Source organism: Alteromonas sp. ABV2_168 (assembly GCF_056161165.1).
This window is the reverse complement of the sequence record NZ_JBSWYQ010000012.1, coordinates 115,343-173,013: the sequence shown is the minus strand read 5'-3', so window position 1 is coordinate 173,013 and position 57,671 is coordinate 115,343. Positions and strand designations below refer to the sequence as shown.

54 protein-coding genes and 1 tRNA gene (2 of these 55 running past the window's edge) are annotated in these 57,671 nt (G+C 49.7%); 31 read left to right on the top strand and 24 right to left on the bottom strand.

Features of this window, described 5'->3' with window-relative positions; genetic code table 11:
* The 3 genes from ACXAH4_RS17435 to ACXAH4_RS17425 all read right to left on the bottom strand — a co-directional run.
* Positions 1-738 carry the 5' portion of an exo-beta-N-acetylmuramidase NamZ family protein gene (locus tag ACXAH4_RS17435; RefSeq protein ID WP_474852841.1) on the bottom strand. It extends 408 nt beyond the left edge of the window, so only the first 738 of its 1,146 coding nucleotides appear in the window; its start codon is at positions 736-738; the stop codon falls past the left edge of the window.
* Positions 735-1,670 (bottom strand): N-acetylmuramic acid 6-phosphate etherase, encoded by a 936-nt coding sequence (gene murQ / locus ACXAH4_RS17430; RefSeq protein WP_474846283.1) that lies wholly within the window; start codon positions 1,668-1,670, stop codon positions 735-737. The genes ACXAH4_RS17435 and murQ overlap by 4 nt, the downstream gene beginning before the upstream one ends.
* A 74-nt stretch (positions 1,671-1,744) precedes the next feature.
* Positions 1,745-3,337 carry a sodium:solute symporter gene (locus ACXAH4_RS17425; RefSeq protein WP_474882792.1) on the bottom strand — a complete coding sequence of 531 codons (1,593 nt, stop codon included), beginning with the start codon at positions 3,335-3,337 and terminating at the stop codon, positions 1,745-1,747.
* 131 nt (positions 3,338-3,468) lie between these two features.
* On the opposite strand from ACXAH4_RS17425, the gene alr reads away from it, so the two are divergent.
* Positions 3,469-4,542 (top strand): alanine racemase, encoded by a 1,074-nt coding sequence (alr, locus tag ACXAH4_RS17420; protein ID WP_474882791.1) that lies wholly within the window; start codon positions 3,469-3,471, stop codon positions 4,540-4,542.
* Between the two features lie 20 nt (positions 4,543-4,562).
* On the opposite strand, the gene ACXAH4_RS17415 is transcribed toward alr, so the two are convergent.
* Together ACXAH4_RS17415 and ACXAH4_RS17410 are read right to left on the bottom strand one after the other, a co-directional pair.
* Positions 4,563-5,846, bottom strand: a complete 1,284-nt coding sequence (locus tag ACXAH4_RS17415; RefSeq protein WP_474846277.1) for a DUF819 family protein — start codon at positions 5,844-5,846, stop codon at positions 4,563-4,565.
* A gap of 355 nt (positions 5,847-6,201) precedes the next feature.
* The gene (locus tag ACXAH4_RS17410; protein WP_474882789.1) at positions 6,202-7,245 is read right to left on the bottom strand and encodes a LacI family DNA-binding transcriptional regulator; all 1,044 of its coding nucleotides are present in this window, start codon (positions 7,243-7,245) and stop codon (positions 6,202-6,204) included.
* Between the two features lie 188 nt (positions 7,246-7,433).
* Between ACXAH4_RS17410 and ACXAH4_RS17405 the strand changes: the two genes are divergently transcribed.
* A complete protein-coding gene (locus ACXAH4_RS17405; protein WP_474882787.1) occupies positions 7,434-8,333 on the top strand; it encodes a glucosamine kinase nucleotide-binding domain-containing protein in 900 nt (299 codons plus the stop codon).
* Here the strand turns inward: ACXAH4_RS17405 and ACXAH4_RS17400 are convergent.
* The 3 genes from ACXAH4_RS17400 to ACXAH4_RS17390 form a co-directional block, all read right to left on the bottom strand.
* Positions 8,330-8,977, bottom strand: a complete 648-nt coding sequence (locus tag ACXAH4_RS17400) for a YitT family protein (RefSeq protein ID WP_474882784.1) — start codon at positions 8,975-8,977, stop codon at positions 8,330-8,332. The genes ACXAH4_RS17405 and ACXAH4_RS17400 overlap by 4 nt on opposite strands.
* Positions 8,978-9,157: 180 nt before the next feature.
* On the bottom strand, positions 9,158-9,661 hold the full coding sequence (locus ACXAH4_RS17395) for an O-acetyl-ADP-ribose deacetylase (protein WP_474852853.1): 504 nt from the start codon (positions 9,659-9,661) through the stop codon (positions 9,158-9,160).
* A 354-nt stretch (positions 9,662-10,015) separates the two neighbouring features.
* Complete coding sequence (locus ACXAH4_RS17390; RefSeq protein ID WP_119503495.1) at positions 10,016-10,189, bottom strand: DUF3012 domain-containing protein; 174 nt, start codon at positions 10,187-10,189, stop codon at positions 10,016-10,018.
* Between the two features lie 222 nt (positions 10,190-10,411).
* Here ACXAH4_RS17390 and ACXAH4_RS17385 point away from each other — a divergent pair, with 222 nt between their 5' ends.
* Positions 10,412-11,197 carry an RMD1 family protein gene (locus ACXAH4_RS17385; RefSeq protein WP_474846267.1) on the top strand — a complete coding sequence of 262 codons (786 nt, stop codon included), beginning with the start codon at positions 10,412-10,414 and terminating at the stop codon, positions 11,195-11,197.
* Positions 11,198-11,199: 2 nt separating this feature from the next.
* Here the strand turns inward: ACXAH4_RS17385 and ACXAH4_RS17380 are convergent, their stop codons facing one another.
* The 3 genes from ACXAH4_RS17380 to ACXAH4_RS17370 form a co-directional block, all read right to left on the bottom strand.
* The gene (locus ACXAH4_RS17380; protein ID WP_474852855.1) at positions 11,200-11,325 is read right to left on the bottom strand and encodes a hypothetical protein; all 126 of its coding nucleotides are present in this window, start codon (positions 11,323-11,325) and stop codon (positions 11,200-11,202) included.
* Between the two features lie 37 nt (positions 11,326-11,362).
* Complete coding sequence (locus tag ACXAH4_RS17375; RefSeq protein WP_474882782.1) at positions 11,363-11,521, bottom strand: hypothetical protein; 159 nt, start codon at positions 11,519-11,521, stop codon at positions 11,363-11,365.
* Between the two features lie 101 nt (positions 11,522-11,622).
* A complete protein-coding gene (locus ACXAH4_RS17370) occupies positions 11,623-12,993 on the bottom strand; it encodes an aminotransferase-like domain-containing protein (RefSeq protein ID WP_474882780.1) in 1,371 nt (456 codons plus the stop codon).
* 113 nt (positions 12,994-13,106) lie between these two features.
* Here ACXAH4_RS17370 and ACXAH4_RS17365 point away from each other — a divergent pair, with 113 nt between their 5' ends.
* The 3 genes from ACXAH4_RS17365 to ACXAH4_RS17355 all read left to right on the top strand — a co-directional run bounded on the left by ACXAH4_RS17365 (position 13,107) and on the right by ACXAH4_RS17355 (position 15,532).
* Positions 13,107-13,703 (top strand): LysE family translocator, encoded by a 597-nt coding sequence (locus ACXAH4_RS17365; protein WP_474846261.1) that lies wholly within the window; start codon positions 13,107-13,109, stop codon positions 13,701-13,703.
* Positions 13,704-13,735: 32 nt separating this feature from the next.
* Entirely contained in the window at positions 13,736-14,209 is a 474-nt protein-coding gene (locus ACXAH4_RS17360; RefSeq protein WP_181013636.1) for an Lrp/AsnC family transcriptional regulator, read from the top strand.
* A gap of 210 nt (positions 14,210-14,419) precedes the next feature.
* Positions 14,420-15,532 (top strand): acyl-CoA dehydrogenase, encoded by a 1,113-nt coding sequence (locus ACXAH4_RS17355; protein WP_474882800.1) that lies wholly within the window; start codon positions 14,420-14,422, stop codon positions 15,530-15,532.
* Positions 15,533-15,927: 395 nt separating this feature from the next.
* On the opposite strand, the gene ACXAH4_RS17350 is transcribed toward ACXAH4_RS17355, so the two are convergent.
* Positions 15,928-16,917: a substrate-binding periplasmic protein gene (locus ACXAH4_RS17350; RefSeq protein ID WP_474846259.1), complete on the bottom strand. Its 990-nt coding sequence runs from the start codon at positions 16,915-16,917 to the stop codon at positions 15,928-15,930.
* Positions 16,918-17,109: 192 nt separating this feature from the next.
* Positions 17,110-18,444 carry a M28 family metallopeptidase gene (locus ACXAH4_RS17345; protein WP_474882798.1) on the bottom strand — a complete coding sequence of 445 codons (1,335 nt, stop codon included), beginning with the start codon at positions 18,442-18,444 and terminating at the stop codon, positions 17,110-17,112.
* 446 nt (positions 18,445-18,890) lie between these two features.
* On the opposite strand from ACXAH4_RS17345, the gene ACXAH4_RS17340 reads away from it, so the two are divergent.
* A complete protein-coding gene (locus tag ACXAH4_RS17340) occupies positions 18,891-20,738 on the top strand; it encodes a hypothetical protein (protein WP_474882778.1) in 1,848 nt (615 codons plus the stop codon).
* A 223-nt stretch (positions 20,739-20,961) separates the two neighbouring features.
* Positions 20,962-21,732 carry a hypothetical protein gene (locus tag ACXAH4_RS17335; RefSeq protein ID WP_474882776.1) on the top strand — a complete coding sequence of 257 codons (771 nt, stop codon included), beginning with the start codon at positions 20,962-20,964 and terminating at the stop codon, positions 21,730-21,732.
* A gap of 17 nt (positions 21,733-21,749) precedes the next feature.
* Here the strand turns inward: ACXAH4_RS17335 and fre are convergent, their stop codons facing one another.
* Positions 21,750-22,445, bottom strand: a complete 696-nt coding sequence (fre, locus tag ACXAH4_RS17330) for an NAD(P)H-flavin reductase (protein WP_474846253.1) — start codon at positions 22,443-22,445, stop codon at positions 21,750-21,752.
* 261 nt (positions 22,446-22,706) lie between these two features.
* Positions 22,707-24,176 (bottom strand): 4-hydroxy-3-polyprenylbenzoate decarboxylase, encoded by a 1,470-nt coding sequence (gene ubiD / locus ACXAH4_RS17325; RefSeq protein ID WP_474882774.1) that lies wholly within the window; start codon positions 24,174-24,176, stop codon positions 22,707-22,709.
* Between the two features lie 238 nt (positions 24,177-24,414).
* Here ubiD and ACXAH4_RS17320 point away from each other — a divergent pair, with 238 nt between their 5' ends.
* Together ACXAH4_RS17320 and ACXAH4_RS17315 are read left to right on the top strand one after the other, a co-directional pair.
* The gene (locus ACXAH4_RS17320) at positions 24,415-24,660 is read left to right on the top strand and encodes a TIGR02647 family protein (protein WP_119502642.1); all 246 of its coding nucleotides are present in this window, start codon (positions 24,415-24,417) and stop codon (positions 24,658-24,660) included.
* Between the two features lie 115 nt (positions 24,661-24,775).
* Positions 24,776-25,405, top strand: coding sequence for a tetratricopeptide repeat protein (locus ACXAH4_RS17315; protein WP_474846249.1), 630 nt, complete (start codon positions 24,776-24,778; stop codon positions 25,403-25,405).
* 6 nt (positions 25,406-25,411) lie between these two features.
* Here ACXAH4_RS17315 and ACXAH4_RS17310 read toward each other — a convergent pair whose 3' ends face one another.
* Together ACXAH4_RS17310 and ACXAH4_RS17305 are read right to left on the bottom strand one after the other, a co-directional pair.
* Positions 25,412-27,010 (bottom strand): cisplatin damage response ATP-dependent DNA ligase, encoded by a 1,599-nt coding sequence (locus ACXAH4_RS17310; RefSeq protein WP_474852873.1) that lies wholly within the window; start codon positions 27,008-27,010, stop codon positions 25,412-25,414.
* The gene (locus ACXAH4_RS17305) at positions 27,010-28,035 is read right to left on the bottom strand and encodes a ligase-associated DNA damage response exonuclease (protein WP_474882773.1); all 1,026 of its coding nucleotides are present in this window, start codon (positions 28,033-28,035) and stop codon (positions 27,010-27,012) included. Before ACXAH4_RS17305 ends, ACXAH4_RS17310 begins: the two co-directional genes overlap by 1 nt.
* Before the next feature lie 142 nt (positions 28,036-28,177).
* On the opposite strand from ACXAH4_RS17305, the gene ACXAH4_RS17300 reads away from it, so the two are divergent.
* The 3 genes from ACXAH4_RS17300 to ACXAH4_RS17290 all read left to right on the top strand — a co-directional run bounded on the left by ACXAH4_RS17300 (position 28,178) and on the right by ACXAH4_RS17290 (position 31,815).
* Complete coding sequence (locus ACXAH4_RS17300) at positions 28,178-30,655, top strand: ligase-associated DNA damage response DEXH box helicase (RefSeq protein WP_474882771.1); 2,478 nt, start codon at positions 28,178-28,180, stop codon at positions 30,653-30,655.
* A 17-nt stretch (positions 30,656-30,672) separates the two neighbouring features.
* Complete coding sequence (gene pdeM, locus ACXAH4_RS17295; RefSeq protein ID WP_474852877.1) at positions 30,673-31,410, top strand: ligase-associated DNA damage response endonuclease PdeM; 738 nt, start codon at positions 30,673-30,675, stop codon at positions 31,408-31,410.
* Between the two features lie 147 nt (positions 31,411-31,557).
* Positions 31,558-31,815 carry a hypothetical protein gene (locus ACXAH4_RS17290; protein WP_474882769.1) on the top strand — a complete coding sequence of 86 codons (258 nt, stop codon included), beginning with the start codon at positions 31,558-31,560 and terminating at the stop codon, positions 31,813-31,815.
* 33 nt (positions 31,816-31,848) lie between these two features.
* Here ACXAH4_RS17290 and ACXAH4_RS17285 read toward each other — a convergent pair whose 3' ends face one another.
* The 3 genes from ACXAH4_RS17285 to folM form a co-directional block, all read right to left on the bottom strand.
* Entirely contained in the window at positions 31,849-32,742 is an 894-nt protein-coding gene (locus ACXAH4_RS17285) for a carbon-nitrogen hydrolase (protein ID WP_119502635.1), read from the bottom strand.
* Positions 32,735-33,805, bottom strand: coding sequence for an agmatine deiminase family protein (locus ACXAH4_RS17280; RefSeq protein ID WP_474882768.1), 1,071 nt, complete (start codon positions 33,803-33,805; stop codon positions 32,735-32,737). Before ACXAH4_RS17280 ends, ACXAH4_RS17285 begins: the two co-directional genes overlap by 8 nt.
* 78 nt (positions 33,806-33,883) lie before the next feature.
* Complete coding sequence (gene folM / locus ACXAH4_RS17275; RefSeq protein ID WP_474882766.1) at positions 33,884-34,597, bottom strand: dihydromonapterin reductase; 714 nt, start codon at positions 34,595-34,597, stop codon at positions 33,884-33,886.
* 131 nt (positions 34,598-34,728) lie between these two features.
* On the opposite strand from folM, the gene folE reads away from it, so the two are divergent.
* Positions 34,729-35,415: a GTP cyclohydrolase I FolE gene (gene folE / locus ACXAH4_RS17270; protein ID WP_474852884.1), complete on the top strand. Its 687-nt coding sequence runs from the start codon at positions 34,729-34,731 to the stop codon at positions 35,413-35,415.
* A gap of 53 nt (positions 35,416-35,468) precedes the next feature.
* Here folE and ACXAH4_RS17265 read toward each other — a convergent pair whose 3' ends face one another.
* Positions 35,469-35,678, bottom strand: coding sequence for a hypothetical protein (locus ACXAH4_RS17265; RefSeq protein WP_303575518.1), 210 nt, complete (start codon positions 35,676-35,678; stop codon positions 35,469-35,471).
* Positions 35,679-35,969: 291 nt separating this feature from the next.
* Positions 35,970-37,919, bottom strand: a complete 1,950-nt coding sequence (locus tag ACXAH4_RS17260) for an alpha-amylase family protein (protein WP_474846231.1) — start codon at positions 37,917-37,919, stop codon at positions 35,970-35,972.
* Positions 37,920-38,276: 357 nt separating this feature from the next.
* On the opposite strand from ACXAH4_RS17260, the gene ACXAH4_RS17255 reads away from it, so the two are divergent.
* Together ACXAH4_RS17255 and ACXAH4_RS17250 are read left to right on the top strand one after the other, a co-directional pair.
* Entirely contained in the window at positions 38,277-39,497 is a 1,221-nt protein-coding gene (locus tag ACXAH4_RS17255) for an MFS transporter (protein ID WP_474846309.1), read from the top strand.
* Positions 39,484-40,374, top strand: a complete 891-nt coding sequence (locus tag ACXAH4_RS17250) for an ROK family protein (RefSeq protein ID WP_474846229.1) — start codon at positions 39,484-39,486, stop codon at positions 40,372-40,374. Before ACXAH4_RS17255 ends, ACXAH4_RS17250 begins: the two co-directional genes overlap by 14 nt.
* A 4-nt stretch (positions 40,375-40,378) precedes the next feature.
* On the opposite strand, the gene gloA2 is transcribed toward ACXAH4_RS17250, so the two are convergent.
* Complete coding sequence (gene gloA2 / locus ACXAH4_RS17245; RefSeq protein ID WP_303575512.1) at positions 40,379-40,765, bottom strand: SMU1112c/YaeR family gloxylase I-like metalloprotein; 387 nt, start codon at positions 40,763-40,765, stop codon at positions 40,379-40,381.
* Between the two features lie 77 nt (positions 40,766-40,842).
* Positions 40,843-41,796, bottom strand: coding sequence for an aldo/keto reductase (locus tag ACXAH4_RS17240; RefSeq protein WP_474846227.1), 954 nt, complete (start codon positions 41,794-41,796; stop codon positions 40,843-40,845).
* 120 nt (positions 41,797-41,916) lie between these two features.
* Between ACXAH4_RS17240 and ACXAH4_RS17235 the strand changes: the two genes are divergently transcribed.
* From ACXAH4_RS17235 to rpoB, 15 genes are all read left to right on the top strand, one after another.
* On the top strand, positions 41,917-42,447 hold the full coding sequence (locus ACXAH4_RS17235) for a lipocalin family protein (RefSeq protein WP_474882796.1): 531 nt from the start codon (positions 41,917-41,919) through the stop codon (positions 42,445-42,447).
* 54 nt (positions 42,448-42,501) lie between these two features.
* On the top strand, positions 42,502-43,065 hold the full coding sequence (locus tag ACXAH4_RS17230; RefSeq protein WP_349591049.1) for a PhnA domain-containing protein: 564 nt from the start codon (positions 42,502-42,504) through the stop codon (positions 43,063-43,065).
* Between the two features lie 118 nt (positions 43,066-43,183).
* On the top strand, positions 43,184-44,227 hold the full coding sequence (gene pyrC, locus ACXAH4_RS17225; RefSeq protein ID WP_474882764.1) for a dihydroorotase: 1,044 nt from the start codon (positions 43,184-43,186) through the stop codon (positions 44,225-44,227).
* Entirely contained in the window at positions 44,200-45,774 is a 1,575-nt protein-coding gene (locus tag ACXAH4_RS17220) for a substrate-binding periplasmic protein (protein WP_474882762.1), read from the top strand. The genes pyrC and ACXAH4_RS17220 overlap by 28 nt, the downstream gene beginning before the upstream one ends.
* A complete protein-coding gene (gene dbpA / locus ACXAH4_RS17215; protein WP_474882760.1) occupies positions 45,771-47,153 on the top strand; it encodes an ATP-dependent RNA helicase DbpA in 1,383 nt (460 codons plus the stop codon). Before ACXAH4_RS17220 ends, dbpA begins: the two co-directional genes overlap by 4 nt.
* Before the next feature lie 122 nt (positions 47,154-47,275).
* Entirely contained in the window at positions 47,276-47,890 is a 615-nt protein-coding gene (locus ACXAH4_RS17210) for an RraA family protein (RefSeq protein WP_474882759.1), read from the top strand.
* 13 nt (positions 47,891-47,903) lie between these two features.
* The gene (locus tag ACXAH4_RS17205) at positions 47,904-49,745 is read left to right on the top strand and encodes an ABC transporter ATP-binding protein (protein ID WP_474846217.1); all 1,842 of its coding nucleotides are present in this window, start codon (positions 47,904-47,906) and stop codon (positions 49,743-49,745) included.
* Between the two features lie 242 nt (positions 49,746-49,987).
* Positions 49,988-50,064: transfer RNA gene (locus tag ACXAH4_RS17200), tRNA-Trp, on the top strand.
* A gap of 62 nt (positions 50,065-50,126) precedes the next feature.
* Entirely contained in the window at positions 50,127-50,504 is a 378-nt protein-coding gene (secE, locus tag ACXAH4_RS17195) for a preprotein translocase subunit SecE (protein WP_119502620.1), read from the top strand.
* A gap of 1 nt (position 50,505) precedes the next feature.
* Positions 50,506-51,102: a transcription termination/antitermination protein NusG gene (gene nusG / locus ACXAH4_RS17190; RefSeq protein WP_119502619.1), complete on the top strand. Its 597-nt coding sequence runs from the start codon at positions 50,506-50,508 to the stop codon at positions 51,100-51,102.
* Positions 51,103-51,306: 204 nt separating this feature from the next.
* Entirely contained in the window at positions 51,307-51,735 is a 429-nt protein-coding gene (gene rplK / locus ACXAH4_RS17185) for a 50S ribosomal protein L11 (RefSeq protein WP_070123202.1), read from the top strand.
* A 4-nt stretch (positions 51,736-51,739) separates the two neighbouring features.
* Positions 51,740-52,435 carry a 50S ribosomal protein L1 gene (gene rplA, locus ACXAH4_RS17180; RefSeq protein ID WP_119502618.1) on the top strand — a complete coding sequence of 232 codons (696 nt, stop codon included), beginning with the start codon at positions 51,740-51,742 and terminating at the stop codon, positions 52,433-52,435.
* A gap of 315 nt (positions 52,436-52,750) precedes the next feature.
* Positions 52,751-53,269, top strand: coding sequence for a 50S ribosomal protein L10 (gene rplJ / locus ACXAH4_RS17175; RefSeq protein WP_474846215.1), 519 nt, complete (start codon positions 52,751-52,753; stop codon positions 53,267-53,269).
* 56 nt (positions 53,270-53,325) lie between these two features.
* Entirely contained in the window at positions 53,326-53,700 is a 375-nt protein-coding gene (rplL, locus tag ACXAH4_RS17170) for a 50S ribosomal protein L7/L12 (protein ID WP_474846213.1), read from the top strand.
* Between the two features lie 281 nt (positions 53,701-53,981).
* A protein-coding gene (rpoB, locus tag ACXAH4_RS17165; protein ID WP_474846211.1) for a DNA-directed RNA polymerase subunit beta crosses the window boundary here: on the top strand, positions 53,982-57,671 show its 5' portion. The gene runs 339 nt beyond the window's last position; only the first 3,690 of its 4,029 coding nucleotides appear in the window; its start codon is at positions 53,982-53,984; its stop codon lies off the right edge, out of view.

Genomic DNA, 57,671 nt, shown 5'->3' with positions numbered 1-57,671 from the left:
TAAACACAGTGAGGGATACAACCGGATTGCCGTATCGTTTGGCAAATTCGGGCTGGGAGGTACAGCCAGGTGCCATGGCATGGACTTCCGGTAGTCTTTAACGGGTATGACGTGCAAATCAAGTGACTCAGCCTGCTCAATCCAGGCTTCCCCTTTGATCATCAGTGCCAGTTCGCCTGTGGTCATACCGTGCAAAAGCGGGATAGGATCCATACCTACAAAAGAGGTAAAGGCAGCTTCCCGCACAGGGCCATCCACAAATTTGCCGTTCGGGTTGGGCCTGTCGAGTACGATGACCGTTTTGCCTGTTTCAGCAGCGGCTTCCATGACCAGATGTAACGTACTGATATACGTATAGAAACGTGCGCCTACATCCTGAATGTCGAAAATCAGCACATCCACATTTTCGAGCATGGTGGCCGTGGGCTTTTTGGTGCTGCCGTATAAGGATAAAATGGGCAGGCCGGTTCGTGTGTCCACGCCGTCGCTGATGGTTTCGCCGGCGCCGGCATCACCACGAAATCCATGTTCCGGCGCCATAACTTTGGTGATGTTTATGCCACGGGACAGCAGGTCGTCTACCAGGTGCTGACCTTTGGAAACCGACGTCTGGTTAACGACCAGCGCAACCTGTTTGTCTTTCAGTAATCCGAGGAAAGCGTCGGGTTGCTCAGCCCCTGTAGTCACCGCCAGTGCCTTTACAGAGATGAGACACAGCAGAAAAAGAACTTTCTTCATTGTTGCTCAACAGCGCGGCGTAAAAAGCCATTATGATCTGACAACATGGACTCTGCGCTGGCGGCATCGTTACCGGTGAGGATCATCATGATCGCCACTTTGGCTTTATGGCCGGCGGCATCGAGTGCAGCTGATGCCTCTTCCCCGGAGCAGTCTGTAGCCTGCATCACTATGCGGATAGCGCGGGCTTTTAATTTTTCATTGGTGGCGTTAACGTCGACCATCAGGTTCTGATAGGTTTTACCCAGGCGAATCATGCTGGCAGTGCTCAGCATATTCAGCACCAGCTTTTGTGCAGTACCGGATTTCATCCGCGTGGAGCCGGTGAGGCATTCTGCACCAACCACCGGGCAAATCGCAATTTGTGCGGTGGTCAGCACCGGCGCGCCCGGGCTGCAGGCGATACCTGCGGTGACCGCGCCCAGTTCATTTGCATATTCCAGTGCACTGACCACATACGGAGTCCGTCCGCTGGCAGACAAACCTACCAGTACATCCTTTTCACAAAGGTTCACGGCCTGTACGTCTTTGATACCCTGAGCGCTGTTGTCTTCTGCGCCCTCTACAGCATGCTGTATAGCTGTTTCGCCACCGGCAATAATGCCCATCACCAGTGTATCGGGCACGCTGAAGGTCGGGCGACACTCTACAGCATCAAGAATACCCAGACGGCCGCTGGTACCGGCACCGATGTAAATTAACCGTCCGCCCTGTTGCAGTTTTTCCACTATGGCATCCACTGCCCGGGCAATTTGGGGTATTTCAGTTGCCACTGCTGCGGCTACTTTGGCATCTTCCTGATTGATTTTATGCAGGATGGATTCCGTCGACAGCAAATCGATATCCATCGTGGCGGGATTTCTGCCCTCTGACACAATTTTATTTAACTGTGCCAGTAAGTCTGACGTCCCGGTGATTGTTTTTGCCTGCATAATTTGCCTTAGTTCTGTTGCTCTACTTTATTGCTTTGGATTGTTTTGTTGTTATTTTTAACGGCAGCGTTCTGTTACTGAACCGGTTCCGGTTGCTGTATATCTTTATTATAGCCTGCGGGTGTATTACCCATAGCACAAATAAGCGTGGATATGAGCGTGCCGGCGACCAGTTGCCATGTGAACCCGAGTTCAAACTGCAGGCGGGCCGGCAAAATACTCTCAATAATATAGGGTTGCATGGACAAGGGTACCAGAAAACCGGTGATCAACGCTGCTATCACCGAACGACGGCTTCCACGGCGGGAAAATAGCGTGACGAAATAAACGCCAAGTAAACCACTGTACGAGAAAACCATGACGCCAAGTGCAAATTGCAGCAGCGGCATGTCGGTATGTTGTTGCCAGTAATAGCACAGACACGCCATAAATCCTAATGACAATGCCATTAATAACATGGCGAAGCGTCCTGCTTTGACAAAGTGAGCATCGTTCTTTTGTGTATTCCGGCGGGCCAGCCAGGGGCGGTACATGTCCTGGATCAGAACACTGGACATGGAGTTCAGGCCGGAATTTAATGTAGACAGTGCGGCAGCCAGAATACCCACGGTGACCAGGCCGCGAACACCATCAGGAATTTCGCTGAGCACGTAGTACATGAATATGGTGACCGGTTCACCGGCAAATACCGGAACGGGGTTTTCACCACTGCCACCGGCCATTAAATCGGGACGTTGATAGTAAACAAACAGCAATAAACCGATGATTAAAAACAGGCACATCACCGGAATCACCATCACCACCGAAAGCAGCATAGCTTTGCTGCCTTCTTTGGCACTTTTGCAGGTCAGCACCCGTTGCGTCATATCCTGGTCGAGGCCAAAAGCGGCGATGTTCAGAAGCACAAATCCGGTAAAAACAGATAACAAACTGAAAACGCCGCTGTTAGTGAAATCAAGCCGTGTATCGAACAACCTTAATTTTGAAGGCGTATCCGGCGCAGGATGCTGAAGGGCGTTAACGATATCGGCCAGAGAAGCCGGAATTGCATTTATCAGTGCGATAATCACGGCTACCGCGGCACAGATATACACCGCAGCCTGTAACACGTCAGAATAGATAACTGTGCGGATCCCGCCATAAACCGTATACACAAGCCCTGCGACTGTAATAATGACGGTGGCAAGAATGACGCTGGATGCATCAATGTTGCCGAACAGAATCATGGCGACAGCCAGTGCTGCCATATACAGCCTTGCGCCACTGGCGAACACGCGGCCGGAAAGGTACATGGCACCGGCCAGTTGTTTGGCCTGTTCACCAAAGCGCTGTTCCAGCAGTTCGTATACCGTGTAGACATTGTGTTTATAAAACCGCGGGATAAGAAAAGCGGCAACAAAGAAAGCAGCGATGAATGCGCCGATGTTGGTTGACAGGTAGGTCAGATCGCCCCGGTAACCCTGATCAGGGCCTCCCAGAAACGTGGCTGCAGACTGGGACGTTGCCAGTACAGAAATCGCCACAACCCAGACCGGCATGCTGTTTCCACCCAGGAAGTAATCTTTGGCTGAGCGGCTGGAGCGGTTAAACAGCCAGCCACTGGCGATAAGAAGCAAACCGTAAGCGGCGAAAACCAGTAAGTCTGCTAACGCGTAATGCTCTAACATGCTGCCCTGTTACATTATTTTAATTCAATTGAAATCCCAGAATAGATTATTCCAATTAATTTGTATAGCTGGAATTATCCCGTCGTTGTAAGATAGCTTTCAGCGCAAATTTTAGATCAGGAGCCCCGCCGTTGAGCAGACAAACCCAGGCTGTTATCCACGCCGACGCACTATTGCATAATTTCCGTGTACTTTCCTCTCTGGCCGGTGAAGGACAGAATATGGCGGTGGTGAAAGCTGATGCCTACGGACACGGGGCAGTCAATGTGGCGCGGATATTACGTAAAGTCTCTCCTGCGTTTGCGGTTGCTATTATAGAAGAAGCGCTGGCGTTACGGGAAGGCGGCATTCAGGCTCCTGTGGTTATCCTTGAGGGCCCTCACCAGGCGACTGAATGCACTGTGGCTGCGCGGGAAAATTGCATTGTGGTTGTTCACAGCGAAGAGCAACTTCGCTGGTTAAAAGCGTGCCCTTCTGATCGTCGTCCCGCGATATGGTTAAAAGTGGATTCGGGCATGCACCGTCTCGGGTTTGCCTGTGATGAAGTATTACCCATGGTGGCGAAATACCGGGATATGTTAACTGACGATACCGTGCTGGTTACGCATCTGGCATGCGGTGATGAAACGGGCAGTCAGTCGGTACAAAAGCAGCTGGATGTCTTTGAGCAGGTTCGGGCAGCTACCGGATTTGCAGTCAGCATTGCCAATTCTCCGGGAACTGTGGGCTGGCCGCAAGCGCGGGGAAACTGGAACCGCACCGGTATTGCCATGTACGGCGCTGAGCCTCTGGACACACCTTGCGGGCTGGATCTGCAACCGGTGATGACGCTTCAGGCAAGTATTATTGCTCTGCGTACTATAGAAGCCGGTGAAACAGTGGGGTACGGCGATACCTGGCAAGCGAAGCGCCGTTCTTTGATTGCCACTGCGGGTATCGGCTATGCCGACGGGTATCCCAGACAATGTCCCAACGGTACACCGGTGATGGTTAACGGACACCGTGCGGCACTGGCGGGCAGAGTGTCGATGGATATGATTACCATTGATGTGACTGATATTCCGGCTCCGGCGCCCGGTGACCGGGTAGAACTGTGGGGGCATCAACTGTCCGTGGATGAGGTGGCCCATCACGCCGGGACAATTTCTTACGATCTTGTCACCCGCTTATCCCAGCGGGTGCCCCGCATTGTTAAACACGTCTAGTGAATACCCGCCAGCGTCACTCAGGCGCCGGCAATCACTGACAATACCTTGCCCACGGCCAATCCTCCTGCGGTACCAACGATGTACCCCAGCATTGCCATAAACACGCCAACCGGGATGAGCGCTTTTGAGTATGAGGCCGCTAGGACAGGGGCTGAGGCAACACCACCAATATTCGCCAGTGACGCCAGGCCGCAGGTAAACAAATCCAGCCGGAAGAGTTTCGCTGCAATAACCATAATCACCCCGTGAATCAGTAAGATACAACCGCCGGCCAGTATATACACCGGCGCTTCCAGCAATTCTGAAAAACTGGCTCTGGATGCAATAAGCGCAATAATCAGGTTCAGCAGTACGGTAGCCACCACATCTGCACCGCCCACGCGGCGAAGGGGAGTGACAGCACCGGCGATCCCGGCCAGGGTGACCAGTGCGACAGTCCAGGCGGTAGTAGAAAAATAAGCAGAGGCCGGCAACATCGCCGCGAGCCACTGGGACAGTGATGAGACAATGCAGGATAAGGCCAGCAGCATCAGCACATTGCCGCCTGACACCTGAGTCTGGTTCGCCTTCGATTCTGCCAGCCTTGCACCCACATCATTCAGCGCACGGCTGTCGGCTTTTACCCAGCGGTTGAAATGAGCTGCATAGGGCACCAGTGCCAGTAATGCCATTACCCATATGGCATAATCAATGGAGTCAATCAGCAAGGTGTATCCCATAGCGGAGTCGGGCACATCCAGCGCCAGTTGTATGGCTGCGAGGTTACCTGTTCCCCCCATCCAGCTGCCGCACAACGCGGCGAAGGTTTTCCATGCGTTATCTGCCAGCCCGTGCTGAAACAGAGCAAACGTAACAATGAAGCCGGCGGCAATACTGAGACTGGCAAGCAGAAAGGCGAAAATCATCCGCCAGCCCAGCCGCTTAATCTGGCGCAGATCAGCTTCCAGCAACATCAGGAAGATCATCGCGGGCAGCAGGTTGTTCCTGAGCATTTTATAAGTATCATTGATGGCAGCGGTTTTTTCCCATAACCCGGCACTGGCACACACCATTACCACAAAGTACAGCAGCACAATGGCGGGCAGATACCGGAAAACACGCCACTTTCTGATGGCTTCAAGATAATAAAGCACGCCGGCGATAGCGAGCAGGGCACTGACGTATCCGAATGCGCCGGTGATCATAAAGAACCGGCTTTTGTTACCCGGCGATAATTTAAGCGGGTTGAACACATTGCGCTTGTGTTTGCCTCTGTTTGGCCGCAATATACTGTTGATATCGCAAGCAGGTAGTGATTCCACATTTTCATTTCCATCTTCCGGACTGCTTTTTTATTCTAATTATCTCCATTCTTTAGAATAAAGTATTTAAGATTCGTTGCAAGTTCTGTCTATTCCTTCCTGCGGGTTGCGGTGTCAGCAAGGTTAGCCGAAAGGATTACGGCCAGGTTTGTTATCACATCCTATAGTTTATTTTCGATACATGCCGGATGCCTTGCTGGAGAAGGAGTCTGTTTCTGACCAATTAAGAGGTAAGTTATGAGAACAGGTTATAGTAGAGCGAGAGTGAACAGAGGTGCGTATTCACGTCCCGTTAATCAACAAGGATCTGCGCCAAAGGCGACGCCGCCTAAAGCGAAATGACACAAAGCCCGGCTCAGTTGCCGGGCTTTTTCGTTGTGGAGTCTCTGATTACCAATTCCGGGCAATAGGAGATATTGTCCGTTTCTTCAAATACCGGCTTAGCGTGTCGTTTGCTTTGTGAAATGGTGTCGATGAGCAAGCCGGCGGCCTTACGGGCTATGGCCACGGTATCCTGTTCTGCAGTTGTTATGGCCGGAGAAGTTTGCCGCGAAAAGGGACTGTTTTCAAAACCTGCTATCGCCATGTCCTGAGGGACCTGAATATTATTCAGTCTTGCTTCCAGTAAAGCGCCGGCGGCGAGTTCATCATTACAGGCAAACACCGCTGTCGGCGGGTTCGCCAGTGCGAGAAACTGCTTCATAGCCGATACACCACTTTCGAAATTGTACTCGCCGTCTATTCTAAGTTCTGCACTGGTATCCAGGCGATAACTTTCCAGTGCATCCAGATAACCCCGTTCCCGTTCCAGTGTGGAGCGGTGATTTCTGTTGCCTGAGATAAAGCCAATGCGTTTGTGGCCCTGGCGGATCAGGTGATTCACGATATCGCAGGCAGCCTGAAAATCATCAATACACAGCCATTTCCCCTGAATGCCGAAAGGGGCTACGCCTGAAACAATACCCACAAACGGCAATCCGGAATGAACTATCTGATTAAGTAATTCCGGCATTTCGGATAATGGCGGAGACAATATCAGGCCAGCCAGGTTCGAGCGGCTTGCCATTTGAAGAATATCGCTGACGACATCCTCATTTGAGGTTTCGCAAGGATGGATCAGCAGGTCGTAATCATTGTTTCTGCATTCTCTTAACAAGCCCTTCTGCATATCAATAACGTAATAAGCGTTCGGATTGTCATAGACGTAGGCTATAGAATAGGACTTATCACTGGCGAGGTTTCTTGCAGCCGGATTGGGGCGGTAATCCAGCTGCCTGATAGCAGCCTGCACTTTTTCAACGGTTTCTTCGCTCACGTTGGGCTCTTTGTTCACAACCCGTGAAACGGTTTTAAAGGATACGCCTGCGAGTTCTGCGACATCCTTGATCGTTGTTTTCAATCAGAAAATCCTGTCAGTCCGTTGGACATAAACCCCATCATGCCACAAAAAATACATTTATATTGTTCTGTAACGAAATTTAATTTATTCATGGGATTTGAAACAACAAGTACAAGTTAGTATTTTCTTTTAACTGAGGTGCACATTGTTATTCCGGCAGGTATGCAGTACCTTCCTGAGCATTAGCCGTGAGAATAAAAGAAAAAATGAATAACCAGCAGTATATTGCCGGAGTCGATGGCGGCGGCACTAAGTGTAAGGCCGTTGTGTTTGATGAAAACGGTGAACCGGCAGGTGAGGGAATAAGCGGTCCTGCTAATGTGGCCAGGATTGGCAAAGAAGCCCTGCCGGCCATTATCCGGTCGGTTTTACTGGCCCTGCAAAACGCAGGCGTTGCGATTAATGAGAATGACGCTGCTGTGCTCGCAAAGTGCCATGTGAGTGCGGGGCTGGCCGGTGCAACGGTGAAAGAAGCCGCAGAACTGCTCAGTCAATGGCAGCATCCTTTTGCATCATTTCGTTTCACCAGTGATTTGCATACTGCGCTGGTTGGGGCGCATGGTGGTAAGAACGGGGCTGTTCTGGTTGCCGGTACCGGCTCCTGCGCAGCCGCACTGTGTGGCAATGCCTGTATTCAGTATGGTGGCCACGGTTTTAATATCGGTGATAAGGGCAGTGGTGCATGGTTTGGCCGTGAAGCGGTGCGGCATACGCTGGAAGCGCTGGATGGTGTGTTGCCGGCCTCACAGCTGTCTGAAACGGTCTGTGCACATTTCAGCGCAGGCACCCCCCGGGAATTCGTGAACAAACTTAATTATGCGCAACCGGCTGAGTTTGCCGGCGCCGCCGGACTTGTGTTTGACTGTGCGGCAAAGGGCGATGTGTATGCTTCAGATATTGTTCGCTCCGGCACGGACTATTTATCATCAATAGCCCGTATTGCCATGGAAAAAAGTCAGGGAAAACTGGTACTGGCCGGCGGACTTGCCGGTACTGTAAGACCATTCCTGCCCGAAGATATCCGGACGAAGATCATTGAAGCTAAGTATGGCCCTGAGTGGGGGGCGGTGCACGTCCGCCCGGACTAACTGGCTTCGCCGGCACCCGGCAGTTTATCATCCTGTTTGGATAATGACGGCAGAGTATATCTTTCCGGCCGGTGATTTAAGGACAGCACCATGTTCAGACAGAACGCTGCCAGCACCGACATCAGTACCAGACGCCAGTCGAGTACCAGCAGTGAAGACAGCAAAATAACGGTGTCTACTGACAGCTGAAAAGTACCGGCACGGATGGAGAAACGTTGCTGAAGATAGAACGCCAGAATACCAAGACCGCCCAGACTTGAGGTATGACGGAACATGATCAGCATGCCCACGCCAATGAGGATCCCGCCGAATATTGCAGTGAAAACCGGATTAGCACTGCTGACATCCACAAAGCGGGGAATAAGATCAGTAAGTACTGAGACGGTAGACACGGAGATAAACGTGTTTATGGTGAAGCGTTTGCTGATACGGGTCCACGCAAGGGCATAAAACGGCACGTTGATCAGGAAAAACAGCACCCCGAAGTCTACAGGTAATGCATAAGTTCCCAGCAGCGCAAGCCCTGCAGCACCGCCGACCATCAGGTTCTGCGACTGAAATAAATATACACCAAAGGCAATGAACAGCCCTGCACTGACTAAAGCAAAAATGTCTTCAACCACACTGTGTTTTGGTTTTTGCATGTGAAAGCCCTCCGTTTTTGAAGAGCGCGTATTATACGGAGGGGGAAAAGGGAAGTAAGAGTTTGTTTGTTATTTGTACAGTCCGGTGGGTGCGGTGCTGGTGCGCAATCTTTACGACTTTTAGCATTTATGTGAATGCAATGTTACCAGCGCGTGTTTAGTCATACCAGCCAGTCAGGGTCAGCCCAGAAGCTGACGGAACCCTGATTTAACTTCCTCACCAAAACACACCAGATAGATGGTGTGAGGCAGTGCTGTACCGCTGGCGTGAAAGCGGATGGAGCCCAACGCAACCTCGCAGGCTGAATTCACCGGATACCCGTAAATGCCGCAACTTATCGCCGGAAAAGCAATCGTTTGAATGTTATGCTGACTCGCCAGCCGTAAGCTGTTCCGGTAGCATTTGGAAAGCAAGTCACTTTCATGATTCGCGCCCCCGCGCCATACCGGCCCCACGGTATGAATAATATACGGAGCCTTAAGATTAAAACCCGGTGTCAGCACTGCCTGACCGGTTTTGCACCCGCCAACTGCTTTGCAATACTCAAAAAGCTCCGGCCCTGCAGCATGGTGGATTGCACCATCAACGCCGCCACCGCCCAGCAGCGTCGGATTCGCTGCATTTACGACGGCATCCACTTCCAGTTGCGTAATATCGCCGTCAATAACCCTGATCCTTGCCATCGTGTCCCCAAATACCGTTCGCAGTGCTGTTTCCGTTCTGACGTTGTCGGTGTTTAGCGACACATGTCAGACAAACCGGAAAAAGATCTGCGCCGGTTACTGCAAAATATAAATTGTGATGCATAAGGCTAAGCCTTTGATTGGAATAAACAGTTTTCCGGAATCCGGTGAAGACGGTATTCAGAAATACTCATATTCCGGAGTAAATAGTCCACGAACCGTGCCAGAGTTAAGCATAGACAGAGAACGTAAGCGCAGGGGATAAGGCCGGACAGTGTCAGATACCAGCCCGGCAGGATGACATCGGATTGCCGGAGACCGCTCAGCAATCCGCTGGTTAAAGGGGGTTAACGATTAATCGTCGTCGCTGAACAGACAGTGTTTGGCAAAGTCGCCGGCTTCGTTTGCCGTCCAGTCGCCTTTAGGTTTTTCTTTCATATCAGCACACCAGGCTTTTGAGCCAACTTCCGGGGCGCAACCGGCCAGGGTAAAAGTTAATGCAATCAATGCGAAAACAGCTTTTTTCATAATTAACGCTCGTAATTTGTCAGGTATTTCATAGTAAGTCAGTGGCGGTGACAAAATCAATTACCTGAGAAAAAGGTGACCATGAAATGAGGTGCCAGAGAAAGCATGCCAGATATGGGGTGTGATTATCGTAACTTAATGAAAATTAATGATTTATATTTCTAGGTGATAACTGAAATTGAGCGCATAATCAGCCCGTTTTTTAATCAGTCGGAAGCCAGTATGGATTTCTCAAATGATCGGGTTTCAGTGTATGTACTATCAGAATCTGACACCACAACAATAAGCCAGTCTCAGCACGGAACACGCTACCGGGATGCTGTGCATTTGCCGCTGCCGGGCGGAGAAGGATGGCTGTTTGACTACGGCGTGCTGGTATTTTGGGGCGTCGACGAAGATGAACGTCTGGCGTTTTTGCACCGCCTGCAAATCAGCAGTGATGCCCTTTCCTGTGAACATCAGGAGCATGTGCGTTTTAACACTGGCGCTGAGTTACTCAAATTGCAGGGCGACCTGATTTCTCTTCCGGCCGGTGAGGCTTTGATGCGACTGGCTGTCAGTCATGCGCTGGCGCAGTCGACCAAACTGAATCAGTATGAATATCAGGCGGAAAAGACCATTCAGCAATATGCATATTTGCCGAAGGCACTGGCAGAATCAGGTAAAATTAATCTGAGCAGACAGAAGCTGGCCAGCATTCGTGGTCACCTTTTCAGTACCAAAAGCGATATTTTTCTGCACTATGGTTTGCTGGATACGCCGGAGTTTTTCTGGGAATACCCTGAGTTCGAAGACGCCTACAATGCCACAATGAAGTATCTGGATATTCGTCCGAGAGTCGATTTGCTGTCGAACAAACTGAATGTGATTCATGAATTGTTTGAGATGCTGGCTGATGAGCTGAAGCACAAGCATTCTTCGTTTCTGGAATGGATCATCATCATCCTGATTGCATTTGAAATTGTAATGTTCGGTGCCCAGGAGCTGACCATATTACTGGCGGGGTAAAGTTACTGAGCAGCGGTGATGAAGGCTGAAGGCTTAATTTTCTTTACGCCGGTTGCGGATGATCGCAACCACACGGGTTTCACGTCTACATCCAGCCCTTTAATGTAGCCGCTCATCAGTCTTGCCATATTCACTTCTTTTGACGAAAAAAAGGTATTTTCCAGTTTAAGCGGCCGGAGAATTGTCAACTTGCCCTGAGATGCTGGCGGGTAACGGCGCCATTTTGGAGCCCGGGAAAGTCCAGGGGACAAACAGTACAATACTGGCCAGTGACGCTACAGCAATCAGTGCCAGCAGAAAACTCCGTGCAGAAGGCCGGTTCATTAAGTTTCTTTCTCCCCCTGAGGTATTATTTTCGACCACATAAAATTAGCAGAGAACCGGGAAACTGCCCGGGCCGGTCTTTGACGGGCTGCAATCGGCGATCAGATGATTGCCCGTTCCGGCAAGGACGGGTTCAGCTCTCTGGCAATAATCTCCAGACCTTGTTGTAAGTTCTCAGGAGTGAGATTACCCAGACAAAGACGTAAATGCGCCGAAGACGTTTCTGTCACATGGAAGAACACCGATGGCAGTGCATCTACACCCAACTGGTTCAGGCGGCTGATCACGGCGGCATTATCAAGCCGCGGAGAATGTTTCAGCCAGATGTGCAAATTCACCGGGTCGTACTGAATACGTTTTTCGCCCAGAATCGCTTTGGCCAGCGTAATACGCTCTATGCAGTCTTCCCGTCTGGCCTGCTCAATGGCGACGGCATCGCCGCTTGTATAGAGCCTGTGAGCCAGTTCGGTAGTTACCGGCGGTGTAAACCAGTTCTGCGCCTGTATTACCCGTGCCAGACTACCGGTAAATTGTGGCGGGCAAACCAGCATGCCGGCCCTTAACGCCGGTGCGACACATTTGGAAAAACCCGATACGTGAAAAGTGCGTTCTGGCGCAAGCTGTTGCAGTGACACAACCGGTTCTGCATGCAGATAGATATCGTCTTCCACCAGATAAATGTCGTATTTGCGGGCAATTTTCACCAGCTTTTCCCGGTGACTTTGAGAGAGGGTTTTTCCGGTGGGATTGTGCGCTGTCGGCAGAACAACCAGCACCTGGCTGGTGGCCTGCTTGCACCGTGCTTTGAAGTCGTTGAGATCAAGTCCGTACTCATCCATGGCCACTGGCTGCAATTGCAATCCAAGCAGTGTTGCCACGGCCCGGATCCCGGGGAAAGTGGTTTCCTGAACCATTACCGTGTCGCCCTTATTGCATAACAACATCAGGGAAGACAACAAGCCCTGCTGGGCTCCGGCAAGGAGGAAAAGATTCTCCGGGTCAGCGTTATTTCCCCTCAGATTCAGCCAGTCCGCCATACTCTCCCGGTGTTCCGGCAGTCCGCGGGTATCGCCGTAAACCGACCACAGGCGGGGATCATTCTGACGGGCAAGGTTCTGAAGGTGGGTTGAAAGAATGGGTTCAATATTCAGGCAGGCCGGCTGATTCAATGTGAAGTCGAAAACATCTTTGCGTCCGGGCAGCATCGCTGCACTAATCGTCCGTCCTTGTTTTTGCTGTTTTACAAACGTCCCTTTTCCCTGTGTTTTCTCAATGATTCCCCGCTGCACTCCTTCATCAAAGGCGCGGTTTATGGTTCCCGGTGTAACATTCAGCAGCGTTGACAGTGCCCGTACGGTGGGAAGCTGCTCGCCCCGCTTCAGCTCCCCGCTGACAATAGCCTGTGCTACACCGTCGCAAATTTGCAGGTAAAGCTTTTTGTCGCTGGTGGCATCAATTGTCGGTTTCCACATTTTCTGCTCTCACATTGATAGGGTAACAATTTATATTTTTGTGTTTATTGATTGCTCAATCAGTATATCAATCACGTTGGTAATGTTAAGTACGTTGTTTAAGAGAAAAGAAAATGGAATTGCAGAATCTGAGTTTGCTGGTGGTGTTTGCTGTCAGTATGACGTTTACCCCGGGACCGGCTAATCTGACCTTGCTGGGCACCAGTGTGCAACTGGGCATACGCAGCACGCTGCCGCTAATGGCAGGGGTGGTAACAGGGTTTGTGATTAATGCTCTGGCGATTTGCGTCGGGTTAGGCAGTGTTTTTCAGCAGTTTCCTGTGATGGTGACGTTCATTAAAGTGGCCGGTACGTTCTACATTCTTTATCTTGCTTACAGCTTATGGCGGGTCAGACACGCCGAATCCCGCAGGGCCAGCGCTGTAGCCCCCGGATTCTTTAAAGGCATACTGGTGCACCCGCTGAACCCCAAAGCCTGGCTGATGTTGATCACCGCCTACAGCCAGTTTGTGTCACCCGACCGTGTGGTCACAGACAGTCTGGCCCTCATCATTGTGTTTTGCTTAAGCGGACTGGCTGCAAACAGCTTGTGGACGGTACTTGGCAGCGTGATCCACGAATATTTGCAAGTCCCGAAAATGCGCTACAGCTTCTTTACTTCACTGGCAGTGATGCTTTCAGGCTTGGCAATTGCGCTGTGGTTGACATAATAGGCGAAAGCAGCGCATATGGGACGCCACAGATGAAAAAAGCAGTACTGGATAAAACCGACAAGGCCATTTTAGCGGCGTTACAGAATAACAGCGAAACACCGGTAAGCGATATTGCAGAACAGGTGGGGCTGACGACGACACCGTGCTGGCGCCGCATCCAGAGACTGCAAAACGACGGGCTGATCAGCAAGCGTGTGGCTCTGCTCAGTGCTATGCATCTTGGCTTAACCATGACAGTGTTCGTGCAGGTAAAGGCATCCCGTCACGATGCGCAGTGGCTGGACAAGTTTGCCCGCCATGCTTCCTCTTTTGAAGAAGTGGTCGAGTTTTACCGCATGTCCGGCGAGTATGATTATCTGCTTAAAGTGCTGGTTACTGATATGCAAAGCTTTGATCACTTCTACAAGCGGCTGGTATCCGGCATCGATTTGAGCGATGTCACCAGCAGTTTTGCTATGGAACAAATCAAATATTCCACTGAAATGCCCCTGACTCATCTGTGAGCGCAGGCTGACAACGTGCAATACTTTGTGTTGTATCAGGTTGACAGCAATCAGATCCTTCTTTCATTTCACAGGTGATCCGCTGATGTCACCCGTGTGATACTGTGTGCAGGTTCAAATGCACAACAGGAATTCATCGTGACAGCCTCTGCTAATCCTCACTGGAATGATATTTTTCATCTTGAAACGCAGCTAACCGGCGAAGAGCGTATGCTCCGTGACGCGGCCAGAGACTTCTGCCAGACGGCACTGATGCCGGGCATTGAAAACGCAAACCGCACTGCTACTTTCGATACGGCCATCATGCGTCAGTTCGGTGAGATGGGCCTGTTAGGTGCAACCATAGATGGCTATGGCTGCGCCGGGGTGAATTATGTCTCCTATGGATTGATTGCCAGAGAAGTGGAGCGGGTCGACAGCGGTTATCGCAGTGCCATGAGCGTTCAGTCTTCACTGGTCATGCACCCTATTGCCAAATTCGGTACCACTGAACAGAAAGAAAAATATCTGCCCAAACTGGCTACCGGTGAATTTATCGGTTGCTTTGGTTTAACCGAACCGGATGCGGGTTCGGATCCGGCGGGAATGAAAACCCGCGCGGAAAAAGTGCCGGGTGGATACAGACTGACAGGCAATAAAATGTGGATCACTAATTCACCGGTAGCCGATGTCTTTGTGGTATGGGCTAAAAATACCGGTGAGGACAATGAGATTTGTGGTTTTGTGCTGGAAAAAGGTATGGCCGGGTTATCGGCACCGGAAATTAAGGGCAAGTTGTCACTGAATGCCTCTGTTACCGGTGAAATTGTTATGGATAACGTATTTGTGCCGCAGGAGAACATGTTTCCGGAAGTGCGCGGTTTGAAGGGGCCTTTCAGTTGCCTGAATATGGCCAGATACGGCATTTCCTGGGGAGCTATGGGGGCGGCAGAGTTTTGCTGGCACGCTGCGCGGCAGTATGGTCTCGACAGAAAGCAGTTCGGCAGGCCACTGGCACAGACTCAGCTTTTCCAGACAAAGCTGGCGGATATGCAGACGGAAATTGCGCTGGGCTTGCAGGGGAGCTTGCGGGTGGGGCAACTGATTGACACCGGCGCATTTGATCCCGTGATGATTTCACTGGTTAAACGGAATAACTGTTCAAAGGCACTGGATATTGCCCGTAAAGCCAGAGATATGCACGGAGGCAACGGGATTGCCGGTGAGTTCCACGTTATGCGGCATATGCTGAATCTGGAGACAGTGAATACTTATGAGGGCACTTACGATATTCACGGGTTAATTCTGGGCAGGGCGCAAACCGGACTGCAGGCGTTCTTTTAATTTTTTCCGGCACAAATAAAAACAGGCCTTGTGAACAAGGCCTGTTTATCGGGTGTTGACGCTAGTGATTTGAGTCAGCGAGTAGCTTGGATTTCTTCTTGATCTTGCAATCAAAAATCTTCTCAGCATTTTTCCTTCCAATATAGTATGCAACTGTATATGGATGGCTCCGCTCAAAAAACCGCGTAAATGACTTGGTTAATGCATGCATATTCATGAGCCCTCCTGTGGTTTACCCGTCACTATCATATAATTATGACAGTAATATGTCTAACGTGTTACAGAGAAATTTAGTTCACCACGATAAAATAAATTTATCGGGTGACTCCCTTTAAATGTAGGCGTTCCGTTAGAATTTGCTAGTTTAATTTTTTTATAGAATAAAATGTTTCTTACTACCACTGCCGGATAATTTTTTTGTATATATCGGCATCAAGCAGGCTGAGCTGCGTCGCCGCCGGTGTCAGTGCCTGTAACACGTTTACTGCATCCTGCCAGTTATCGTAACGGTTGCCGTCAATCATATAGACACTGGCAGCGGCGGGGCGGGTTGAGTCCAGTGGATACGCCGTTGCGGCTGAGGGCGGGGTGGTATCGTGGAAAACCGATTCTGACGTAATGTAATCGGCAATGCCGTCGTTGTTGATGTCTTTACTCAGCCAGCTCTTTCCTAACAGCGTGTTGTAGGTGCCGTCAGATTGCATTTGTGAAATGGTGTTGTTAAATGTTGAGATCAGGCCTCTGTTAGCGGCTGTATCCTCTGCCAGCATCAGGTGGAAGCCGCTGGTGATGAGGGCGTCAGCCGAGCGGGAGACCAGTTCCTCATTATCTGCCAGCAGTAAAAGGTTAAATTCATCAATCAGTAAAGCTGAAGTCATCAGCAGGGGCGTACGATCATCAGCAAATTGTTTAAATGCATCGAATGTAGTGGGCGTACGGGACCATTTCACCTCGCGCACGGCGCGGATCTGCGTGGTATTAGCAAAACGGTTTTCGATAGCAGTGCGGCTGTCCTGTAACTGAGGCAACAATTTAATTTCTTTTACCGCAGGACGTTTGCTGGCTGCATACAGGTATAAAGGCAGATACGGAGTTGAATAGAGGGCGTTACTCTGTTTGTCATCAAGACTGATAAACGCATATTCTCCGTTAAGCTGGCCGGTAGTCAGTGCACCGCCTAAAAAGGCCCTGCGCATCACTTGCAACGTCACGTCCGTGTCCATACGCCTGAAGGCCTCAGTGACAATACTGTTCAGCCTGGCAGGCTCACCTTCGTTATCAATGTAAGTGGCGAGAGGAGAGGCGCCCAGTTTTATTTCTGCCTGTGCCGGGGTCGTCAGACAAAACAGGCCCGTCAAAATTAAACCGCTAAATACCTTTATCATCAAATACTTCCTAAATACGTCTGCCAGTACGGAGTCATTCGGGCAGAGTCGTCTACCGTAACCGGCTTTATTGTAAAAGTGTAGCGTCCCGGGGGGATTAATACAGAAAAAGCGTGACAACCTGTCACGCTTTTAACCTGAGGATAGTGTGAGGACAGCTTGCAGAGACGGGTCGCAAGCTGTGTTTCAGGCTTACTCGCCGAAACTGCCGGCTGCGCCCGGGTAGACCACCGGGCTTTCAATGCCGTCCTTGCTGACACTGGCAACACCAAAGAAGTAGTTGTCGATGACAATATTTTCCAGTGTGGCTTCAGTGACATCGCCGACAAATTTGCTGTATTGCCACTGCGGTGCATCGGTGTAGCGCCAGTACAGCTTATAACCGGCTAACTGAGGGTTTTGTTTGCTGTCGGCGGCTTTCCATTTCAGCGTGGTGGAAGGTTTTACCGCTCCTTCAATGGATACCTCTGCCGGCGGAGCGGGTGCCCAGGACATAGCAGCCAGACTCACTGCATTCAGTCCGGTCAGTTTGGCTGCATAGTCGAAGTCAACGCCATCAAGGGTGTCGCCATATACGATGCCGTCTTCCGTGCGTAAGTCCTGATGCTGACGGGTATAGTTCTCGTTGGTTTCCATGATGCGGATACCGGGATAGCCTAAATCATTGAATGGCCGGTGGTGTCCGCCGCGGCCGAACCGGTCGAGCCGGTAGATCACCATGGTGTCTAAATTTTCGATGTACTGATCAGCAATTTTATCAATATAACGGGCCAGATTACGGCTGGGAGAATCCACTTCTCCGCCGGTGAAGCGCCGGGTACGGGCTTCAGCTTCAGTTTCTGTGACTCTGGTACCTTCAGCGAACAGGCGGGCGGTACTGTTATTGATAACGCCGTTCACCCCTTCGATATTGCCAATCATATCGTTATTCAGCACGGCCTTTATGCGCCAGCCTTCCTTCTGCGCTTTTGCGGCGAGAATTTTACCGCCGAATAAACCCTGTTCTTCACCGGAAAGGGCTGCGTAGACAATAGTGCCGTTAAACTTGTACTGGCTGAGTACCCGTGCCGCTTCCAGTGTACCGGCAACACCTGAGGCGTTGTCGTTTGCGCCGGGACTGTCAGATGTGAAATCCATCACATCTGATACCCGTGAATCAATGTCACCGGACATGATCACGTAGCGGTCCGGGTCGGTGGTTCCCCGTTGAATAGCAATAACATTGACCACTTCCACCGGATCGGGAATTCGCTTTTCACCACTGATGGTGTCACTGACCGTGATAACCTCAAGGCAGCCGCCGCATTCCGCGGAGATTTGTTCGAATTCTTTTTGGATCCAGCGACGGGCCGCACCAATGCCACGGGTGTCTGATTTGGTTTCAGACAACGTATGACGGGTACCGAAATTCACTAGTGTAGTGATGTCTTTTTCAATGCGGTCTGCAGAAATTGCTTTAGCAATATCGTGCAGGCGCGGGTCGTCGTTTGCGGTGGGGGCTGCTATCGCTGAAGCGGACAGCAGCATGGTAGTAGCAACCAGTGTGCGTGGTAGCATAAACACTCCTTCAAGCCTGTTGTAAGTGCCACGCTTATGGTTGCGTGGCTGTCGGGATATCGGTTTTACATGCCCCGATACTTTTAACTCTTATTCATATTGATTCTACTATGTAACTGAAAAGGTAACACAATGCACGACCGTCTAAGCCTTTAATTCATCGAATATTTTGGTAAGGCAACTTAAGCTTATCTGGTTCAGTCGGGTAAGCCACTCTGTAATCCTGAGGAGCGAGAAACCACTTGAGTCCATCAGTCTATTTATGTAAAGAAGCGAATTTACAATTTTATTGATGAATTAAATACATTGAGAATCACGATTTCATACTTTTTGTCACTTCGATAATAGTAGTTTTGCGATTAATTTTTACGCGAAATTAACTTTTTATTAAAGAATGGTATTGCGGAGCGATAATAATGAAACACTCAATTCATCGATACACGGCAGTATATATTTCCACACTTCTGGCTCTTTCTGCATGCGGCAGTGATTCTACCGAAGTTAATAATGAAAACACTGTCGAAGACGTAACTTTGACAATAGCTAGTGGGGAGTCCGTGGAGATTACCAAAAGCACTTCATACGATGTGCTGATAATAGAAGAGGACGCAAGTGTAACTGCGCCTGAAGGAAAGTCGCTCACATTAACGGTAGATTCTGTGGAGACAGCAATAGCAAGCGGTGAGTATTCCGGAGACGTTGTTTTAAGTGTTACAGACTCAATTCCGGTAGTTTACAGTGACAGCATTACCAATTATTTCAGAACAGCTGTTTATATTGAGGACGGCGCTTATGTAGCTGAGAAATCTGTATTGGCAGCTCTGGCTCAGGGGGAAGTTGATGACGCAACTGCAAGTGACTTGGTTATCTCATCTACCGGAGCAAATTTCAATGGCATTGTGGTGACGAGTAGTGCTGAAAGTACAGATTCTTATGACTATCTGATAGATAGCCCGACTATGGATTTCACCGGAAACGGTGGTAACGACTTTTCCGGATATGGCGCAGCTATTATGTCTTCAGGCTACGCCAATGTGCAGGTAAACGATGCTGTGATTACAACTAATGGTGCGATACGTACCGCAGTGTTTGTTGGCGGAAATAGTACAATGACAGTCAACAATGCGGTTATAGAAACCTATAACGGCACGCTACCCGAAGATTATACGTTCAATGTGGATTTGGGACGGATGATGGAAGCGCCGTGGATGCTTGGTATTACCGGCAATGTCAGATCAACGAACCTCGTAGGAAATGGTACTGCTTACTACATCAATTCTGTTATCACATCACAGGGATGGGGAGTGCTATCGACCGATGATACCAGTGACAGCCGGCTTTACTGCATTAATTCAGACATCAAAACTATCGAGAGCGGTTACGGCGCTTATTCTATTGGTAATAATCTGGATTATTTCAGCGGTTGTAATATGGATGTTGTGGACTATGGCGTCATTATGGCTGCTCCCGGTGACACTACATTCACAGATAGCTCCTACGTAAAGTCTGCCAGAATTGGTGTCATGTTGCATAGTGGAACTGGTGAGCTACGGATTGAGAATGGTACTGTATTTGAAACACAGGAAGCTGTCATTCAGGCAAAAAGTTCGTTTCCCACCATTATTATTGATAACGCCACATTAGTTGCTTCAAATAATGTTGTTCTGGAAATGATTGAAAACGACGATCCCTACGGAGCCTACCTGCAAAGCCTGGATACTGGTAGCGAGAGCGGAGGTGGAAATCAACCTCCTGAGGGTGGGGATGCTTCTCAACTCAATGATGGAGGAGCATCATCTGAACTTGTTGCAACGTTATCGGACGTGACGCTAACGGGTGACATTATCAACGGTAACACTGCGAACGGCTCGCTTTCGCTGACATTAGAAGGAGCGACATTAACTGGTGCAATTACAACATCTGAAGCGACGCCGGGTTATCTGGAGTTTTACGATGATGCGGTTTCTTTCTTTAACGATGTTCTTGAATCTGACGGTTACGTCAATTACAACCTGATTGGAAAGGTTGTTCATGAATATACAGAAGTGGAAGCTGAAGATACGATCTCAGTTTTCATGGACAGCACATCCAGTTGGACAGTGACAACTACCTCTTATATTTCATCACTCAACATAGAGGACGGCGCAACACTAAGTGCACTGGATGGTATGAATTTAACTTTGCTAGTAGATGGTGTGCAAGTTGATATTGAGCCCGGTATGTATAGCGGTAAAGTGACTTTACAGGTAACCGACAGCGAATAATTTCTATGAATATGGGCGTCTTTTGTCGCCCATTTTTATGACATATGCGGAGGTTTGGAGATTTAGTGTGAATTCATTGTGTAAAATTTTAGCGTTCTTTATTTTTATACAGACCCCATGCCTGGCTGATGACCAGGAGAATAGTAAACCCGTAATAACTATGCTTGGGTTGCCGCTCTACCAACCCGAATATAGTTTCTGGCAGCGCTATGTGAGTAGAATAATGAAAAGTAAAGGTCAGGAGATTAGTGAGGAGCTTGTCCGAACGGAAGCATTAGCTCTGGCTTGTTACGAAAGAAGTGTTAATGTTTATGCAGAGTCATCAGGAATATCATTGACGGACGCTGACAGAAACTACCTCTCGGAAAAAAGGGAAGCGAATATTCGAATATACGGGAATGCTACGGAATATCTTCGCATCATAGCAAGGCATTACGTGAACGAGTCGGTATATAGCTATCTACAGGAAACGGAGCTTAAAGCTGCACAATTGTTTAATTTGTGGTTCGGAGAAAAAGGTCAGAACCTGAAAAACAAAGATTTAAAAAGCTATCTTGCCGAAAACCCTCTGTACAGCGGTTTCTATTTAAAATTGCCTAAGACTGTAAACGGGCATGATCAGTACAAAAAGATTGCAGAGTTGAGAAATTCTATACTGCAATCCAAAGACAAATATCAAAAAATTCGAGAATTTATCAGAAGTGAAACACGGGACATAAAACAAGCCAACATGCGCCAAGGACGACAATTCGTTCAGGGAACTTTGCCTTCAAATGTGGAAAGTGCTTTTTCTGAAGTTGCCGTAGGAGAATTGAGCAGTGTAGTGACTACCAATGATGCTTATTTCGTCATATTACCAACTTCGCTGGGAGCAGATACACTTATAAATAATACAGGAAAAACACTTCGGTACTGGGTGGCATATGACGGGCTCTTCAAAGCTAAAATTAAAGCTCCCTGTAATGAGGAGCTTCTGAAACATACGTTGGCTTGATGAGAAGGCCCGCGTCTTTATATGAAGGCGTAGGCGTCACCGAAGAGTTTACCGGTGGACAGGCCACATGCTGTAAAGTCATCCCGTGCCACTTTGGCCATTTCGAAACGCCCTGCAATATAAACCTGCTTGTCAGATAAATCCGGATAGTCAGTCATCACAGCTTTGTGAACCCAACCGGTTTTACCCTGCCAGCCTTCTTCAGGAAATTCTACTACCGGAGCGAAGGTGAAATTGTCATGCTTAGCCGCTAATGCTGTCAGTTCATCGAATAGATAGAGATCTGACTGATTGCGTCCGCCCCAGTAAAGGGTCACTGGCGTGGTTGCATGATCTTTCAGTGCCTGCTGCAAAATAGACCAGGTATAAGAAAAACCGGTACCACCGGCGATAAGAATCATGTCTGAACCATCACTTTGTAATGATGCTTCTCCGTGGCCGCCACTTAAGGTGACTTCGCCTTCATTACGCATTTTATCGAGGACTTCGGTGGCGTAAGCGTTTTTCTCATCTGCACCAATGTGCAATTCGATTCGACCATTGTCATAAGCCGGATTAGCGATGGAAAACGGGCGCTTATCTTTTCCGCCCATATGCACCATGATGTACTGACCGGCTTTAAAATCCACCGGCTGCGCAGGCGTTAACTCAACTTTATAAACGACCTCAGTTAACGGCGTGATGGCCGTAACCTTACACTGAAATTCCGACATAGTTACTCTTTGATTGGTTGAAGTTCTGACGCAGGCTGAGAGGGGAGCGCATGTGCAATTAAAACACGCGGTAAACCCATCCATGGGCGCTCCACCGCAGCGTCCCTGCTGCGGAGGGTTTTAATTACACATACATTCCCCGCTTTCACGCCTGCGTCCGGCTTTATGCTCACAATATGTTTGCGGAGGTTGGGAATAATGCGTGTTTGAATTTCGCACAGACTTCACCAGCCAATGGTTTGCCCACACTCTCCCCGCTAATTAGTCCATAATACCAAGACTGTCCCAGATGTCATCCATGCGCTGTTTCACGTTTTCATCCATGACGATAGGCGTGCCCCACTCGCGGTCCGTTTCACCCGGCATTTTATTAGTGGCATCCATACCCATTTTAGACCCCAGACCGGAAACCGGAGAGGCAAAATCCAGGTAATCAATGGGAGTGTTCTCAATAAGAACAGTGTCTCTTGCAGGGTCCATTCTGGTGGTAATGGCCCATATCACGTCTTCCCAGTTACGGGCGTCCACATCGTCATCACACACAATCACAAATTTGGTATACATGAATTGACGCAGGAACGACCAGACGCCCATCATCACCCGTTTGGCGTGGCCGGGATACTGCTTCTTCATGGTGACGACCGCCATGCGGTAAGAACACCCTTCCGGCGGCAGATAAAAATCGACGATTTCAGGGAATTGCTTTTGCAAAATAGGCACGAACACTTCGTTCAGTGCTACACCCAGAATCGCAGGCTCATCCGGCGGACGGCCGGTATACGTAGAGTGATAAATGGGTTTCTGACGGTGGGTGATGTGGGTGACAGTGAACACCGGGAAAGAATCGACTTCGTTATAGTAGCCGGTGTGGTCGCCATAGGGACCTTCCGGTGCCACTTCGTCCTGAGCAATATAACCTTCCAGCACGATTTCAGCACTGGCCGGCACCTGCAAGTCATTACTGAGAGATTTTACCACTTCTGTTTTGCTGCCACGTAACAAGCCGGCAAAGGCATATTCCGACAGCGTATCCGGCACCGGAGTTACAGCTCCTAAAATGGTGGCCGGATCGGCGCCAAGCGCTACAGACACCGGATAAGGTTCGCCGGGATGGGTTTGACACCATTCACGAAAATCCAGTGCACCACCACGGTGGGATAACCAGCGCATAATGACCTTGTTTTTCCCGATTACCTGCTGACGGTAAATACCCAGATTCTGACGTTTTTTATGCGGACCTTTGGTAACCGTTAATCCCCAGGTGATCAGTGGCGCTGCATCGCCCGGCCAGCAGCGCTGAACCGGCAACATAGATAAGTCGACATCATCACCGCTGAGCACCACTTCCTGGCAAGGCGCTTTTTTCACTTCTTTGGCTGGCATGTTCAGGACCTGCTTGAACACCGGTAATTTTTCCCAGAGATCCTTCAAACCCTTAGGCGGCTCGGGCTCTTTTAAGTAGGCAAGTAATTTACCTACTTCCCTGAGCGCCGATACTGATGACTGGCCCATTCCCAGTGCTACACGTTCCGGCGTACCAAACAGGTTTGCCAGTACCGGCATGTCTGACCCTTTCGGGTTCTCAAATAACAGGGCCGGACCTTTGGCCCGCAATGTACGGTCGGCGATTTCCGTCATTTCCAGGTCGGTGTCGATTTCCTGTGTAATGCGTTTCAGCTCGCCTCTGGCTTCAAGTTGCTCAATAAAATCCCGTAGATCTTTGTATTTCATCGTTTCCGTGTTTATTGCATCCTGAGAATGGTAGCCGGAGTATATCACTTAACGGCCGGATCCGTTTCAGGGGATGCCGGTTTGTGTCATAAACTTAATTGAGCAGCAGGTTGTTGATATAAATTAATCTGGACAGCGGCTGCAAATGGTAGTGTTATAGCGGATGTACCCGCAGTATTTGCCTTACAATTAACTCTGCTGTGGTGCACTCAAACAATAACAGTGTCAGGAGAGTGTAATGGTGTTAGTAGATCAGGATATGGTCGACGAGTTAAATCTTCTTCTTAAATTTCCGGCGTCCAGTCTCATGCAGGGACTGAAAATTCATCACGACGCCAGCCAGTCAGTTGTTCACGCCGCAGAACGTCTTTACTCAAAAGGGATCATTACTCAGCCTGACGGCGGCTATCTTACCGACCTGGGCGTAGACCTGGCAGAGCATGCCCGGCACATCCAGTCAGCATTATCGATGAAACTGAACTAAGCTTGCAGCTTAAGCTTTACCGTACCCCGCCGATAAATTAAACATAGCGGTGCGATGCCTGATACTGACGGCATCGTTCACCGGCACCGGGGTTAATGACAGTTCAGGTTTTCATATGAAAAATCGCGTAATTCTTTTGTTTACATCATTGCTGTGTGTCGCCGGGCTTAATGTGTCTTCTGCTCAGGAGATCAAAGCCGTGCAACTGTACACACAGGATGAGCTCATCAACATGATCAACAAAAATGAGCACCTTACACGGGTGGTCACCGATCGTTGTCAGCTGGTACAGGATATTGAAGCCCACGCAGAAGTGCTGAAGGAGCCCGCTTATCAGTTTCTCTGGGGCGATATGCTGGCCTGGGGGGTCTGTGTGGATGCCGAACCTGAGCGCGGGATTGGATTTATCCGTGATGCATCGGAACAGGGATTGCCAGCTGCGCTTGAGCAACTGGGCCGGTACTATGCCAAAGGCACCCTGGTGCAGACAGATAAACAGCGTGCAGTCATTTATCTCCGCGAAGCCTCAGCACTGGGTAACTTAAAAGCACAAATGCAACTTGCGCAACTGTTTCTCGATGGTCACGGCAGCCCTTACGATTATGAAGATACCTATCACTGGCTGTATAACGCAGTGACAGATGACAAAAAAACGCACAGCGACATCGCCGGATACTTGTCGGAACTGGAAAAGCTGATGCACCCGAAAGCGGTAAGAAACGCCAGACGGCCTGCTGATTCCTGACAGTATTTACTTTGGTTGCTCAGGTGCTTTCTCAATCAGGCCCTTGAGGGTTTCCAGCGTATCGGCCTCTGCGGCAGGTTTATCCCAGCGGATACGGTGAATGCGGGGGAAGCGTAAAGCTACCCCTGATTTATGCCGGCTTGAGGGATGTACAGCATCAAACGCGACTTCTACCACCAGCTCCTTTTTTACTTCCCTTACCGGACCAAAACGACCCGTTGCATTGCGGCGTACCCAGTTATCCAGCTTCTTGAGTTCTTCATCAGTGAAGCCGGAATAAGCTTTGCCCACCGGGAGCAGTGTATCGCCCTCCCGGGCACCGAAGGTGAAGTCTGAATAAAAGCTGGAACGTTTGCCGTGTCCGCGCTGGGCATACATAACGACTGCATCAATTAACAGGGGATCCCGTTTCCATTTATACCACAGCCCTTTTGGGCGGCCGGGTACATAGGTACTGTCTTTGCGTTTCAGCATCAGTCCTTCAATGGAGGTGTCTTCTGTGACATCCCTGTGCAGTGCCTCCAGTTCAGCCACATCACTCACACTGTAGGTGGGAGATAAATGCAGGCGCTCCCCCGGATATTTTTTAATGTAATCCGCCAGGCGCTGACGACGCTCAGTTAATGGCAAGGCCATCAGTGACTCGCCATTAAGTTCCAGCAGGTCATAGGCCATGATTGCTACCGGCAGTGATTGCATAAGTTTTGCGGAGGGTTTCTTCTTATTTAATCGTTGCTGTAATTGATTGAAGGTATCGACCTTATCGCCGTGCATCACCAGTAATTCACCATCGAGTACCAGGTTATGATCGATGGTGTCCAGCAGATCCGGAAACGAACCACTGATATCGTCACCGGTGCGGCTGAACAAGGCTTTGCCCGCAGGAGCCGATACCAGTTGCACACGGATGCCGTCGAACTTGGGTTCAATCTGCCATTCGCCCGCGGCAAGTTTTTCCCGTGTATCATCATCGATAGGGTGGGAAAGCATCACAGGATGAAAGGTAACCCGGTCAGAAATATCCGGCTTCGGCCCTTTATTTTCCAGCCAGTTCAACAATTCAGTGTAAGGTGGCTCGACGCCATGCCAGAGGGCTTCAATTTCTTCTACAGGCACTTCACCGTAGCTGGCAAGGATTTGCTTAATGCTGCGGGCAGAGACCCCTATACGCAACCCCCGTGTACCCAGTTTTATCAGCGCCCAGCGCTGAGAGGCTGTCATGTTATCGAGAAGGGCGGTGAGCAACGGTTTTACTTCTGTCCGCTTCGCCTCGCGGAATGATTCGACAATCTCATTCAGACCGGGCAGCACAACATCGCCTGAGGGCTGAGTTTCAGGTTGCCACAGGTGCGCCACCGTTTCGCTCATCTCGCCTACGTAGTCGTAGCTCATGGCAAAAAGATTTTCGTCGATGCGTTCAAGCATCAAGGTTTTTATTGTATTGCGCTTAAAAAAATCGAATCTGAGTTCACCGGCGATGGCCGCGATTGCCCAGCCCCTGTCCGGATCCGGAGTTGTAGCAATGTAATGGGAAATCAGCGCGGCTTTGGCGTTGGTGCCGCTGGTAAAATAAAGCTGTTCAAGTAAATCACTGAATGCTTCCATCAGCCGGTTTCCTCATCGTCATCGTAGCCGACCATAGAAAGCGCTCTGGCTTTAAAACCCATCAGATTTGCCTGATACATCAGTGCATCTTCGCGGCCATGAGTTACCCACACTTCTTTGGGAGAGACTTCTTCGATGGTTTGCAGCAATTCCGGCCAGTCGCAGTGATCGGAAATAATCAGGGGCAGTTCAACCTGGCGTTGCCGGGCGCGGGCACGAATCTGCATCCAGCCTGATGCCATCACGGTGCGTACATCTGGCAGGGAACGGGACCAGCGATCAGCCAGTGCTGAGGGCGGGGCCAAAACAATTTCACCGGCAAGAGATACTTTATCCTCCACGTCACTGACCGGAATCAATTCTCCCAGTGCTATACCCTGTTGCTGATAGAGCTCGCATAATTTGAGCAGTGCGCCATGCAGATAAACAGGTTTGTGATAGCCAGCTTCCCGCAAACCAATAAGCACCCGTTGGCATTTTCCCAGCGCATAGGTGCCGACCAGATGGCATCGGTGAGGGAAAACGCTTAGTGATGTAAGTAACTTATCGATTTCATGACTGATTGGCGGGTGAGTGAATACCGGCAGACCGAAGGTGGCTTCAGTAATGAACACATCGCAGGGCACCACTTCGAAGGGCGGACAGGTAGGATCGTGACGACGCTTGTAATCACCGGATATCACCAGGCGGCTTCCGCGATACTCCAGCAGCACCTGGACAGAGCCAAGAATATGACCGGCAGGATAGAGGGTCATAGTGACAGGGTCTGCACTGTCTCCCAATGACACGGGAACGCCCGGCTTAAGCGCAGTGGTGCGTTCTGCCATCTCCTCACCGTAGCGGGTTTTCATGATCGCCAGGGTTTCAGCTGAAGCGAATACATGTTGATGACCTGCCCGCGCATGATCAGCATGACCATGGGTAACCACGGCGTTTTCCGCCGGTTGCATCGGATCTATGTAAAGCTTCGCAGGATGACAATATAATCCTGCCTCTTCTACCGATATCCAGTCTTGTGGGTGCACCCTGTACTCCGTAAACCTGTTTGGTTTAATTGTACGTAAAAGGCGCTTAAACAGATGTGCGGTGAGCAAAGCAGAACATGACATTGATTTAATACCGGGCGACTGAAACCACCAGGGCTGTTCATGCGTAACTAACTAGTTTATGGCAAAAAGACTTCCACCTCCTTTTTATCAGTGGCTACGAAGTAAAGGCTGGAAACTGCGCGACTATCAACGTCGTATGCTGCCGGCTGTCGCGGACAATAACGCCACACTGCTGATTGCTCCTACCGGGGCAGGAAAAACCCTGTCCGGTTTTCTGCCTTCTCTGGCTGATTTATACCGCCATCCCGTAGCAGGATTGCACACCTTGTATATATCTCCTTTGAAAGCCCTGACAAACGACATTCAGCGCAACCTGATGGCACCGGTGGAGGCCATGGATCTGCCGGTAACCATTGAGACCCGTACCGGAGACACCCCATCCCATAAACGCCAGCGTCAGCGGCGCAAACCGCCGAATATTTTGCTTACCACACCGGAATCACTGATGCTTTTGCTGTCGTATGCTGATGCACCGGCCATATTCAAAAACTTGAAGACGGTGATCATTGATGAGGTTCACAGCCTGGTTGCCAATAAGCGTGGCGATTTCACTTCTCTTGCACTGGCAAGGTTACAAACCCTTGCGCCTGATATGCACCGTGTCGGGTTATCAGCAACGGTTGCACACCCTGAGGTTATTGCCGGCTGGCTTGGCCGGACGGGGGAACCGGCTGAAGTGATTCAGGTACCGCAGGCGGTGAAGCCTGAAATTACCCTTCTGGAATCAGAGCACCGCATGCCGTTCGGCGGCTTTATGGCACGCTACGCCATGGAAGAAGTTTACACCGCGATTAAACAGGCAGGCACCACACTGGTGTTTGTGAATACCCGTGCACAGGCCGAGCTTGTATTTCAGATGCTGTGGGAAGAAAACCGGGAGGGTTTACCTATTGCGTTGTACCACGGTTCTTTGTCGAAAGAGCAACGCCGCAAAACCGAAAGTCTGATGGGGCAGGGGAGTTTACGGGCTATTGTCAGTACCTCTGCGCTGGAGTTGGGGATTGACTGGGGTGATATCGACCTGGTCATACAGATTGGCGCCCCCAAAGGTGTGAGCCGGTTGCTACAGCGTATTGGACGGGCAAATCACCGGCTGGATGAACCCAGTAAAGCGTTGCTGGTGCCGGCTAACCGGTTTGAAGCGGTGGAATGTCGCGCTGCAATGAATGCCATTGCTGCAGGTGAGCTGGATGGCGAGCCGCTGCTCCCCGGGGCGATGGATATTTTGCCTCAGTTCATTTTAAACTGCGCCTGCAGTCAGCCCGCAGACCCGGAGGATATTTACCGGCAGGTGCTGGATGCCGCACCGTTTCAAAGTATCGATTACGCCGATTTCATGAAGTTGTGGCAGTTCACCGTTGATGGCGGGTATGCCCTGCGTGCCTACGAGCGTTACCAGCGGATGGAAAAACGGGAGGACGGCACGTACAGCCCCGCATCCAAACGGGTTATTCAGCGTCACCGGCAAAATATCGGCACCATAGTGGAAGCCGGACGGTTGAAAGTAAAGCGCATCCGCGGGGGCAATCAGGGCAAAATTATTGGTGAGGTGGAAGAGTACTTCGCCCAGCAACTGGTGCCCGGCGACACCTTTATGTTTGCCGGAGAAATCCTTAAATTCGAAGCTATCCGGGACATGCAGTTGCACGCCAAGCCCGGCAAAGGCGGTGAGCCGAAAATCCCATCCTACGCCGGCGGGCAAATGCCCATGTCTACTTTTCTGGCTGAGGGCGTAAGGCAGATACTGGATACGCCGGCAGACTGGTCAACGTTACCGGCACAGGTAAGGGAGTGGCTGGAATTGCAGCAGGCATTCTCGGCCCTGCCCGACAACAAGCGGGTGCTGATTGAGCAGTTTCCTTACCGCAAAACAAACTACTTGTTGTTTTATACCTTCGAGGGTCGCAAGGCTAACCAGACACTGGGCATGCTGATGACGCGACGCATGGAAAAAATGCGTTTAAAACCGCTGAGCTTTTCTGTCACGGACTATGGTTTGTCTGTATGTTTGCTGGAGAAGGTGACAGAAGCGCAACTGGAACAATTGTTCCGGCCGGATATTTTGGGTGACGAACTGGAAGACTGGATGCTGCATGCACCGATGCTGAAACGGTCATTCAGGCAGGTTGCCGTGGTCAGCGGCCTGACAGAACAACGCTATCACAGCAGCAACAAAACCATGAAGCAGGTCACCTTCTCCACTGACCTGATTTACGATACCTTGCGGGAACATGAACCTGACCATATTTTACTGACGGTTACCCGTGCGGACGCAGAGAGGGAACTACTGGATTTGAAACGGCTGGCTGACATGCTGATCCGGTTTTATGACAAACTTCACTTTGTGTCGTTACCCAAAGTGTCTCCCATGGCCATTCCCATTGTGCTGGATGTTCGCAGTGAACAGGTGAAAGGCGCCGGTGCACATGCAGTGATAGAGCAGGCCAGTTTGTATCAGGAAGCAGAAGACATGATGGCAGACATCAGAGCCTTGTTAAGTGGTGGCGCGCCGGGTGAAGCAGGGAGAAACAGATAGAAAGTGCAGGATATTGAGTGGCAATAACAGAAGAACAGCTTAACCGTCTGGTAGCGCACAACAGGGCAGTGCCGGTAAGGTTTGCACAGCAGGTGTTTATTGCCGATGGCAGGGGCGTACTGTATTGCCCGGCCAGGGACGCGCTGGTGGTATCCGATCTGCATTTCGAAAAGGGAAGCTATCTGAGCCGGTTTGCCAACCCGTTGCCACAACTGGACAGTCTGGCGACATTGCAGCGCCTGCAGAAAATACTGTCAGACTATGCGCCGGCACAGGTTATCTGCCTGGGGGACAGTTTTCATGATGCCGGTGGCTTTGATCGCATGGGCATTGCAGAAAGAAAGCTGCTGGCTGGTTTAACGGCACAATATAAAGACTGGGTATGGATAGCCGGCAACCATGATCCTGAGATCCCGGCCGGTGCCGGTGGCCGCACAATCGATGTTTTGCACTGGGGCAATATCAGGCTGCAGCACGAACCGGATGAATCCGCAGACACGCCTTCCGGTGCAAGAACTCCGGCCGCGCAAATCATCGGCCATTTTCACCCTAAAACCCACACCTGCGTTGGCAGAAAACGTTTCTCCGGTAAGTGTTTTGTAAGCGATGACAGCCTGTTTATCATGCCTGCCTTCGGGCAGTACACCGGTGGTCTGGATGTCAGCAGCGGGGTGCTCACTGCGTTGCTGAAGCCAGGTGAAAGGCAATGTTTTTTACTGTACGAAAATAAGATATATCGCTGTAAATCTGACTGAAAGTACAGTTATCCTGTTGTATCGGGTGTACTACACTGGCACGCAGTTATCTACCTGAATGCTTCCACTATGTACACACATCGTCGCTGTCCCTGCTGCAAAAGTCGCAGTATTTGCATGAAAGCCCTCGCTAACAGCGGTAGGTTTATGTGCCGCGAATGCTGGCAACCTGTCAGAGTCAGCCGGTTATGGCGATACGGTGCAACCTTGTTTATGCTGGTAAGCACATTCCTGCTGTTTCAGTTTACATTCCGCTTCGCCGGGGCAGTATTATTTTTCCCTTCTTTGATGCTGCTTGCAGGGAATGATATCTATGCGGTGAGGTGGTTTCCGCTGACCAGATTTAAAGACAGTGATTTTGTGGGGGATGAGTTGGATAAGCGCACAAGCCACCGTTTGCGCTGAAGGCAAGACGGCAGCCTGCGGGCTGGCGGAAGCTTAATCCCGCCAGCGTTTAGTTAAATCTTCATAGGCGTCAATGCGACGGTCACGGAAGTAAGGCCAGATGCGTTTTACCTTTTCAGTTCTTTCCATATCCAGTTCTACCGCCAGCGTTTCCTCTTTGTCGGCGGAGGCCTGTGCAAGCACTTCACCTTGGGGGCCGGAAATAAAACTCTGTCCCCAGAACTGAATGCCCGGGTCGCCTTCTACCGGAGAGGCTTCAAAACCGGTACGGTTTGCCACAATGACTGGTAACGAGTTGGCAACAGAGTGAGCGCGCTGAATCGTATGCCAGGCACCGTGCTGGCGCTGACGCTCTTCTTCCGTATCGGTCATATCCCATCCGATAGCGGTGGGGTAGAACAATAAATCAGCACCGGCCATCGCCATCAGGCGTGCTGCTTCCGGATACCACTGATCCCAGCAAACCAGCACACCGAGTTTACCCACACTGGTTTCAATTGGCTTAAAGCCCATGTCGCCCGGCGTAAAGTAAAACTTCTCGTAAAAACCGGGATCATCAGGAATATGCATTTTGCGGTATTTACCGGCAATTTCTTTGCTGCGGTCAAACACCACGGCGGTATTATGATACAGCCCTGAGCCCCGCTTTTCGAACAAAGAGGTTACCAGCACAATATTGTGTTTTTCTGCCAGCTCGCCAAAGAAGTCTGTAGCCGGTCCCGGAATGGGCTCTGCCAGATCAAATGCATTCGTGTCTTCTTCCTGACAGAAATACAGTGTTGAATGCAGCTCCTGTAATAAAATACATTCGCAACCTTCAGCGGCCAGCTTAGCAACCTGCTCTGCACTCTTGTTCCAGTTGGTGGCTTTATCGTTGCCGGCAACGGCCTGCTGAACCAGGCCTACTTTAAGGGATTTCTTAGGCATAGAGGGTCACTCCTTTATTCAGTTGAGCCAGTACAGAAGGCTTCAATGTGTTAACCGGAACCTGCATGGAAATACAATGCAGACTGCCGTATTGTCGTACCAGGGTGTCACAATTCACCGGTACGATGGTGTGATCAGGGAAGGCGGCCTGCGTGACGGCAATGGCTTCTGCGTCCTGAGGCTGCTGATAAACAGGCAGTAAAACCGCATCATTGCAAATCAGGAAATTCGCGTAGGATGCAGGCAGGCGATCACCGTCATCGTTATACATTTCCGGTAACGGCAATCTAAATTGCTCGTGGGCAGGGAACGCATCTGCGCACTCTTCACACAATGCAGCCAGACCGGCAAAATGACTGTCTTCGGGGCAGTTATCCGCGGCCTGAATAACCAGACCTTGTGACGGTGTAAAACGCACCAATGTATCAATGTGACCGTCGGTGTCGTCGCCTTCAAGGTGTCCCTGATGAAAAATGGTCACTGCAGAGCAATCCATCATCCGGCGGAATTCATCATCATATTGTGCCAGGGTCATTTTGCCGTTGCGCTCAGGATTTTGCAGGCACTGTGCCGTTGACAGCAGGTGGCCGTTCTCATCAATCTCCAGAGCGCCGCCTTCGGCAACGACATCACTGGTTTTCAGTGGAAGCTGACACATACCCGCCAGATAACGCTGGTTTACCCGGTTATCCAGTGACGCATCGAATTTATTGCCCCAGCCGTTAAACTGAAACTCGACGGGTTGTCCCGGGCTGGTTGTATCGCCCGCGGCTCTGCATGTTAAAAATGCATAGTCCCGTGCCCACGTATCATTGAATTCAGCAGACACAATTAATACCCGTGCACTGGCAGGTAAGCGGCTTTGCATGCCGGCAATATCACTTTCACGGCACAGCAGAATGACACCGGCTTTGGCGGCATTCACCTGCTCAATCACCTGCAGATAAGTGGCTCTTGTTTCTTCAAGCCAGGGAGCCCAGTCAGTCTGGTCATGGGGCCAGGCGAGGATCACAGCATCGATAGCTTCCCACTCAGGAATAAGTGGTGAAGGTGTGTTCGTCATTGCGGTTCCGTTGAATCAGTTAGTAGACGGCGCAAGTATACCCCGTCCCAAAATGGCGATAAATAAAAGACGTTGAAATCAGTTGAATTTAAGATGGCGTCCGCCATTGACCTGCAACGTCTCTCCGGTCACATACGATGCATTGAGCAGATAGTTCACTGCATCCACCGCAGCCTGAGCGCCGGGCTCACTCTGCATCAGCGACTTGGCCAGCGCTTTTTGCTTATAGGCTTCATCGTCGCCTTCGTTAAACATCAGCAGTGCCGGTGCAATGGTGTTTACCTTTACATCCGGCGCGAGCATTTGTGCAAATGATAAGGTCAGGTTATGCAGTGCCGCTTTGCTGGCAGCGTAAGCCAGGTGTTTTTCACTGCCAATGTCCTGCACAAAATCGGTTATGTGGATGATATCTGTTTTTTCTTCTGTGGTTGTCAGTAACGATTTCAATCCCATATTCATCAGATAAGGCGCTTTCGCGTGGATTTGCATCATGGCATCAAACAGGGCCGCATAATCTTTGCTGTGTTTTTCTGAGTCCCATGATGATGCATTGTGAATGACCGCCCGCAGGCTGGTTGTGTGACTTTTCACCGCTTCAATACATCGCAGGATGCCGTCATCGGTGCTAAAATCTGCACAAATTGCCACCGCACCGGCTTTTTCAAGGCGCTCAATGGAAGCTTTATGAGTACGGTATGTTACAATTACGGGATAGTTGTTTGTGAGCAAGTGTTCGGCGATGGCAAGGCCAACGCGCTGCGAAGCACCGGTTATCAGCACTGGACTGGGCAAAGCAAACTCCTTGGATGATCAGGTTAACGCCCCTGGTTTCATCATTAAATTTTTATCATCTGACGAAAAAAGTGGTCTGTAAGTATAGCCTTTTTCGTTAAATGAAAATCAGGTTGTTCGGAATTTTTCTAATGTTATCAAATGAAGCAGTAGTTGTACGTGACGCAATCGAACCCGGATTGTCCCCTGCGGCAATTAAGGTAAGAAATGCACTTGAAGCGAAAGGACTGGAAACACCTATGGTGCGGAATGGTCTGTCTGATGATGAGAAGCGCGCACGTATTCAGGCGGCGATGACAGACATCATGGATACGCTCGGGTTAGATCGTACTGATGACAGTCTGGCTGAAACACCGGCGCGCATTGCGAAAATGTACGTTAATGAAATATTTGGCGGTCTGGACTACCGGAATTTTCCTAAGATCACTGTGATTGAGAATAAGATGCAGCTCAATCAACCCGTACAGGTTACAGATATCAGCCTGACAAGTACCTGCGAACACCACTTTGTCACCATCGATGGCACGGCAAGAGTATCTTATATCCCGAAAGATACGGTGATTGGTTTGTCTAAACTGAATCGTCTGGTGAGCTTCTTTGCCCAGCGACCTCAGGTGCAGGAACGACTCACGCAGCAAGTGCTGGTGGCTATCCAGACGCTGGCGGGCACTGAGGATGTGGCGGTATCTATTAATGCAACGCATTACTGCGTAAAAGCCCGCGGGATCAGAGATACTAATTCCTACACGAAAACGTCTGCACTCGGCGGACAATTCACTACCGACCCGTTACTCCGTCAGGAATTCTTCAGAGACTAATTAAGGTTAAGAAAACTGCCTGCGCACACAGGCAGTTTGCATGTTTGAGAAGATTATCGCAGCGCGATATCAGAAGACGCTAAAGAGACAATAAGATTGATTTTCTCGCCGATACCATCGGCGGGTACCACTTCCAGATGAGAGCCGCACTTGTCACAGGTGGTGTACATTTCACGGTACATTTCACGGTGCGTATCCAGTTCAATGGCATTGATATGACTACAATGCGGGCAAAGATATTCTTGCTCCAGGGTAGCATTCATAACGTTTCCTTATTTTAAAGTGAAGTCGCGATTTCTGTTCCGTAGAAATCGATACATCAGTCGCATCTGCAACTAACAGTGTTATTAACAGCTAAATTCTCCACGTCTGTTGCCGGGACTTCTAAAACCGCAAGAGACATAGTAAGGAGGATCAGATGAAAGCACTAACGGGATTATAGTCCAATTACAGAATTGTAAAGAACTTTTCACCACCGGTTTTCAAATAACTACGATGAATAACTTAAAAAGGTTTGAAAATGCGCCGGCATAGGGGAAGCCGGCGCATGAGGGTCAGATAAGCCACCAGCTTAACTGATAGGGACGCAGTGAAATAACCTGTTCGTGACCAGTGAGCTTGCTGTCACTTAACAAGTCACGGGCCGGTTTATGTTCGATAGTATTCAAAATATTGCCGCTTACCTGCTGTGCATGCTCGCTGAAATTGCACAGGCCCAGCATTTTCTGGCCCTGCTGGTTATAGCGGACAAAACCAAAGCAATGATGATTACCGGTATCCAGGATTTCCGTACGGGCATCACCGAAAACAGCATGCTGCCTGCGGATATCCAGCATTGTTTTCAGACCATTAAAGACTTTTCGTTGGCAGGCTTCATTAAGGCCGGCCGGCGCTTTGTCCTGGTTCATCACATTTTCAATATGCGCATCAGTAACCGCTATACGGTTTACCCAGCGGTCATCATGACGCTTCGCCGGGTTGTCGCGGTAGCTGTAGTCGTTCAGTAAACCGAGTTCATCGCTGGAATAAATAAGCGGAATACCGCCGATAGAAAAGGTAATGCCGTAGAGCAACAGCATACGTTCTATGGCTGTGTCGATGGCATTCTGATCCATGCTGACCAGTGCTTTTTCCAGTCCGCAAAGTGAAGCCAGTGAACCACATACACGGCAGTCACCATTAGACGGATTTTCTGCAAAAGGTACCCCTGACGAGAAGGAACCGTCAAAACGACCGGTGAAATACTGGTTCAGGAAGTAACGGTGATCATAAGGGTTAACACCAATCTCATGTGCTACGCCGTCATCGAATGTCCAGCCAATATCATCGTGACAACGCACATAGTTCACCCATGTGGTGTCGTCAGGAATGACAAAGCTCTTCTTCAGAGATTGTGTCAGCAGGCGTGTTTTTCTTGTGGCGAGACTGTTCCACAATAATGCCATTAATAACGGGTTATAAGACAGCTGGCACTCTTTCTTATCGATGTACTTCAGCACCTCGTCAGGATGCACAATCGCTTCTGATTTGAATACAACGGCCGGCGCTACGATTTGAAGGCAGGCGTTGAATGCCTGGATCAGGCGGTGGGCATTGGGCTGATTTTCGCAATTGGTGCCCATGTCTTTCCAGATAAAGGCGAGGGCATCCAGACGCAGTCCTGCACAACCTATGTTTGCCAGAAACAGCATTTCTGAAGTGATGGCGTTAAACACTTCCGGATTACTGTAATTTAAATCCCACTGGAAACTGTTGAACGTCGTCCACACCCATTTTTCCATGGTGTCGTTGTAGGTGAAGCTGCCTCTGCGAACCTGAGGGAAAATTTCCCGTAAATCCCGCTCATATTGATCAGGAATGGTACGGTCATCAAACAGGTAATAATAGTTCTGACAGGTTTTATCCCCCGCCAGCGCAGCCTTCGCCCATGCGTGTTCGTCTGAGGTGTGGTTAAAAACAAAATCCAGCACCAGGTCTATGCCTTCTGCCTGCAACGCATCTGACAGAGCTTCAAGATCTTTCATATTACCCAGTGACGGGTTCACTTTGCGGTAATCGGAAACTGCGTAGCCGCCATCACTGTCACCTTCGGGTGAATCGTACAGTGGCATTAAATGAATGTAGGTGATCCCCAGCGCTTTATAGTAGGGGATTTTATGGTGCAAATCTTTCAGTGTCGGACCCATGAGATCGACGTAACAGGCGAGTCCGGTTTGTTCCTGACCTTTATACCAGCGGGGATCCTTCAGCTTGGCAGCATCCTGCTGTTTTAACTTTGGCTTACGGGCTTTCAGTCCGTCTCGCAGCAGCTCTACCAGTTTTTGCAGATGGTAATAACAGTCATACTGATGACCATACACAAAGGTATAACGTTGGAATAACGTGGGGAAGTGGGCTTCCAGACGACTGACAAAGGTTGCACTGTCGCGCTTACTGAGCATGGACAGATCCACAGAAGCCAGAATACGGCTTAAACACTGTTCGCTGTCTGCGGCATAATTCATTTTATACTCCTGCCTTTCACTGTAAACACCGGAAGATGGTGGTTTGGAATTCACATTTGATTCACAATGATGTTTACAGAGTTTGTACGTTCTGTTACTTTATCTTAAACGATTAAGTGATTTTTGCAAAACATTCTGAATGACTTATTTCTAGTGTCTCAGGAGAAATTGTCTACACTTAATCGAAAAAGTCTCACACGTTTAAATGGTTAAGTTTAGACGGGGTGATGATAAAGAAATGTTAATAGTTGAAATTTAATCCTCAGGTGAGGGGCCACAGGTTGCCTTATCTGCAGTTTATGAGGCAGCCGTATGCAACAGTCGAACAGCCAGTTCATTCGATGGCTTACGTACTTAATGTTTATGATGTTCGCAATGACATCAGATTCTGTGGGCGAAATAATTAAAGAAGTGAAAGTGGCCTTTGATGTCACTAATGCTCAGGCAAGTCTGATGCATTCTCTGCCCATGCTGGGTATTGCAATGTCTGGTTTGTTACTGGGGTTTCTTGCTGACCGCCTTGGTCGTAAAACCACCATCATAATCGGATTAAGTGTATTCGGTCTGGCGTGCTACAGCTTCTTTATCGCCAACAACTTTGTTTTTATTGTCAGCCTGATGACCTTATCCGGCATTGCGGTAGGTATTTTTAAAACAGGTGCGCTGGCGCTTATCGGTGATATTTCCTCATCAACGAAACAGCATACCGCTACCATGAACGGTGCTGAGGCCTTCTTTGGAGTGGGTGCGATAATCGGCCCGCTGATCGTTGCCTGGCTTATTCATAAGGGTGTGCCCTGGCAGTACCTGTACATTATCGCCGGCGGGATCTGCACATTTCTGATAGTGGTTGCGGTGTGGGTGAAGTATCCGGTTTATACCCGCAATCAGGACGACAGCGTTGAAAAAGTCTCAGTCCGTCAAAGTTTGTCTCTGGTTAAAAATCCTTATGCGCTGGGTTTTTCCACCGGTGCCTTTTTATATGTTGCTGCGGAAAGTGCGATTTATGTGTGGATGCCAAGCTATCTGGTGTGCGACGCAGCCTCGTTAAGAGCGACTTATGATTGTTATACCGGCGGCGCGGCCCAAACTCTGGCCATTTATTCTGTTACCGCTTTTTTCATACTTCGTGCTGCCGGACGCTTTGTCGGGATCTGGATGATGAGTCATTTTAACTGGGCACTGGTTCTGATGTTATTCAGCGGTGCCATTGTTGTGTGCTTTGCCGGCGGTCTGATGGGGGGCAAACAGGTGGCACTTTATCTGTTTCCGCTTACCGGTATCTTTATGTCGGTGATTTATCCGACGTTTAATTCCAAAGGCATCAGTTGCTTTCCTAAACATCAGCACGGATCGGTGGCGGGTGTGATACTCTTTTTCACTGCAGCCGGAGCAGCGGCCGGTCCGTTCATTATGGGACTGGTCAGTGACGCAAATGGTGGTGATGCTAAATATGGCTTTATGGTTGCCACCGTGTTTGCCAGTTTGCTGTTTGCCGGTCTGTTATTTAATTATCTGAAGAACCCGACTCAACGTCAGTTAGAAAAAATTGAGGCTAGTGAATATGGCGCTGCTTGATCAGTATTATGCGGTTATTGAAGCCGGCGGAACAAAGTTTAATTGCGCTATTGTGGATGCTGCCAGGCATATCGTTGAAGAAATCCGTATACCCACTACGACGCCGGAAGAAACCCTGGCTGCCTGTGTCAGTTTCTTTGAAGCACAGCGGGCCAGAGGCTACCACTTTTCGAAGATGGGAATTGCCAGTTTTGGTCCGTTGGATTTGGATAAAAGCTCCGATACCTGGGGCTTCATTACCAAAACGCCGAAACCTCACTGGAGCTTCGCGTCTGTGGCGCCTTACTTTGCCAGCGCACTGGATTGTGAGGTTGAAATTGATACCGACGTGAATGCTGCAGCGCTGGCGGAATATCGCTGGGGTGCAGCGCAGGAAGCCAGCGTGGCTGTGTATGTAACCGTAGGTACCGGTGTCGGCGGCGGAGTGGTGATTAACGGAAAGCCCCTGCATGGTCTGGTGCATCCTGAAATGGGCCATTTTAAAGTCATCCCGCCAAAGGGCATAGAAGGTGTGTGCCCTTTCCACGGTAATTGCGTGGAAGGTCTGGCATCAGGTACGGCACTGGGTAAAATCTGGGGACAGCCGTCTGATACGCTGCCGGATGATCACGAAGCCTGGGATAAACTTGCCGACGTGCTGGCGCAATTGTGCCATAACCTGATGGTAGGTTTAAGCGCCCAAAAAATCGTGTTCGGTGGCGGTGTAATGCAGAAAACGGGCATGATGGAGCGTATTGTTTATAAAACGTCAGCCAGCCTGAAGGACTACATTGTCTTCCCTCAGGGCAAGAGTCTGGACGACATTATTTGTCTGCCGGGGCTGGGTACCCGCTCGGGCATTTATGGCGCGCTGGCGCTGCTGGACCATGACGCATAACGTGTCAGTTAATTTCGTACAGTTCCAGTGGTAAACCATCGGGATCCTGAAAGAACGTAAAGCGTTTTTGTGTGTAGGGATCGGTACGGATATCTTCGCAGCTGACATCATGTGCTGTCAGCTGCGCCACAGCCTTATCAATATCACTGACTTTAAAAGCCAGATGCCTTAATCCCTGCGCCTCGGGGCGTGAAGGTCTTGCCGGTGCGCCGGGAAAGGAAAATAACTCTATCTGAGAGCCATCTGGCAGGGCGAGGTCGCACTTCCATGAATCCCGTGCTTCACGGTAATTTTCGTCAATAACACTGAAACCCAGTATGTCTGTGTAAAAGGCTTTTGAAGCCTGGTAGTCGTTGCAGATTATCGCAACATGATGAAAGCCGTTTAGCATGGTGTTCCTTAGCGGGATAAAATCCTTAAAAAAGGAGAAACCGGCGGGCTTCTCCTTGCATAGATGGTGTCAGCTGCTCAGGGCACATCACTGCCGCGGGCTGACTCAAGCAGAGCGTACCAGTGTTCACGGCTTAAGGTGACGTTAGTTGCCTCTGTACACTGCCTGATACGTTGCAGGTTTGTGGTACCGATCACCGGTTGAATGCCGGCAGGATGGCGCATCAGCCAGCCCAGTACAATGGCTTCCGGTGACACACCATACTCTGCTGCCAGTTTGGTAACCAGCGCCGCCGTGGCAACATCTTCTTCAAATTCAGCATTGCCGCCGGTATACCGGCCCTGTGCCAGGCTTCCCCATGCCTGCAGCTGCACCTTATTCAGCATACAATGTTCAATGGTTCCGGGCGCATAGCCCATGTTGCGGTTGTGGACACTGTTAGTGGTAATGCCATCTTCTACCCAGTCGCGGAATGCCAGGCTCATTTCAAGCTGATTGGCGACAATGGGTGTATCCAGTGCGCTTTGCAAAAATGCAATTTGATGACCGTGCATGTTAGACACACCGAGGTGTTTAATTTTGCCTGAAGTCTGCAAATCATGGATGGTTTGTGCAACTTCGCTGAGTTCAATCAGCGGGTCAGGTCTGTGCAGCAGTAAAATATCCAGTTGCTCAATGCCTAAACGGGACAAAATACCGTCTACAGATTCCGTTATCCATTTGGCAGAAAAGTCATAGCGCTTGGGACCTGCTTCATCTTCAAAGCGGATGGCGCATTTTGATTGCAGAATCATCTTCTCTTTCAGCGATGGAGCATCTTTTAGTACTTGCCCGAATACCTGTTCCGCTTTGGTCAGTGTATAAATATCGGCATGATCGAAAACGGTGATGTTATTTTCAAGCGCTGTTTCGATGACGTCTCTGGCCTGCGTGTAATGTCCACGGGTGACCGGGGAGCTGTCCCAGTCACCGCCGAGGCCCATACAGCCGTAGACCAGTTTACTCGCGTTGGGAAAATAGTGAGATAACATGCAAAGTCCTGAATTGGTTTTGTTTATTTTTGCCAGATTAACATGTTTTCAGGTATCCGGAGCGGGTTTGCAATCGTATGTAAGCCAAACATGTTTAATTTGATTGTAAGAGTGCCAGCTATGCGTTTATTCACTTTTTTCATTTTCGCTTTGTTTGCGATTTCCGGTTGTACATCGAAACCGGAGGGCATACAGCCGGTAAAAGATTTCCGGCTCGACAGGTATCTTGGTACCTGGTACGAAATTGCAAGATTACCCCATTCCTTTGAAGAGGGTCTTACACAGGTAACGGCGACTTATTCTCTGGCTGAAGACGGCAGTGTGAAAGTTATCAACCGGGGATATGACGGCGAAGATAACAAATGGGACGAGGCTGAAGGTAAAGCCCTGTTTGTAGAAGATGAGCAAACCGCGCACCTTAAAGTGTCATTCTTCGGGCCTTTCTATGCCAGCTATGTGGTGATAGCGCTGGATGAAGACTACCAGTATGCCATGGTGACCGGTCCCGACCGCGATTATTTGTGGATCTTGTCCCGCAATCCGTCGATGCAGGAGGATTTGCTGCGATCTCTGGTAAGTAAAGCAGAGGGAATGGGTTACGACACCGGTAAGTTGATCTACGTTAAACAAGATATGCACCGTGCTGAATGAGCGGCACGGAAAATAAAACCCTGCTACAATTGCGGTTTTTCCTCACCGGAGTAAATTGTGGAAAATCGTGTAATGAGCCGTGCGGGCAGCGCATGTGAGTTGTGTGGCAGTCAGGACCTGGTTGCACTGTACGAAGTGCCTTTTTCACCCGACAGTGAAGCGGATACGCATATCGCTGCGTGTCAGGTTTGCCGTGACCAGTTAAATGGCGAAAGTGAATTAAATGCAGACCACTGGCGCTGCCTGAACGAAGCCGTGTGGTCGCCTGTTGCACCGGTACAGGTGACGGCGTGGCGCATGCTGAATAAGCTGAAATCAGAGACCTGGGCTCAGGATTTGCTGGACATTGCGTATCTTGAAGACAATGTGCGTGCCTGGGGCGAGGCCGGTCTGGTGGATCTGAACCGTGAGCCGACACTGGATTGCAACGGAACCGCGCTGGCTGCCGGTGACACCGTTCATCTGGTCAAAGATCTGAACGTGAAAGGCGCCACATTCACTGCAAAGCGGGGAACGGCTGTACGTAATATTGGCTTAAGTGATAACCCGCTTCACATTGAAGGCCGTGTAAACGGTACCCGCATCGTCATTATTGCCGCCTATACAAAGAAAGCCTGAAACCCGGGTCAGACTGTCGTGCATTTTACCTGAGCAAGGTGCGCGACATTCGTGCACAGTGACGTCTTATCAGGCATAATTAGCCAGAGAAACAGACAACACAGGCAAAATACACCCGATGCAGACGTTAACTATCCGCACCCCCGATGACTGGCACTTACATTTCCGCGACGGCGATATGCTGGGCGAGACCGTACCGGCAACAGCCCGTTGCTTCGCCAGAGCGATTGTCATGCCGAATCTGGTTCCGCCGGTCACCAATGCTGAAATGGCAACTGCGTATAAGCAGCGCATTGAAGCAGCGCGACCAGCGGGGAGTCAGTTTGAGCCGTTAATGACGCTCTATCTGACCAATCAGACGACTGCTGAAGATATTGCAGCGGCAAAAGCAGCCGGGGTGGTTGCCTGTAAATTATATCCGGCGGGTGCAACGACTAACTCTGATGCAGCCGTTTCTGCCATTGAAGCACTTTATCCTGTGTTCGAAGCCATGCAGGCCCACGGTCTTTTATTGTTGATCCACGGCGAAGTCACAGAAAGTCACATCGATATTTTCGACCGTGAAAAAGTGTTTATCGATACCCACCTGCGTCCTATTGTTGCAGCTTTTCCTGAACTGAAGATTGTATTTGAGCACATCACCACGGCCGATGCCGCTGAGTTCGTGATGCAGGCCAGTGATAATGTGGCTGCGACCATTACGCCCCAACACCTTCTGCTGAACCGTAATGATTTACTGGTTGGCGGTGTACGTCCCCATAACTATTGTTTACCGGTACTGAAACGCAATACTCACCAGAAGGCGTTACAGGAAGCGGTAGCCACCGGCTCGCCTAAATTTTTCCTGGGCACAGATTCTGCGCCTCATGCCCGACACCGTAAAGAAAATGCCTGCGGTTGTGCCGGTTGTTACAGCGCCTGGAGTGCTATTGAGCTTTATGCAGAAATATTTGATGAGCTGAATATTCTGGATAAATTTGAAGGCTTTGCCAGTCTTCACGGTGCAAACTTCTATGGTTTGCCGTTAAATGAAGGCACCATCACGCTGGTTAATTCTCCGTGGCAGGTGCCTGAAGTGGTTACATTACCGGACGGCACTGAAATGGTACCGTTTCATGCAGGGAAGACACTTAAATGGAAGCTGGAGCAGTCTCTTTCTTAAGATGGCTCACCGGCGGTCTGAGTCTTCTGGCCAGCGTTCTCTTTTCTGTTAACGCTGAGCCCTTGTCGGTTATTGTCAGTCCTGTGCCTGTGTTTTCTGAGGAAACGCAGGATGGCGAATTACGCGGGTATACGGTCAATCTTATCCGCGGAGTGTTGTCAGAAGCCGGGCTGGAAGACAGTATCAGACCGGAACCTTTTGCCCGCATGCTGGCGGATTTGAAAAAGAATCCGCATCAGTTGGGGGCCTCGGTAGTACGCACTCCGCAAAGAGAATCCCAATATCACTGGATCATGCCGGTAACGGCAACGCCCAATCAACTGTACATTAAAAAAGAAAGTGTTTTTGCCCGTTCAGGGGTATCGTCGCTGAACCAGCTTTCTTCCATTGCAGTTATGCGCGATGACTACCGTCATAAGTTGCTCAGACAAGCCAATGTGTCCGGCGTACTGGCGGTGAATTCCTGGGAACAGGCTATCGGCACATTGCTAAGAGACCGGGTTGAAGGTGTGCTTTTTTCTTCAGCCGGCGTCCGTCTGGTGTGCGCGCAAGCCCTGATGGATTGCGATGAACTTATCCCGGCTTACACCACCGGCACCCCTGTCAGTTACCTGGTTCTGCCGAAGACAGAGGGCAGTGATGCGCTGGCTTTGACCCTCACGCAGGCGGCAGAACGGTTCAGGCAAACCCCGGCATTTCGCCAGCTCGTCGATGAGGTGCAGGATGAATTCACGGCTTTCGGTCTCATCGCCCGTACCGATGATGGTGTGTTGTATTTGTCAGACTCCCGGAGTATCGACAAAGCAGAGCATATCTGGGTGTTAGGGGAGCTCTCCGGTGATTTCGCGAAACTAAATTCGCGGCAGGAACTGGTGGGATATAGTGCTGATTTAGTGCGCGCTTTGTTACTTGAAGCCGATGTCGATGCCCCCTTGCTGGCAGTGCCCTGGCAGCGGTTAATGCGGGAATCACTGCAAAAGCCCAATGTGCTGGCATTTACCGTGGCCAGAACCCCGGAGCGTGAAGAGCTCTTCCACTGGATAACGCCGGTAACCCGCAATAGTTACGGACTATTCGGGCTGGACGACGAAACCTGGGAGAATATAGACGATATTCCGAAAGGTAAGGTCACAGGAACAATCAAACGTGACTTTCGCAGCGATATAGCCCGTAAAGCGGGACTGCCTGTGGTGGAGTTCGATTCATGGGGAGAAGTGGTTGAAGCTCTGCATCAGGGAGATATTGACCTGGCATTTGCATCGCCCGGCGCCATGGACCACGGATGCAGGCAAAGTGCAGCCGGTTGTAAGAACATACAATTAGCTACCCGTCACAGTGAAGTGACTACCTGGGTGGTATTGTCGAAATCCGGAACAGATCCGATGCTGGTAGAAAAATTCACAGAAGCTGCCAGCCGGTTAAAACAATCAGAGAAATATTTGCAGTGGGCTGAGCGCTGGGCGAGAGACATTAACCAGCGCAGTAATACCCGCTATTCGGTCAGGGATGGCATCATATATTTATATAGTATCGATAAGACACAATGACACAATTTTCAGAATTACACGCAATTTCCACCCCGCTTCAGGACGCTCTGGGCCGGCTTGGATTCCCGTCAATGACACCGGTTCAGGCCGGTACGCTGCCGCAGGCGCTGGAAGGCCGCGATATCATGGCTCAGGGGCAAACCGGCAGTGGCAAAACTGTTGCTTTTGCGGTGGCAACACTTAACCGGGTTGAAGTCACGGAATTTACTACTCAGGTTGTGGTGCTGTGTCCCACACGGGAACTGGCTGCACAGGTGGCTGAGCAATACCGTGGAGTGGGGCAGTGTATGTCGAATCTGAAGGTGCTTACATTGTGCGGCGGTGAGCCCATGGGTCCGCAAATTCAGTCTCTGAAACATGGCGCTCATGTGATAGTGGGTACGCCGGGCCGTATCCTTGATCACTTACAGAAAAACCGGATTGATTTGAGCGGCGTGACATCGCGGGTGCTGGATGAAGCTGACCGCATGCTCGACATGGGTTTTGCAGACGATGTAGATGAAATTTTTTCCTACACCGCTGAGCAGGTGCAGACATTACTCTTTTCTGCTACCTGGACCGACGGTATTAAACGGATGGCGAATAAATATCTCGCTGATCCGCTCACCTTCACTGCTAAGGCTGATGTGGTAGCGAATCCGGATATTGAGCAACAGGCGTATTCGGTAGAAGAGCATACCCGTCTCAATGCCTTAAAAGCCGTGCTGACCACCATTCAGCCAACCAAAGCGATTTTGTTCTGTAATACCCGTAAACGGGTGACCGAAGTGGTGGATGAGCTGACTGCTGCCGGATTTTCCGTAGCCGGTTTGCAGGGGGAAATGGAACAACGTGAGCGTACCGACGTACTGGCCCGTTTCGCTGCTGAAGCGTTGTCAGTGCTGGTGGGAACGGACGTTGCTGCCCGTGGTCTGGATATCAAGGAAGTCGACTGTGTGATTAACGTGGATGTCAGCGAAGATGCAGATACCCATACACACCGTGTAGGGCGAACCGGCCGGGCCGGAGCGAAAGGTCTGGCGGTCACACTGGTCAGTGAGCGCGAGAAGGATCACTTCGAAAAGATTGAAGCATTCGCGGAAATGAAAATTCCTCTGAAAGGCTCACAGAGCCTCCGTTTTCATGCAAACCGTATCACCAGCCCTGTATATGTTTGTCTGCATGTGAATGCAGGTAAAAAAGAAAAATTACGTCCCGGTGACTTCCTTGGCTCGCTGGTGAAAGACGCAGATATTGCTGCTGATGATATTGGTAAGATTCAGGTGCAGAACTCTCAGAGCTTCGTCTCGGTGAAAGAGCGCAGTGCGAAGCGTGCATTAAAACTGTTCCGGGAAGGGAAGATTAAAGGCAAGCGTGTGCGTGCCCGCAAACTGGGTTAAGAAGACGGTAAACTACACAATGATTCGCTTATGGCGGACATTCACCGCTTTTGGCAGCGGTTATTTTTCAGCCTGATATAGTGGGGAGCGCAACTCACCACTCAGGCTGAAAAGGAGGCTCCATGTACGATGAGTTTTTATCCGTTTCCGTGTGCGATTATGCAGATGCATTGCCGCGTAGTCAGTTCATATATTACGACATCCATTCACTGTGGCAACCCGTACCACGTATTGCCGGGCCGGCCTTTACGGTTAAGTGTGAACCCGGCGACCATCTTATGCTTCATGCCGCAATATACCGTGCAAATCCGGGCGATATCATCGTTGCACAGGCCGATGATATGTACGCGCTGGCTGGCGGGAACGTGTGTGCTATAGCGCAGCAGCGGGGTGTTGCCGGATTTATTATCGACGGTGTAATCCGTGATGTGCAGGAAGTGCGGGAGATGGAATTTCCTGTTTTTGCCAGAGGCGTATGTCCGAAACCCGGCGCGAAGAAGGTATTGTCTCCCCTTAATCAGCCGGTTGAATGCGGTGGGGTTACTGTGAACCCGGGCGACATCATTGTTGCAGACGAAGAGGGGATCGCGGTTATTCCTCTGGCTGATGCAGCAAGTGTTCTGGATATCGCCAAAAAGAGAAATGAAAAGGATTCATCAGTGTCATTAGCACAATGGCAGGATGATCATCTTGAAAAAGTGGAATCCATCCTCACTAAGCTAGGGTTTAAAGAATAACCCGGACCCTCACATGTTTTCATTTTTTGAACGGCTGACCAGGCCGTTCCCTGACGAAGCCCCGACCCAACCACCAGAGGGGATCGTTGCTTTTTGTCGTCATTATTCACGGGGAATGTGGCGCATTATTGCTGTTGTATCCTTATTGAGTGCAATTATTGCTGCGCTGGAAGTGGCATTGTTCGGCTTTCTGGGTCAGTTGGTAGACTGGTTTTCAGCCCATGACCGTGACACATTCCTGCAGGACGAAATGTGGACCCTGGCGGGAATGGGGTTTGTGGTTCTGGTATTAATCCCGGGCTGTATTTTGTTGCGTTCTCTGTTCAACAGGCAATCGCTGATGGGAAACTATCCCATGCGGATCCGCTGGCAGGCCCACCGTTATCTGCTGGGACAGAGTTTAAGTTTCTTTCATAATGAATTTGCCGGCCGTGTCGCCACAAAGGTGATGCAAACGTCACTGGCTGTCCGCGAAACCGTAATGAAACTGCTGGATCTGATGGTGTACATCTGTGTGTACTTCATATCAATGGTGGTACTGGTTTTCTCAACGGACTGGCGTCTGGCTATGCCACTCATCATCTGGTTCTTCGTTTACATTGGTATTTTGCGCATTCTGGTACCGAAGCTGAAAGCGGTATCGCAAGCTCAGGCAGATGCAAGAGCCGTAATGACCGGGCGTATCGTCGATAGTTATACCAATATCACTACCGTAAAACTGTTCTCTCACAGCCGGAGAGAAGCGGATTACGCGAAAGAAAGTATGGATGGCTTCCTGCAAACGGTTTATCCGCAAATGCGACTGGTGACCATTCTGGAAAACTGTGTGGAACTGGCTAATGCCATACTCATCTTTGCTATCGGCGCATTGTCTGTCTATCTGTGGATGCATGAAATCGTGTCACCGGGAGACATCGCTGTGGCCATCAGTCTGGTATTGCGCTTAAACGGCATGTCTCACTGGGTTATGTGGGAAGTATCATCGCTGTTTGAGAATCTCGGTACGGTACAGGACGGAATGAATACGCTGGCGAAGCCTGTTGAGGTGAAAGATGCCGGCGATGCAGACGCCCTTGCCGTGAAAGGAGGCGCTATCCGTTTTGATAACGTGAACTTCTCCTATACCGGTAGTGATAATCGTGACATCAACGTGTTTAATCAACTGGATATTGCCATCAAGCCGGGTGAAAAGGTTGGTCTGGTAGGGCGTTCAGGGGCCGGAAAATCAACCCTTGTTAATCTGCTGATGCGTTTTTACGATACCAATAGTGGTGAAATTCGCATTGACGGACAACCGGTAAAGTCTGTTTCACAGGAGACGTTAAGAGAAAAAATCAGCATGGTGACCCAGGATACATCTCTGATGCACCGTTCTGTGCGGGATAACATCATCTACGGGCGTACTGACGCCACAGAAGAAGAAATGATAGAAGCGGCGAAGCAAGCTGAAGCCCATGATTTTATTCTTTCACTGTCCGACAGTGAAGGGCGTACCGGCTATGATGCCCACGTGGGTGAACGGGGCGTGAAGCTTTCCGGCGGTCAAAGACAGCGTATCGCCATTGCCCGTGTACTACTAAAAGATGCGCCCATTCTGATCCTTGATGAAGCGACTTCGGCGCTGGATTCTGAAGTTGAAGCAGCGATACAGGATTGCCTGAATTCAGTGATGGACAACAAAACCGTGCTGGCAATTGCCCACAGGCTGTCTACCATTGCACAAATGGACCGGCTGCTGGTGCTGGACCGGGGAGAAATTGTGGAGTCGGGTACACACAGTGAGCTTGTTGCCCGTAACGGCATTTATGCGAAACTCTGGGCGCACCAGACCGGCGGCTTTATCGGTGTGGAATAGGGTAAAGAGACGGATTGAAACCATACCGGAGAGGCAGAATAAGGCGCCCCGGTGAAAGAAGATAAGTGGCCTTGTGATTCAAAACTGGCTGCACCAGAGGGATTTTGATGACAGCCAGTGTTGTATCTGTAGCGAGGATGGGTATAATACGCGTCCCTCCCTTGCGAATCCGCGATTTTCCTTAAAGAAACGCCTCAGAATTCACAAGGGAAGTGCAACTGAAATTTGTCCGTACAGACAACAGGGGTGTAGTTCGAATTGGTAGAACAGCGGTCTCCAAAACCGATGGTTGGGGGTTCGAGTCCCTCCACCCCTGCCAGAATTAAAATGCTATAGCGAACGTTGTAGCGACTGACGACGCAGTATTGCTAGGATCGTGAAATGAGCGAAAAAACGGAAAGTACGTCCAATCCGTTGGACATGATGAAATGGTTAGTGATCTTTGCATTACTGGCCGGTTTGATTGCTGCAAACCACATGTTCGGTGAGGTTTCAGTGTTGGTACGTGCGCTTGTCGCCGTTGCAGTCGTTGCTGTAGCCGGCTTTATTGCGGCCACGACTGAAAAGGGCAGTGCGTTTCTCACATTTGCCAAAGAATCCCGCATGGAAGTGCGTAAAGTTATCTGGCCAACCCGTCAGGAAACTAACCAGACAACACTAATCGTAATGGCTGCGACGTTAATCATGGCACTGCTGCTGTGGGGCCTTGACGGCATTATCGTACGTTTAGTTGCCTTCATCACCGGAATTGGAGTGTAAGATGTCTGAAGAGAATCAAACACCAGAAGAAAATCAGGCAGCATCAGAAAGCGCTGCACCAGAAAATAAAAAGCGCTGGTATGTTGTTCAGGCTTATTCGCAGTACGAATCCCGCGTAAAGAAAACGCTGCTTGAATACATCAAAATGCACGAAATGGAAAAGTTCTTTGGTCAGGTACTGGTACCTACTGAAGAAGTGGTTGAAATGCGTGCTGGTCAGAAACGTAAGTCAGAGCGTAAGTTCTATCCTGGCTACGTGCTGGTAGAAATGGAAATGAACGAACAGTCATGGCACTTAGTGAAGAGCGTACCTCGTGTACTGGGCTTCATCGGTGGCACCTCTGACCGTCCTATGCCTATCACTAAGCGTGAAGCAGATGCGATCCTGAACCGTCTGGAAGAAAATACAGACAAGCCAAGACCAAAAACTCTGTTCGAGCCGGGCGAAGTGGTTCGTGTTACCGACGGTCCTTTCGCAGACTTCAACGGCGTTGTCGAAGAAGTGGATTACGAAAAGAGCCGCGTAAAAGTATCGGTTCTGATCTTCGGCCGTTCTACCCCTGTCGACCTGGAATTTGGTCAGGTAGAAAAAGGTTAATCGCACATAGCGTATTTGAAAAAACCTGCTCCGGCAGGTTTTTCTGTTTTATGAGAGCCCTGTTTCAGGATTTCTCAAACTTAAGGTTGCATAAGTCGACTATTTGTTGTACATTACGCGCCCTTCGAAACCGAACGGGAAGCCGATTGAGTAAATATTCTCGAGTATTTACGAGGCGTTATACCCACTAACGAGAGCATTAAAATGGCTAAGAAAGTAACTGGCTTAATTAAGCTTCAGGTTGCAGCAGGTGCTGCTAACCCTTCTCCACCAGTTGGTCCTGCACTGGGTCAGCATGGTGTGAACATCATGGAATTCTGTAAGGCTTTCAACGCAAAAACTGAAAGTCTTGAGAAAGGCGCTCCGGTACCAGTAGAAATTACTGTATACGAAGACCGTTCTTTCACATTCGAAACCAAAACTCCTCCTGCGTCTTATCTGCTGAAAAAAGCAGCTGGCATCAAGAGTGGTTCTGGCCGTCCTAACACTGAGAAAGTTGGTACAGTTACCCGCGCTCAATTGGAAGAAATTGCCAAGACTAAAGAGCCTGATCTGACTGCTGCTTCTCTGGACGCTGCTGTACGCACTATCGCGGGTTCTGCTCGCGCCATGGGTCTGAACGTAGAGGGTTAATCGAATGGCTAAACTGACTAAACGCGCTCGCCTGATCCGCGAGAAAGTAGACGCGACTAAAGATTACGATATCAACGAAGCTGTTGCTCTGCTGAAAGAACTGGCTACTGCTAAGTTCGCAGAAAGCGTAGACGTTGCTATCAACCTGGGTATCGATGCGAAGAAATCTGATCAGAACGTACGTGGTGCAACTGTACTGCCTAACGGTACTGGTAAAGATGTTCGTGTTGCAGTATTCACTCAGGGTGCAAACGCTGAAGCTGCTAAAGAAGCGGGTGCGGACATCGTAGGTATGGACGACCTGGCTGAGAAAGTTAAAGCGGGTGAGATGGACTTTGACGTAGTGGTTGCCAGCCCTGACGCAATGCGCGTTGTTGGTCAACTGGGTCAAATCTTAGGTCCACGTGGCCTGATGCCTAACCCTAAAACTGGCACTGTAACGCCTGACGTTGCAACTGCAGTTAAGAACGCTAAAGCTGGTCAGGTTCGCTACCGTAATGATAAGAACGGTATCATCCACGCCAGCATCGGCAAAATTGCTTTCGAAGCTAACCAGATTCAAGAGAACCTGGAAGCCCTTCTGGAAGCACTGAAGAAAGCTAAGCCTTCTTCAGCTAAAGGCCTGTACATCAAGAAGGTAAGCCTGAGCACCACTATGGGCGCTGGCGTATCTGTTGATAAAGGTACTGTAGGTCTGTAAGACTTTTTACAGATGGCATAGCCCGTCTGTCTCTTAAAGGTTATGGGTTGGAGCTGTTGTATATCGCCAAAAGCGAATAACGATAGCTCCCGTCCAAGACCGCAGGCGCTAAGCGGCAAAAGAGGTAAGAGAACTTTTGCACCAACGCTTAACTTAATACAACAGCCTGCGCAGACGGTGGTTTCGACTCAGACTCTCTGGGATAACGAACACCGTAGAGCGGTACATCTACTTTAAGTAGATGTATCAATCTGTGAACACTGATGAACGGGAAGGGTAACCGGAACGGACATCAGATTTTATGAGGTGAACTCAGTGGCACTAGGTTTAGCAGCAAAAAAAGAGATCGTAGCAGAAGTTTCTGAAGTTGCGTCTCGCGCTCTATCCGTAGCCGTTGCTGAATACCGTGGGATGGAAGTTGCAGAACTGACTGACCTGCGTGTTAAAGCCCGTGAGCAAGGCGTATACCTGAAGGTTGTACGTAATACTCTGGCTAAGCGTGCATTGGCAGACAGCAATTTTGCAGACTTAGAAAGCGCCTTAACTGGCCCGCTTATCTATGGTTTCTCTATCGACGCACCGGGCGGTGCGGCACGTCTTTTCAAAGACTTCGGTAAGACTAACGATAAGCTGAAAGTTACTGCACTTTCAATTGGTAGTGGTTTACTTGGTCCAGAGAAACTGGATGCAGTAGCAGCCCTGCCTACCCGCGACGAAGCGCTTGCAAGACTTCTTGCGACCTTCAAAGCACCAGTTGGCAAGTTCGTTCAAACTATCAACGAAGTTCCTGCCAAATTTGTGCGTGTATTGGCGGCGGTCAAAGACACCAAGTAATTGGCGTTTTTGGCATATTGATTTTTTTAACTATTTAATCCCGGGAGTTTAGAGAAATGGCTCTGACTAAAGAAGATATCTTAAACGCGATCGCTGAAATGCCAGTAATGGAACTGGTTGAACTGATCGAAGCAGCTGAAGAAAAATTCAACGTGTCTGCGGCTGCTGTTGCAGTTGCTGGTCCTGCTGCAGGCGGCGAAGCTGCTGCTGTTGAAGAAAAGACTGAATTCGACGTTGTAATGACTTCATTCGGTGGCAACAAAGTTGCAGTAATCAAAGCAGTTCGCGGCGCGACTGGCTTAGGTCTGAAAGAAGCTAAAGAACTGGTAGAATCAGCTCCTAAAGCTATCAAAGAAGGCGTAGCTAAAGATGAAGCTGAAGCACTGAAGAAAGAGCTTGAAGAAGCTGGTGCAGAAGTAGAAATCAAGTAATCTAATTTGCTTAGATTACCTGCCTGAAACGGCAAGGCTGGTGGTTAATATTGACCACCAGCCTTTTTGCGCTGTAGGGTGTACAGTTTTTAACCCTTTACTGTATCCACCAAAAGCATATCGGAAATTAAATAAATGAGCAGAAAACCAAAGTCTTAACTAACTATTTGGTTAAATTTTGGTGTATGCTATTTAATTACCCCGAAAAAGGGTCGTGGAAGTTTGTTGTTTGACTAGTTCAGACAGCAGGTTGGGTCAAAAATCAGCAGGCTGAGGAACCCATGGTTTACTCTTATAGCGAAAAGAAACGTATCCGTAAGGATTTTGGCAAACACCCACAGGTATTGGAAATTCCATACCTCCTTTCAATTCAGCTAGATTCATTCAAAAAATTTATTGAAATCGATGCAGATGGTCAGTACGGACTGGAAGCTGCTTTCCGTTCTGTCTTCCCAATTAAGAGCTACTCTGGCAGTTCAGAGCTGCAGTATGTGAGCTATCGTCTGGGCGAACCGGTTTTCGATGTTAAAGAATGTCAAATTCGAGGCGTCACGTATTCAGCCCCATTAAGAGTAAAACTTCGTTTAGTGTTGTTCGATAAAGATGCAGCGCCGGGCACGGTTAAAGACATCAAAGAACAAGAAGTGTACATGGGCGAAATTCCATTGATGACAGAGAACGGTACGTTCGTCATCAACGGTACTGAGCGTGTAATCGTTTCTCAGTTACACCGTTCACCCGGTGTGTTCTATGATCACGATAAAGGGAAGACTCACTCTTCCGGTAAGGTACTGTATAACGCACGTGTTATCCCTTACCGTGGTTCGTGGTTAGACTTTGAATTCGATCCTAAAGATAACCTGTTCGTTCGTATTGACCGTCGCCGTAAGTTGCCTGCAACGATTATCTTACGTGCGCTGGAAATGACGACAGAAGAAATTCTGGATCTGTTCTTCGATAAAGTACAAATCCGCATTCAGGACAATAAGCTTCTGATGGAAGTTGTGCCTGATCGTCTGCGTGGTGAAACTGCACAGTTTGATATCAAAGACAACGAAGGCGAAGTCATCGTTGAAACCGGTCGTCGTGTATCTGCACGTCACACCCGTGCGCTTGAAAAAGCGGGTATCACTGAGTTAGAAGTACCTGCAGAATACCTCATCGGTCGTGTATTCGCGCGTACTTACGTGAACGAAGAAACTGGCGAAGTACTGGTTAATGCGAACGATGAAGTAACACTGGAATTGATGGCTGAGTTAAGCCAGGCCGGTGTTAAAGAGTTTGAAACTCTGTATATCAACGAACTGGATCACGGTTCATACATCTCAGATACACTGCGTATCGACAGCTCAACAAATCGCCTCGAAGCACTGGTAGAAATCTACCGGATGATGCGTCCTGGTGAACCACCAACTAAAGATGCTGCTGAAACGCTGTTTGACAATCTGTTCTTCTCTGAAGATCGCTATGACTTGTCATCTGTTGGCCGTATGAAGTTCAACCGTCGTTTAGGTCGTGAAGAACTGGTTGGTTCCGGTACGCTGGACAAAGACGATATCGTTTCTGTAATGAAGCAACTTATCCTTATCCGTGACGGTAAGGACGAAGTTGATGATATCGACCACCTGGGTAACCGTCGTATCCGTTCTGTTGGCGAAATGGCCGAGAACCAGTTCCGTGTAGGTCTGGTACGTGTTGAGCGTGCGGTTAAAGAGCGTCTGTCTCTGGGCGACCTCGACAACGTAATGCCACAGGATCTGATCAACGCGAAGCCTATTTCTGCAGCAGTTAAAGAGTTCTTCGGTTCTTCTCAGCTGTCTCAGTTCATGGACCAGAACAACCCGCTGTCAGAAGTAACGCACAAGCGTCGTATTTCTGCATTAGGTCCGGGTGGTCTGACACGTGAACGTGCAGGCTTTGAGGTTCGTGACGTTCACCCGACACACTACGGTCGCCTGTGTCCAATCGAAACCCCTGAAGGTCCCAACATCGGTCTGATCAACTCATTGGCGAGCTTTTCTCGTACCAATGACTTTGGTTTCCTGGAAACACCGTTCCGTCGTATTATTGATGGTGTTATCAGTGACGAAATCGACTATTTGTCGGCCATCGAAGAAGGTCAGTTCAAGATCGCACAGGCAAACGTTGCAGTTGATGAAAACGGCGCACTGATTGATGACCTGATCCCTTCACGTCACCGTGGTGAAACCACGCTGATGCCAAAAGAAGAAATCAAGTACATGGACGTGTCGCCTCAACAGATCGTTTCTGTTGCTGCCAGCATTATCCCGTTCCTGGAACACGATGACGCTAACCGTGCATTGATGGGTGCGAACATGCAACGTCAGGCAGTACCTACACTGCGTGCTGATAAACCGCTGGTTGGTACTGGTATGGAGAAAACCGTTGCGGTTGACTCTGGTGTAACTGTTGTTGCTAAACGTGGTGGTATGGTTGATTACGTAGATGCGAGCCGCATCGTAATCAAAGTAGATGAAGACGAGATGCTTCCGGGTGAAGCGGGTATCGATATCTACAACCTGACGAAATACACCCGTTCTAACCAGAACACCTGTATCAACCAGAGACCTACCTGTAACGTTGGTGACCCGATTGTTGCCGGTGACGTACTGGCCGACGGTCCGTCTACAGACCTGGGTGAACTGGCGCTTGGTCAGAACATGCGTATCGCGTTCATGCCGTGGAATGGTTACAACTTCGAAGACTCGATTCTGATCTCAGAGCGTGTCGCACAGGAAGACCGTTTCACCACTATCCACATTCAGGAACTGAGCTGTATCGCCCGTGATACTAAGCTTGGGCCAGAAGAGATTTCTTCTGATATTCCTAACGTGGGTGAAGCTGCACTGGGCAAGCTGGATGAATCCGGCGTTGTTTACATCGGTGCGGAAGTGAAAGGCGGCGATATTCTGGTTGGTAAAGTAACGCCTAAAGGCGAAACGCAACTGACGCCAGAAGAGAAACTGCTACGTGCTATCTTCGGTGAAAAAGCATCTGACGTAAAAGACACGTCTCTGCGTGTACCTAACTCTGTTCACGGTACTGTTATCGACGTACAAGTCTTTACCCGTGACGGTGTTGAAAAAGATAAGCGTGCACTGGAAATTGAAGACATGCAGTTACGTCAGGTTAAGAAAGACCTGTCTGACGAATTCAATATCCTGGCCGACGGTATCTTTGCCCGTGCACGTAACTTGCTGATCAACGCAGGCGTTGATGAAGCGAAGTTAGACAGCATGCCTCGTGAAAAATGGTTAGAGATCCCTCTGACTAACGAAGATGCACAGAACGAACTGGATCAAATCGCTGAACAGCACATTGAAATCAAATCTGATTTCGATAAGAAGTTCGAGAACAAGCGTCGCAAGATCACCCAGGGTGATGACCTTGCTCCGGGCGTGCTGAAGATTGTTAAGGTTTACCTTGCGGTTAAACGTCACATCCAGCCTGGTGATAAGATGGCTGGTCGTCACGGTAACAAAGGTGTTATCTCAACAGTAATCCCTGTAGAAGATATGCCTTACGATGTTAACGGTACGCCGGTAGACATCGTACTTAACCCGCTGGGTGTACCATCGCGTATGAACATCGGTCAGATCCTCGAGACCCACTTAGGTATGGCGGCTCACGGTCTGGGTGTGAAGATTGATCGCATGATCAAAGAACAGGAAGAACTGGCTAAGCTGCGTGAGTTCCTGAAAGAAGTTTACACCTTAGGTGAGAATCACCAGGAAGTAGACATCGACAGCTTCACCGATGACGAAGTACGTCGCCTGGCAGAAAACCTGCGTAAAGGTGTTCCTGTTGCGACACCAGTATTCTCTGGTGCGAAAGAAGCAGAAATTAAAGCAATGTTGAAACTGGCTGACCTGCCAGAAAGCGGACAGATTCAATTGTTCGACGGCCGTACCGGTCGCGAATTCGAACGTCCGGTAACGGTAGGTTACATG

Excerpts from the sequence above, each read along its gene's own strand:
- murQ (WP_474846283.1), bottom strand. The coding sequence starts at position 1,670 with ATGCAGGCAAAAACAATCACCGGGACGTCAGACTTACTGGCACAGTTA.
- ACXAH4_RS17425 (WP_474882792.1), bottom strand. The coding sequence starts at position 3,337 with ATGTTAGAGCATTACGCGTTAGCAGACTTACTGGTTTTCGCCGCTTAC.
- ACXAH4_RS17400 (WP_474882784.1), bottom strand. The coding sequence starts at position 8,977 with ATGCAAAAACCAAAACACAGTGTGGTTGAAGACATTTTTGCTTTAGTC.
- ACXAH4_RS17395 (WP_474852853.1), bottom strand. The coding sequence starts at position 9,661 with ATGGCAAGGATCAGGGTTATTGACGGCGATATTACGCAACTGGAAGTG.
- ACXAH4_RS17390 (WP_119503495.1), bottom strand. The coding sequence starts at position 10,189 with ATGAAAAAAGCTGTTTTCGCATTGATTGCATTAACTTTTACCCTGGCC.
- ACXAH4_RS17385 (WP_474846267.1), top strand. The coding sequence starts at position 10,412 with ATGGATTTCTCAAATGATCGGGTTTCAGTGTATGTACTATCAGAATCT.
- ACXAH4_RS17380 (WP_474852855.1), bottom strand. The coding sequence starts at position 11,325 with ATGGCAAGACTGATGAGCGGCTACATTAAAGGGCTGGATGTAGACGTG.
- ACXAH4_RS17375 (WP_474882782.1), bottom strand. The coding sequence starts at position 11,521 with ATGAACCGGCCTTCTGCACGGAGTTTTCTGCTGGCACTGATTGCTGTA.
- ACXAH4_RS17370 (WP_474882780.1), bottom strand. The coding sequence starts at position 12,993 with ATGTGGAAACCGACAATTGATGCCACCAGCGACAAAAAGCTTTACCTG.
- ACXAH4_RS17365 (WP_474846261.1), top strand. The coding sequence starts at position 13,107 with ATGGAATTGCAGAATCTGAGTTTGCTGGTGGTGTTTGCTGTCAGTATG.
- ACXAH4_RS17360 (WP_181013636.1), top strand. The coding sequence starts at position 13,736 with ATGAAAAAAGCAGTACTGGATAAAACCGACAAGGCCATTTTAGCGGCG.
- ACXAH4_RS17355 (WP_474882800.1), top strand. The coding sequence starts at position 14,420 with ATGCTCCGTGACGCGGCCAGAGACTTCTGCCAGACGGCACTGATGCCG.
- ACXAH4_RS17350 (WP_474846259.1), bottom strand. The coding sequence starts at position 16,917 with ATGATAAAGGTATTTAGCGGTTTAATTTTGACGGGCCTGTTTTGTCTG.
- ACXAH4_RS17345 (WP_474882798.1), bottom strand. The coding sequence starts at position 18,444 with ATGCTGCTGTCCGCTTCAGCGATAGCAGCCCCCACCGCAAACGACGAC.
- ACXAH4_RS17340 (WP_474882778.1), top strand. The coding sequence starts at position 18,891 with ATGAAACACTCAATTCATCGATACACGGCAGTATATATTTCCACACTT.
- ACXAH4_RS17335 (WP_474882776.1), top strand. The coding sequence starts at position 20,962 with ATGAAAAGTAAAGGTCAGGAGATTAGTGAGGAGCTTGTCCGAACGGAA.
- fre (WP_474846253.1), bottom strand. The coding sequence starts at position 22,445 with ATGTCGGAATTTCAGTGTAAGGTTACGGCCATCACGCCGTTAACTGAG.
- ubiD (WP_474882774.1), bottom strand. The coding sequence starts at position 24,176 with ATGAAATACAAAGATCTACGGGATTTTATTGAGCAACTTGAAGCCAGA.
- ACXAH4_RS17320 (WP_119502642.1), top strand. The coding sequence starts at position 24,415 with ATGGTGTTAGTAGATCAGGATATGGTCGACGAGTTAAATCTTCTTCTT.
- ACXAH4_RS17315 (WP_474846249.1), top strand. The coding sequence starts at position 24,776 with ATGAAAAATCGCGTAATTCTTTTGTTTACATCATTGCTGTGTGTCGCC.
- ACXAH4_RS17310 (WP_474852873.1), bottom strand. The coding sequence starts at position 27,010 with ATGGAAGCATTCAGTGATTTACTTGAACAGCTTTATTTTACCAGCGGC.
- ACXAH4_RS17300 (WP_474882771.1), top strand. The coding sequence starts at position 28,178 with ATGGCAAAAAGACTTCCACCTCCTTTTTATCAGTGGCTACGAAGTAAA.
- ACXAH4_RS17290 (WP_474882769.1), top strand. The coding sequence starts at position 31,558 with ATGTGCCGCGAATGCTGGCAACCTGTCAGAGTCAGCCGGTTATGGCGA.
- ACXAH4_RS17285 (WP_119502635.1), bottom strand. The coding sequence starts at position 32,742 with ATGCCTAAGAAATCCCTTAAAGTAGGCCTGGTTCAGCAGGCCGTTGCC.
- ACXAH4_RS17280 (WP_474882768.1), bottom strand. The coding sequence starts at position 33,805 with ATGACGAACACACCTTCACCACTTATTCCTGAGTGGGAAGCTATCGAT.
- folE (WP_474852884.1), top strand. The coding sequence starts at position 34,729 with ATGTTATCAAATGAAGCAGTAGTTGTACGTGACGCAATCGAACCCGGA.
- ACXAH4_RS17265 (WP_303575518.1), bottom strand. The coding sequence starts at position 35,678 with ATGAATGCTACCCTGGAGCAAGAATATCTTTGCCCGCATTGTAGTCAT.
- ACXAH4_RS17260 (WP_474846231.1), bottom strand. The coding sequence starts at position 37,919 with ATGAATTATGCCGCAGACAGCGAACAGTGTTTAAGCCGTATTCTGGCT.
- ACXAH4_RS17255 (WP_474846309.1), top strand. The coding sequence starts at position 38,277 with ATGTTTATGATGTTCGCAATGACATCAGATTCTGTGGGCGAAATAATT.
- ACXAH4_RS17250 (WP_474846229.1), top strand. The coding sequence starts at position 39,484 with ATGGCGCTGCTTGATCAGTATTATGCGGTTATTGAAGCCGGCGGAACA.
- gloA2 (WP_303575512.1), bottom strand. The coding sequence starts at position 40,765 with ATGCTAAACGGCTTTCATCATGTTGCGATAATCTGCAACGACTACCAG.
- ACXAH4_RS17240 (WP_474846227.1), bottom strand. The coding sequence starts at position 41,796 with ATGTTATCTCACTATTTTCCCAACGCGAGTAAACTGGTCTACGGCTGT.
- ACXAH4_RS17235 (WP_474882796.1), top strand. The coding sequence starts at position 41,917 with ATGCGTTTATTCACTTTTTTCATTTTCGCTTTGTTTGCGATTTCCGGT.
- pyrC (WP_474882764.1), top strand. The coding sequence starts at position 43,184 with ATGCAGACGTTAACTATCCGCACCCCCGATGACTGGCACTTACATTTC.
- ACXAH4_RS17220 (WP_474882762.1), top strand. The coding sequence starts at position 44,200 with ATGGAAGCTGGAGCAGTCTCTTTCTTAAGATGGCTCACCGGCGGTCTG.
- dbpA (WP_474882760.1), top strand. The coding sequence starts at position 45,771 with ATGACACAATTTTCAGAATTACACGCAATTTCCACCCCGCTTCAGGAC.
- ACXAH4_RS17210 (WP_474882759.1), top strand. The coding sequence starts at position 47,276 with ATGTACGATGAGTTTTTATCCGTTTCCGTGTGCGATTATGCAGATGCA.
- ACXAH4_RS17205 (WP_474846217.1), top strand. The coding sequence starts at position 47,904 with ATGTTTTCATTTTTTGAACGGCTGACCAGGCCGTTCCCTGACGAAGCC.
- secE (WP_119502620.1), top strand. The coding sequence starts at position 50,127 with ATGAGCGAAAAAACGGAAAGTACGTCCAATCCGTTGGACATGATGAAA.
- nusG (WP_119502619.1), top strand. The coding sequence starts at position 50,506 with ATGTCTGAAGAGAATCAAACACCAGAAGAAAATCAGGCAGCATCAGAA.
- rplK (WP_070123202.1), top strand. The coding sequence starts at position 51,307 with ATGGCTAAGAAAGTAACTGGCTTAATTAAGCTTCAGGTTGCAGCAGGT.
- rplA (WP_119502618.1), top strand. The coding sequence starts at position 51,740 with ATGGCTAAACTGACTAAACGCGCTCGCCTGATCCGCGAGAAAGTAGAC.
- rplL (WP_474846213.1), top strand. The coding sequence starts at position 53,326 with ATGGCTCTGACTAAAGAAGATATCTTAAACGCGATCGCTGAAATGCCA.